Origin of the sequence: Cohnella sp. GCM10027633 (genome assembly GCF_042675445.1) — a bacterium.
In the GTDB taxonomy this organism is placed as follows: domain Bacteria; phylum Bacillota; class Bacilli; order Paenibacillales; family Paenibacillaceae; genus Cohnella.
This window is the reverse complement of sequence record NZ_JBHTGV010000012.1, coordinates 57672-115342: the sequence shown is the minus strand read 5'-3', so window position 1 is coordinate 115342 and position 57671 is coordinate 57672. Positions and strand designations below refer to the sequence as shown.

The following is a 57671-nucleotide window of genomic DNA, read 5'->3' as shown; positions in this document are numbered from 1 at the left end:
AGAAGGCGAACAGGACGAGCAGAATCGACGTGATGGCGAGGCTGCGCCGCATCTGCTGCGGAATGCGCTCGCGCGACATGATCAGGACGACCGCCAGCCCGAAGGCCGAGATAATGAAGATAATGTTGGCTTCCATAGGAATCGTTGCCCCCTCAACGTCGTCGGATTAGATGTTGCGCAGCTTCTCGATCGTAAGCTGCAGTTCGTCTTCTCCGCCGGGAAAATCTTCTGCGCGGAATCTGCGCTCCGCCCAATTCATCATCTCCGGACGGCTGACGAACTTGTGGCATTCCTCGCCCCATTGATCGGAGATTTCCCGGACGACGAGCGTCTTGCCTTGCACTTCTACCGTAAGCATATTGTAATTGTCGTGTTTGTAGACGGTATGTTTGGCGAACATGAGCGTGCACTCCTAGCGTTGGCGGCTTTTGCCGTTTTTTTCATCATAGAAGAGATGGGCGGAGAAATCAATGCGGCGCGGTCAATTGAAGGTTGACAGACGGACCGCTCCGTGCGATTCTACTGTCAATCGTTGCGGACCGCGCCGGAGGGGGCGGTCGGAGCGATGGAACGACGAGCCGAGCTTGAAGAGACGAGAGGAGACGAGAGCAATGAACGAACGGAATTTCAATGCATCGAACGAGGAAGAGGCAGCCGATCGGCCGCCGGCGTATCCGCAGACGGGGGTGGCGTCCACGTGCCGCGCCTTCCGGGAGTACGAGGCGATATTCCGGCTGGAGAAGGCCGACTTGCTTCGGGGACCCGTGCTGGACGTCGCGGCAGGAGCATCCTCGTTCACCTCGCACGTGCGAGGGATGGGGGGCATTGCCGTCGCGGTCGACCCGTTCTATTACGGGTTGACAGAGCAAGTGATCGCGGAGGCGGAGAAAGAGATCGACGTATCTTCCGCCAAGCTTGCGGCTAACGCATCTTATTACGACTGGAGCTATTACGGATCGCCCGAGCAACATCGGGAGCTGAGGAAGAGGTCGCTTGCCGCTTTCGCGGAAGATTATCGCGGGAAGGGCGCCAGGGAACGCTATATCGCGGCGGCATTGCCGAATCTTCCGTTCGCGGACGAGACGTTCTCGCTCATCGTTTGCAGCCATTTTCTGTTCCTGTATGCCGATTCGTTCGACGAGACGTTCCATGCGGCTGCGATCGATGAAATGCTAAGAGTGCTGAAGTCGGGCGGACAATTACTTATATATCCAATTATAACTCTAAAATGGGAAGAAATTACCTATCTAGCACCCCTGCTCGAGAGGGTTTCGGGGGTGGCGAAGGCGACGCTCGAACCGACTGGATTGCCGTTCGTTCCGAGGTCAAGTTCCTTGCTGCGCCTGGTTAAACGAGGATAAGCAGAAGTCTCGGGATATTGCAACTTTATGGCGATTCGGTTATAATTACCTCATTCGCCGAGTAACGGCGAGATTTTAGGAGGTTTTTCATTTGAGAGGAACAGTTAAGTGGTTTAACGCAGAAAAAGGCTATGGTTTCATCTCCGTAGAAGACGGCAACGATGTATTCGTTCACTTCTCCGCAATCCAAGGAGACGGCTTCAAAACTTTGGAAGAAGGCCAAGCGGTTGAATTCGAAATCACGCAAGGCAACCGTGGTCCTCAAGCATCCAACGTGGTGAAACTGTAAGTCTCGCGAAGCGAGGACTTATTTTCATAATCACGAAGTGCGAACAGAACCCCCGGCGAGAGTCGGGGGTTTTTCTTTGAGAAATCACGTATATACATGATGCAGCGCGAAGCACGCGCCGCTCGTTCCTTCGGGAGCGGGCGGCGTTTTGTCGTATCTAAGCCAAAAACCGCCCCTCCCGGCCGATTGGCCGAGAAAGACGGTTCCGCAATCCATTCGAACTCGATTACACACCCGCGCCCGCCGCCTCCAGCTTGCGCACCTTGTCGATCGTGCCGCCTCCCAGGCAGACGTCGCCGTCGTAGAACACGACCGCTTGGCCCGGCGTGATCGCCTTCTGCGGCGAATCGAACGTCACGTCGTACGCGCCGTCGCCGAGCGGCGTCAGCGTGATGCCTTGATCCGGCTGGCGATAGCGGAACTTCGCCGTGCAGCGCACCGGTCCCTGCGGCTCGGCCGGGCTGATCCAGTTCACGCCCGTCGCCGTCAGGCCGACGGAGTAAAGGCTCGCATGCGCGTCGCCCTGCACGACGTACAGGACATTGTCCGTCAAGTCTTTGTCCGCCACGAACCACGGCTCGCCATTGCCCGATCCGCCGATGCCGAGCCCTTGGCGTTGGCCGAGCGTGTAGTACATCAGCCCGTCGTGACGGCCCTTCACTTCGCCTGTCGCAAGATCGACCATGTTGCCCGATTTCGCCGGCAAGTATTGGCTGAGGAATTCCTTGAAGTTCCGTTCCCCGATGAAGCAGACGCCGGTGCTATCCTTCTTCTTCGCCGTGTACAAGCCGGCTTCCTCGGCGATCTTCCGCACTTCCGGCTTCTGCAGATGGCCGATCGGGAACATCGCGCGGGACAGCTGGGATTGGTTCAGCGCGTTCAGGAAATACGTCTGGTCCTTGTTGTTGTCGACGCCGCGCAGCAGCTTATACTCGCCGTCCTCGAGCGTCACGCGAGCATAGTGGCCGGTGGCGATGACGTCCGCGCCGAGATCGAGCGCTTTTTGCAGGAATTCGCCGAATTTGATCTCCCGGTTGCACATGACGTCGGGATTCGGCGTGCGGCCCCGGCGGTATTCCTCGAGGAAGTACTCGAACACTTTGTCGTAATACTCCGCCTCGAAGTTGACCGTGTAGTAGGGAATGCCGATCTGGTCGCACACGCGCCGGACGTCTTCCGCGTCTTCCTCCGCGGTGCACACGCCGAACTCGTCGGTATCGTCCCAGTTTTTCATGAATACGCCGATGACGTCGAAGCCTTGCCGCTTGAGCATGAGCGCGGTGACCGAAGAGTCCACGCCACCCGACATGCCGACGACGACGCGCACCTTGGAAGGGTCCGGGAACCGGTCCCCGTATAGATTGTCGTTCATCTATCTTTCACTCCTTGAAAGGATTCCGTTGGGTATAGGGTTTGAAATACGTTGCATTAATCAATTTTAACACACCTGGGCAAGCAACTCACACGCGAACGATACCGGACATGAATATGTCAACTTTTTTTTGACCACAAAGGAAGTAGATGTGATAACATAGATATGATATGGGGATACCCTCCATTGTACCGGATGGCCAGACAGAAGGTATCAGATTCCGTGCTTCCGGCGAGAAAGCAGGTGTTGATTATGAAAATATCGACGAAGGGCCGTTACGGCTTAACGATTATGATGGAGCTATCGGCGAAGTTCGGCGAAGGCCCGATTTCCTTGAAGAGCATCGCGGAGAAGAACGGTCTGTCCGAGCATTATCTCGAGCAATTGATCGCTCCGCTTCGCAACGCGGGATTGGTCAAGAGCGTAAGGGGAGCGTACGGCGGCTATATCCTGTCGAAGGAACCGGAAACGATTTCGGCCGGCGACGTGATCCGCATTCTCGAAGGACCGATCAGCCCGGTCGACTTCACGGAAGAGGACGATCCGGCGAAGCGGGATCTGTGGCTGCGTATCAGGGACAGCATCGCGCAGGTGCTCGATTCGACGACGCTTACCGATCTGATCCACTTCAAAGGCGAAGGCAAGCCGGACAACTATATGTTCTATATCTAGTTATTCCGTTCATGCTTGGAAGAAGGTGCAAGGCATTGAGTACCATCTATTACGACCATGCCGCCACCACGCCGATGCACGAGGACGTCATTCGCGCGTACGTCGAGGCGGCGAGCGCGGGACCGGGCAACGCTTCGAGCCTGCACGCCCAAGGGCGGGCGGCGAGAGGACGGGTTACGGCGGCGAGGGATTCGCTGGCGGGTCTGCTCGGATGCGACGCTTCGGAGCTCGTCTTCACGGGCGGAGGCACGGAGAGCGACAACGCGGCATTATTCGGCGCGGCTTGGGCGCAGCGCGACAAGGGACGCATCGGCATCGTCACCTCGGCGGTCGAGCACCATGCTGTGCTTCACGCCTGCAAGAAGCTGGAGAGTCAAGGCTTCAAGCTGACCGTCCTTCCGGTCGACGACCAAGGACGCGTGTCGGTTCGGGATGCCGAAGCCGCCATCGACGAGTCGACGGCGGTCGTCAGCATCATGGCCGGCAACAACGAGACGGGAACGTTACAGCCGATCGCCGAGATTGGCGAATCGGCTCGCAATCATAGAGCAATCATGCACGTCGACGCGGTGCAAGCGTTCGGTTACGCGCCGCTCTCCCTAAGGGAGCTGCCGGTCGATCTGCTTAGCCTGTCCGCGCATAAGATCAACGGTCCGCAAGGCGTAGGCCTGCTGTACGTTCGCCGAGGCACGCCGTTCCAAGCGTCGCTTCACGGCGGATCCCAGGAACGCAAACGCCGGGCCGGCACGGAGAACGTCCCGGGAATCGCCGCTTTCGCCGTAGCCGCCGAGCTGGCGCTGTCGAATCGCGAAGCGCGCGCGAAGCATGCCGAGTCGGTCAGGGACGCGTTCCTGGAACGGCTTCGGGAGCGAATCGGAAGCGACGCGTTCGTCGTGAACGGCGGAGAAGCCGACCGCCTGCCGCATATCGTGAACGTCAGCTTCCCCGGCGTACGCGCGGAGAGCATGCTGATGAACTTGGATTTGGCCGGATTGTCGGCTTCCGGAGGGTCTGCGTGCGCGTCCGGGTCGCTTCAACCGTCGCATGTTCTTGAAGCGATGAGAATTTCCCCGGAAAGAGTTGCATCCGCTGTTAGATTTAGCTTCGGATTGGGTAATAATAGCGAAGAAGCTGAAAAAGCAGCGCAAATTACTGCAACCATTTGGGCGCGGCTGCGTAATTAATAGCAGACGCACCGCGGCAAGGGGCCACGGATGATCCAGATTCAACAAGTGCTCGGCCTCCCGATTCTGCTGCAGAGCGGCAGACGCGTAGGCAGGGTCAAGGATATAAGTTTCGACGAATTTTGGAGCTTAAGCGGCGTCGTGCTCGATCGCAAAGTGTGGCTGCGCCGGGCGTATAAGGTCGTAAGCTGGGGCGATGTCGTCTCCTGCGGACCGGACGCCATCCTGATCGCCGACGACGCGAACATCGCGGTCGTCGAGAGGAAGCGCCTGCTGCGCACGTTCCATACCGGCATTATCCAATTGAAAGACATGCCGGTTTATACCAAAGAGGGTCTGCGTCTCGGAGATATCACGGATGTTTATTTCAAGGAGACGGCGGGAAAACAGATAATAGGATACGAACTTACGGACGGTTTTCTGGCGGACGTGATGGAGGGACGGCGAAGGTTGTTTTTGCCGGAGCAGCCCGAGAACGTCACGATCGGCGAGAACGCCATCATCGTGCCCGCCTCGTACGAGCGGGTATTGGAGAGAGACCATACGTGGAAAGTGACAGGTGAAGACGGATGATGAGATGCCCGAACTGCAATTCCAAGGATATCGGAAAAATCGGTTCCCATCAGTTTTATTGCTGGAGCTGTTTCATCGAGCTTACGGTGAACGGCGAGAAAATGTCGGTGTACCAAGTCGAAGAAGACGGTACGCTCAGCTCCCTTGACGATCTTTTTTTCAGCGAGACGGAAGCGCCGCAAGTGCACGCGAACTAACGATATGCCAGCATGATGCGAACGACGCGTCGGCGCTCCCGCGGGAGCTTGCCGGCGCGTTTTGTCGTTCCGGGTTGGTTTAGACGACGGGACAAGTACATATACTGGATGGGAGCGTAAGCTGCGCCGGCGACTCTTACGGGGGGTGGAGAGTTGAATCGGTTTACCCAAAGCCGTCTGTTCAGCGTGTTGATCTATACGATACTCGTCTTGTTGGTTCTGTTCCTGATCGTGCTCGTGCGGCCGATGCTGCAATCGGTGTGGGGCTTCCTGAAGGCGGTGCTCGCGCCGTTCCTCATCGCCATGATCATTTCCTACGTGCTCAATCCGGTCGTGAACCTGCTTCATCAGCGCAAGGTGCCCAGAACGGCGGCCGTGTTGCTTATCTACGCGGTATTCATCACGACGTGCGTCGTCATCTTGATGAACGTCATTCCGATGTTCATGAAGCAGGCGGAAGAGCTGAGCGAGCATATGCCGGAGCTGACGATGCGCGCCCAGAACGTCGTCGAGCGCTTCAACAATCCCGAGGCGTTCCCGGAGAGCGTGAGGGACGGCATCAATCGTTCGCTCGAAAGGCTGGAGAAGCAGGTCGAGGAGCGAATCGCGGACTTCCTCAACAATATCGGGGCCGTCGTCAACGTGCTGTTCGTCGCGATGATCGTCCCGTTCCTCGCTTTTTATATGATGAAGGATATGGACGTGTTCGAGCGGGCCGCGTTGCAGTACGTGCCGAGGGCCCATCGTAAGCATGCCTTGCGTCTGATGAAGGATATCGACGGCGCGCTGGGCAGCTACATCCGGGGACAGTTCATTGTGTCGCTGTGCGTCGGTGTGCTGGCGTATATCGGGTACTTGATCATCGGGATGCCCTATCCGCTGCTCATGGCCGGGTTCGTCTCGCTATTCGATATCATCCCGTACCTCGGTCCGTTCTTCGGCGCGCTTCCCGCGCTGCTGATGGCAACGACGATATCGTGGAAAATGGTGCTGCTGGTCATCATCGTCAACTCGATCTGCCAGAACCTCGAGAGCAACGTCATCAGTCCGCAGGTCGTCGGCCGATCGATGCGGATGCACCCGCTCACGATCATTCTCGTCCTGCTCGTGGGTGGCGAGCTGGCCGGCATCGTCGGCATGATTCTCGCGGTGCCGTTATACGCGGCGATGAAAGTCGTCGCCCAGCACCTGGGCGCGTATTACATACGCAGAAAAACCGTTTGACAGGCGAGAAACGCGTTGTCTATAATTTAAGTGTTAACCATATCGCAAAGCGTTGACGGAACATAAGTACGTCGCAGACCGCGAGAGCAGAGAGAAGATTACTTGCGCATTCCCGCGAACCGAACAACGGTTCCGCCCGAATGTCGCTTGGCTGAAATAATCTTCGTCGCGAAGGGCGGGGGAAGCTCGTTTCGAAGCGCGGACGAAATCCGCCGGCGAAGGCCGTTAAGACTGATCGAGGAGATCGCGTTCCCATGCGGGCGCGATAACCAGGGTGGTACCGCGAAGACATTCGTCCCTGAATTTATTCAGGGGCTTTTTTGTTGCTCTCCCAAGTTCAAATTCAATGCCATTAGGAGGAACCTATCCATGAAACCGATGAAAGCCGCGGAAATCCGCGCCAAGTGGTTGGCCTTTTTCGCAAGCAAAGGTCACCAAATCGAGCCGAGCGCTCCTCTCGTGCCGCACAACGACCCTTCGTTGCTCTGGATCAATGCCGGCATGGCTCCGCTCAAAGCCTACTTCGACGGACGCGTGAAGCCGGAGAACCCGCGCATCGCGAACTCCCAGAAGTGCATCCGCACGAACGACATCGAGAACGTCGGCAAGACGCGTCGCCACCATACGCTGTTCGAAATGCTCGGCAACTTCTCGATCGGCGATTACTTCAAGGAAGAGACGATTACGTGGGCATGGGAATTCCTGACGAGCCCGCAGTGGATCGGCTTCGATCCGGAGAAGCTGTCCGTCACGGTATACCCGGAGGACGAAGAGGCGTACGCGTTCTGGAACGAGAAAATCGGCCTGCCGAAGGAGCGCATCGTTAAGCTTCAGGACAACTTCTGGGACATCGGCGAAGGCCCTTGCGGTCCATGTACCGAGATCTTCTACGATCGCGGCGACAAGTACGGCGATCTGTCCGACCCGGATTGCACGCCGGGCGGCGAGAACGAGCGCTTCCTCGAAGTGTGGAACCTCGTCTTCTCCCAATTCAACCATAACAAGGACGGCAGCTACACGCCGCTTCCGAACAAGAACATCGATACGGGCGCGGGACTGGAGCGCATTACGTCGATCCTTCAAGACGTGGACTCGAACTTCGATACCGACCTGTTCATGCCGTACATCGAGCGCACGAGCGCCATCTCCGGCATCAAGTACAAGCAGAACGCCGAATACGACGTCGCGTTCAAAGTCATCGCCGACCACGTTCGGATGGTGACGTTCGCCGTCGGCGACGGCGTGCTGCCTTCCAACGAAGGCCGCGGCTACATTATTCGCCGCCTGCTTCGCCGCGCGGTCCGCTACGGCAAAGTGCTCGGCATCGACCGTCCGTTCCTGTGGGAGCTTACCGCGACCGTAGGAGAAGTGATGGGCGGCTACTATCCGGAAGTGCTCGAGAAGCGCGAATTCATCGAGAAGGTCATCCGCACCGAGGAAGAGCGGTTCCACGAGACGTTGACGGACGGCCTGGCCATTCTCTCCGATCTGTGCGCCAAAGCTAGCGCGGCGGGCAAAAGCGAGATCGGCGGACCGGACGCGTTCAAGCTGTACGATACGTACGGTTTCCCGTTCGACCTGACGGAAGACTACGCGACCGAGAAAGGCATGACCGTCGATCGCGCGGGCTTCGACGCGGCGATGGAAGAGCAGCGCGAACGCGCGCGCGCCGCCCGCCAAGATACCGGCAGCATGAAGGTGCAAGGCGGTCCGCTCGCCGATTATACGGAGCCTAGCGCGTTCGTCGGTTACGACGCGCTGAGCGTCGAGGCGAAGGTATTGGCTATCGTGGCGGACGGTAAGTTCGCCGACGCGGCGGGCACGGACGAGAAGGTGTTCGTCATTCTCGACCGCACGCCTTTCTACGCGGAGAGCGGCGGGCAAGCGAGCGACCGCGGCTCGTTGATCGGACAGGGCTTGGAAGCCGCCGTGACCGACATGAGCAAAGCGCCGCACGGACAACCGATTCACCAAGTCGCGGTGACGGCGGGCGTCCTGAAGGTCGGGGATACGCTGACGGCGGTCGTCAACTCGGCCGAACGCGCCGACACGATCAAGAACCATACGGCGACTCACTTGCTCCACAAGGCGCTTAAAGAGGTTCTCGGCGAGCACGTCAACCAGGCGGGCTCCCTCGTCGAGCCGGACCGCCTGCGCTTCGACTTCTCGCACTTCGGCTCCATTAACGCCGAAGAGCTGGCTGATATCGAGCGCCGCGTGAACGAACAGATCTGGCTCGGCACCGAGCTGGACATTCGCACGATGCCGATCGCGGAAGCGAAAGCGCTCGGCGCGATGGCGTTGTTCGGCGAGAAATACGGCGACGTCGTTCGCGTCGTTCGCGTCGGCGATTACAGCCTCGAGCTGTGCGGCGGCTGCCACGTGCGCAACACTTCGCAGATCGGCCTGTTCAAGCTCGTCAGCGAAGGCGGCATCGGCTCGGGCGTACGCCGGATCGAAGCGGTAACGGGCAAGGGCGCTTATCAATTCCTGGACGATCAGCTCCAATTGCTGAAGCAGGCCGCAACGCTGCTCAAGTCGAACGTCGCGGACGTGCCGAAGCGGATCGAAGCGGCGCAAGCCGAAGCTCGCCAATTGCAGCGAGACAACGAATCGCTGCAAGGCAAGCTTAGCCGCTTGGAAGCCGCCGATCTCGCGGGCCAAGCGAAATCGGTCGGCGGCGTGACGCTGCTCGCCGCCCAAGTGAACGCGGTCGGCATGGACGCGCTTCGCGGCGTGGCGGACGAGCTGAAGCTGAAGCTCGGATCGGCCGTGCTCGCCCTCGGCGCCGTGGACGGCGACAAGGTCAACCTCATCGTCGCGGTCACGCCGGATTTGGTCGGCCAAGGGCTTCACGCAGGCAAGCTGATCAAGGAGCTGGCGGCGATCTGCGGCGGCGGAGGCGGAGGCAAGCCGGAGCTCGCGCAAGCGGGCGGCAAGGATCCGTCCAAGCTTGGCGAAGCGCTCTCGGCGGCGGAGCGTCTCGTTTCGGCGCAAGCCTCGTCGAAGTAAACCGCTCGAATCGGTCCGCGCGCTCTCGGCGCATTTTGACTGTGATTTCCTGTCCACCGCGGAATATGATATGATGAGATCAATGAAGTACCTGTGCGTTATTATGAGAGCGAGGTGCAGGCGATGAGTCAAGCGGATAAGAACCATATGGATCTGACGGTCAAGTTCGACGTCGCGGTAGACCCCCAGGAGCTATCGTCCCGCGATATTCTGTTCTCCGTGCACGATGCGTTGCAAGAGAAGGAATATCACCCTATTAATCAGATCGTCGGGTATCTGCTGTCCGGCGACCCGGCTTACATCCCCCGCCACAATAACGCGCGCAGCCTGATTCGGAAGAAGGAACGCGACGAGCTGATCGAAGAGCTCGTCCGGTTCTACCTTCAGCAGAACCGATAAACATGCGCACGATGGGATTGGACTACGGGGAACGGCGGATCGGGGTCGCCATCAGCGACGCGTTCGGGTGGACCGCGCAGGGCTCCGAAACGATAGACAGGAAGATCGTCAAAGACGAGTTCGCTCGGATCGCCGAGCTCGTGAAGCAGAACGAGGTGGACAATCTCGTCGTCGGTCTGCCGAAGAATATGAACGGCTCGATCGGACCTAGTGGGGAAAATTGCATCGCATTCGCGGAGCAACTCAAACAGAGACTAGGATTGCCTGTCCAGTTATGGGACGAAAGGCTAACGACCGTAGCGGCGGAACGCACGCTGCTCGAAGCGGACGTCAGCCGCAACAAACGCAAGCAGGTCATCGACAAGATGGCAGCCGCGATCCTGCTTCAAAGTTATCTCGACTCGAGAACAAAGTGAGGGAAAGCCCAATGGCCGACAACGATCAATTGCACGACGAAGAAGCGGAAATTATTTATATCCCCGACGACGAGGGGAACGAAGAGGCGTTCGAGGTCATCATGAGGTTCGAACTCGATGACGGCACCGACCGCAAATACGTCATGGTCGTACCGGCCGAAGACGACGGGGAAGAAGAGCAGGAAGTGTTCGCGTTCCGTTACGAGGAAGAGAACGACGACATTCAGCTGTTCCCGATCGAAGATCCCGCGGAATGGGATATGGTCGAAGAGACGTTCAATACGCTTGTCGGCGAATTCGACGAGGCAGAGGGCGACAAGTGAGCGAGCCCGGCGCGTTGAAGCGGCTGTTCGGCGATACGATCGAGCTGAGCGGCGAAGGAGACGTTTACCATATCAAGGCGGAGCTCGCTGTGAACGGCAAGACGTACGCGATTCTGCAATCGAAAGAGATGGAACGCGAAGGCGAGATCGAGGTGTTCCGGATCGCGTTCGGTTCCGGGGAAGAGGACGACGTGCAGCTCGAGACGGTCGAGGACGACGACGAATGGGAAGCCGTCTCCGAAGCGTACGACGACATGCAATTTGGCAGTGACGACCAGCCCTAATGACGGACGGATCGAGAGAGCGGGCGACCGCTCTTTTTATCCATTCATCGCTCGGCATGGGCTTGCTGGAGGGGACAACGTAGCGTGGAAAGAGACGACGGGTCGCAATCGAACGGCTGGAAATCGTATTACGGCAACCGATTGAACGACGACAAAGACGGCAAGGACGAATTGGAGACGCTGAAGGCGGAGCGCGACAAGCTGCGGGAGCGGCTGGTCGCCGAGCCGGAAGACGCGACCGACGACCATACGCAGACGTTCCCGGGACTCGGTCTCGGCAGCCGGCGCGCGGCCTCGAAGCCGGAGCCGAATCCGCCGGGCAGGACGAATGCTCCCGCGGAAGAGGAAGTATCGCAAGCGTCCGCGACGGCGCCCGCTCCGAAGGCGACGTCCCGCAATACGACTTACGTTCCGCGGAAGAAGCCGAAGGTGCTGCTCTGGTCGTTCTTGATCGCGCTCGGCATCGTGCTGTCCGTCGGCGCGGGGGCGCTGTTATACTTGTGGAACGGCTTGCGTCCGCCCGCGTCGGGCGAGCCGATCGAGGTGACGATTACGCCAGGCATGCGCGCGCAGAAGATTTCCGAGCTGCTGGAAGAGAACGGACTTATTCGTAACGCCTTTTTGTTCAGCGCGTGGATGAAGCTGAAGGACGAAGGATCGCGGTTCCAAGCCGGCGTGTACAAGCTGTCTCCGGGCATGACGCGGGAGGAGATCGTCGCGAAGTTCGACGCGGGCGACATCGTCGCCGCCGCCACGATCAAGTTCACGATTCCGGAAGGCTTCACGGTGCAGCAGATCGCCGCGAGACTTGCCGACGCCAAAGCCGCGGACAAGACGAAATTCCTGGACGCCGCGAAGCAGCCTTCGCAGTGGACGGGCTCCGTATGGACGTCGGCGTTGCCGGCGGACGGGTCGTTGCGCTATCCGCTCGAAGGATATTTGTTCCCGGATACGTACGAATTCAAACGCGGCGCCACCGAATCCGAGATTATCAACAGAATGCTCTCGGAGCTGGACCGCAAGCTCGACCAGTTGCCGGAAGAATGGCAGGCGACGCTCGAGGAGCGCGGACTTAACGTGCATCAGCTGCTTACGATCGCATCGTTGATCGAACGCGAAGTCGTCGTCGACGAAGAGCGCCCGATCGTGTCGAGCGTCATCCAGAACCGTCTTCGCAAGAAGATGCCGTTGCAGATCGACGCGACGATCCAGTACTTGTTAGACAAGCAGAAGGAACGGCTCCTGACGGAAGACCTGAAGGTGGAGAGCCCGTACAATACGTATTTGAACGCCGGCTTGCCGCCGGGGCCGATCGCGACGCCGAGCTACAAGTCGATCGAGGCCGCGCTCTACCCGGACGAGACGGACTACATGTACTACGTTACGAAGAAGGACGGCACCAATTCCCATCTGTTCGCCGTAACCTATAAGCAGCACCAGAAGAACATCCAGATCAGCGAGAAGAACGAGAAGAACGCCAAAAAATAAGAAAGACGCGCCTCTCGGCGCGCCTAAGCCCGGTCATGCGAATGCCGGCTCGCCCGCGCGACGGGAGAGCCCGGCGGCGTGCCGGGCTTCAGGATTTCAGAGGTGATATCCGTAATGACATCGACAATTCCCGAGCTGCTGATCGCGGCAGGTTCGATCGAACAGCTCGAACGTTATATTCGCGCGGGCGCTTCGGCCGTATTGATCGGCGAAGCGGCATACGGCATGCGCCAGCCCGGCGACATTCCGGCCGATCGGCTGAAGGAAGCCGTATCGCTCGCGCATCGTCTAGGCGCCAAAGCTTACGTGAACGTGAACAAGCTGTTCCGCAATGACGAGCTGAACGGCTTGCCCGACTATTTGCGCGCGGTGCGGGCGTCGGAAGCCGACGCGATCGTCTTCGGCGATCCTGCCGTATTGCTGAACGTAAGACAGCATGCGCCGGAGCTGCAACTGCACTGGAACGCCGAGATGACGGGGACGAACTCGGCCGCAGCCGACTTCTGGGCGCGGCGCGGCGCCGTTCGCGCCGTGGCCGCCCGCGAGCTGAACGGAGACGAGATCGCGGACTTCCGCGGCAAGATCGGCATGGAGCTGCAGGTTCAAGTTCACGGAACGACGAACATCTACCACTCGCACCGCAACTTGCTGCAGAGCTATATCCAGCACATCGGCCGTGACGCGACGCTCATTCGCAAAGGGGCGGACCAAGGGCTGTTCCTCGTCGAGACGGAACGTCCGGACGAGAAGTACCCGGTGTACGAGGACGAGAACGGCACGCACGTCATGAGCCCGGACGACATCTGTCTGATCGAGGCGCTGTCTGAGCTGATCGAGGCGAACGTCGACAGCTTCTACGTGGAATCGCTTCTCAAGTCCGAGGAATACAATGAAACGGTGCTCCGAAGCTATCGGGCCGCTCTCGACGCATGGCGCGACGAGCCGGGCGCGTATCGCTTCCAGGAATCGTGGATGACGCCCATTCGCAAGCTGCAGAGCCCGGACCGCGAGCTCGGCTTCGGATTCTTGTATAAGGAACAAGTGTATTAATCGCACGGAAAGGAGGAAGAAGACATGTCTCAACTTACGATGGAGAACGGCTCGAGACTCGGCAAGCGCCAGCGCCTCGAGAAGCCGGAGTTGCTCGCTCCCGCGGGCAACCTGGAGAAGCTGAAATTCGCCGTTCACTACGGCGCGGACGCGGTGTATATCGGAGGCCGGCAATACGGCCTGCGTTCGAACGCGGACAACTTCAGCTTCGAAGAAATGCGCGAAGGGGTCGAATTCGCGGCGAAGTACGGCGCGAAGGTGTTCGTCGCGACGAATATTTACGCTCACCAGGAAGATCTGGACGGCATCGCCGACTACTTGCGCGAACTGGAGAAGGCGGGCATCGCGGCGATCATCGCGGCGGATCCGGCGATCGTGGAGGTCGCGCTGAAGGCCGCGCCGAAGCTGGAAGTGCATCTGAGCACGCAGCAGTCGACGATGAACTGGCAAGCGGTGCAGTTCTGGAAGGAAGAAGGGTTGCCTCGCGTCGTGCTCGCCCGCGAGACGACGATGGAAGAAATCCGCGAGATGAAGAACCGGGTGGAAATCGAGCTCGAGGTGTTCATTCACGGCGCGATGTGCTCGTCCGTCTCCGGACGGTGCGTGCTGTCGAACCACTTCACGGACCGCGATTCGAACCGCGGCGGCTGCTGCCAGTCTTGCCGTTGGAAGTACGATCTTCACGCGGACGAGACGTCCGTCTCCGATCCGGGGCAGAACCTGTTCACGATGGGGTCCAAAGACTTGTGCATGATCCGCCACGTTCCCGATCTCATCGAGGCTGGCGTGGACAGCTTCAAGATCGAAGGCCGCATGAAGAGCATTCACTACGTCGCGTCCGTCGTTAACGCGTATCGTCAAGCGATCGACGCGTACATGGCCGATCCCGAGCATTACGAGCTGCGCGGCGAGTGGGTGGACGAGATCGGCAAAGCGGCGAACCGGCCTTTGAACACCGGGTTCTTCTATACGGTTCCGGGCGCCGAAGAGCATATCTACGAAGCGGAAGAGAAGCCGGCTCCGTACGACTTCGCGGCGATCGTCACCGCGTACGACGAAGCGACCGGCATCGCCACCGTGCAGCAGCGCAGCCCGTTCCGTCCCGGCATGGAGGTCGAGTTCATCGGCCCCGGCGGTCGGCAGTTCAAGCAGCAAGTAGGGGATATGACGGACGAAGCCGGCAACGCGTTGACGGTCGCCCGCCATCCGCTGCAGCTCATTCGGCTGAAGGTCGACCAACCGGTGAAGGCGCTCGATTTGATGCGTAAGCGCATCGGTTAAAAATTATTTATATTAATTTATTTTTAACAAACAAGAGGAATTTGTGGGGACTTGTCGAATCTTCTCTCTAACAGTCAATCGTTGGCATTTATTAGAATGTCTTCGAACGGCCGTGGCGAGAACGATACGATAAGTCCTTTTTTGTCGCAGCTAGGTCAGTCGTCATTACGTAGAAGAGGGTGTTACACAGATGAAGAAATCGTTGCGGGATCGCATGGATGCGGTCAAATGGAAGGAAGGCGCCAAATCTGTAAGCGTTTTATCCAAAAAAATCGGCGGTCAGCTGAAGGGGACGAAGCTCGAAAACCCGATTCGTTCGGTCGGCATGAAACTGTTCTTGCTCATATTCTGCAGCATTCTCGCGTGCGTCGTGTTCCTCGGCCTGTTCTCTTATTCGAAATCCAGCTCGATCATCAAGCAGAAGGTCGCGGACGCGACGAGCCAGACGGCGACCCAGACGGCGGGCAAGATCAACCTGATGCTCGACGGCTACGAGAAGCAATCGCTTCAATTCATTACCGATAACACGTTCATGAGTTCGCTCAGCACGCTGTCCATTACGAAGGACGACTACGAGGTGTTCGACACGGCGCGCAAGCTGACCGAGAAGATGAACGGAATCGTCATGTCCGACGGCACGTACGAGTCGATTTCCCTCATTCCGAAGGAAGCGGACGGCCAGTTCATGACGACGGGCAGCTCCCTCGTGAAGGAAGAAGTGCTGAAATCGCCGTACTTGAAGCAAATCGACGAAGGCGGCGGCAAAGCCGTATGGATTCCGACGTTAGTCGGCGGACTAGACGGCAAACGCACCGCTCCGACGTTCTCTATCGGGCGGAAGCTGTCCCAGGGCGAGGATTATTATCTGATTCTGGAGATCAAGGCCAAAGCGCTGACGGAACAAATGGCGAGCGTGGACTTGGGCGAAGGCAGCAGCACGTATATCGTATCGACCGACGGCACGACCGTATTCGGGCCGAGCGAAGAGCAATTAGGCCAAAAATACCCGTACGAAGTGCCGGGAGACCACTCGAAGACGATCAATTTCAGTGGTACGAGCACGTTATCGGCGGCCGGCGTGATCGAGCTTAACGATTGGAAAGTACTCGGCAACATTCCGGTTTCCCTGATGGTCAAGGACGCCAAGGCGATCAGCAACTTAACGTGGTTGATCTCGCTATTCGCGGCATTGATCGCGGGCGGCATCGGGCTCATCGTCATGCTGACGGTCGGACGCCCGCTCGCCCAGCTTCGCACGCTCATGAACGAAGGCGAGAAGGGCAACCTGACCGTTCGTTCGACCATTCGCAAGAAGGACGAGATCGGACAGCTGTCCGACAGCTTCAACCGGATGATGGAAGAGATTACGAGCCTCGTTCGCCAGACGACGCAGTCCGCGCAGGAAGTGCTCGAGACGGCGCTGTCGCTGACGGACTCTTCCCGCAAGACGGCAGGCGCCGCGAAGGAAATCGCGGTCGCTACGGAAGAGATCGCGAACGGCGCGACGAACCTCGCGGTCGAGTCGGAGAAGGGCACGGACTTGACGATCCAGATCGGTTCCCAAGTACAGTCCGTTATTACCTCCAACGTACAGATGGGCCAATCGGCGAACGAAGTCGAAGAAGCAAGCCGCAAAGGCTCGGAGTATATGGGCACGTTGATCAAGAAAACGGGTCAGACGGAAGACATGACGCGTTCGATGGTAGAGAAAGTCGACAAGCTGAAGGACAGCACGCGTTCGATTCGCAAAATCCTCGACGTGCTCGGCAACATGACGAAGCAGACGAACATTCTGTCCTTGAACGCGACGATCGAAGCCGCGCGCGCGGGCAACGCCGGCAAAGGCTTCATGGTCGTCGCGGACGAAATCCGCAAGCTCGCGGACCAATCTCGTCAATCGATCGGCGTCGTCGGCGAAATCGTCGAGAAGATCCAACGCGAGATCGACGAGACGGTGTCCGTCTTGTCCGAAGCGTATCCGATCTTCCAAGAGCAGATCGAATCGGTGCGCGAAGCGAACCAAATCTTCTACGTCGTGCAAGACAACATGACCGGCTTCGTGCATCGTTTGGAATCGGCGACCGATTCGGTCCGCGATCTGGAGAACGCGCAGAATACGCTGTCTCTCGCGATGAGCAACGTCAGCGCGGTCGCGCAGGAAGCATCCGCGACGTCCGAGCAAGTCGCGTCGCTCAGCAACGAGCAGCTTAACATCAGCGACGGTCTCGTCCAGCTGTCCAACAGGCTGGAGGCGGTGTCCGTCAAGCTCCGCGAATCGCTCAGCCGGTTCACGGTCGCTTAAGCCGGCCAACCGAATAGACTCGCATATAAACGTAAGGCGCCGTTCCATTAGGAGCGGCGTCTTACGTTTATGCTTGTTTTCGGGGGATATCTCCACTATAGCGGCAACGTCGTTCTGTGAATATGTGGCAATATTAAATTAAGCCGTGACGATTATAGCCAATGCGAATCGACCGAATTCGACACGCCAATGACGCACCGTAAAGTTTGTAATCCTCTCATTGTAGAGGCCGAACGCGCCCATATACAATTACCGCGTATAGGCTGATTCGATAATAGAGAGTAGGCGGGTCGATGATGGACAAACGAATGATAAACCCGGTGCGTTCGGTAGGCATGAAGCTGTTCTTGCTCATCTTCTGCGGCACGCTGGCGTGCGTCGTCACGCTCGGTTGGTTCTCGTACGCGAAGTCGAGCGACATTATTCAACGGAAAGTCGCGGAGGCGATGAACCAGACGACGGAAGAGAACGCCGGCAAGCTCGCGCTGCTGTTCGAAGGCTACGAGCGTCAATCGCTTCAATACGTGACCGACCAGGCGTTCATGGCGAATCTGAAAATCGTCGGCGCGCCGGCCAGCACGGAGGAAGAAGGCGACGCCATCGAAGCGATCACGAAGAAGATCAACGGAGCCTCGCTCGCGGACGCAACGCTGGAATCGCTGTTGCTGCTGCCTCACGAGAAGGACAAGCCGGTAATCAAATCGAGCAGCAATCTGAATATGTCCAAGATATGGGATACGCCGATGTTGCAAGCGATCCAAGCGGGCGAAGGAAAGGTCGTCTGGCTGCCGACGCAGCCGAAAGGGATCGACGGCATGCGTCTGAACGCGACGTTCACGCTCGGCAGAACGATCAACGTCGATCACAAGTATGATCTCATCATGGAGATCAAACTGAAGTCGCTCGAACAGCAGATGAGCAGCGTCTCGCTCGGCGAAGGCAGCGCCGTCTACGTCGTATCTCCGGACAATCGAATCGTGTACGGCCCGGATCCTGCGAAGCTCGGTACCGAATATCCGTATCCGCGATCCGCGGAGAACGGATCGATGACGATCGACGTGAACGGAACGGAGACGTTATCCTCCGTCGGCGTCGTCAAGACGAACGGCTGGCTCGTCATCGGCAACGTTCCCGTATCGTTCCTCGTGAAGGACGCGATGGCGATCCGGAATTTAACATGGGCGATCTCGATCGTCGCCGGGCTTATCGCGGTAGGCATCGGCATCCTCGTCATGCTGACGGTCGGACGTCCGCTCGCTCGCCTGCGCACGCTTATGAACGAAGGAGAGAAGGGCAACTTGACCGTCCGGTCTTCGATTCGCAACAGGGACGAGATCGGGCAGCTGTCCGATAGCTTCAACCGGATGATGGAGGAGATTACGGGGCTCGTCAGCCGGACGAACCGCTCCGCGCAAGAGGTGCTCGAGACGGCAGCCATGCTCGCGGAATCGTCTCGCAAGACGGCCGGCGCCGCGAAGGAGATCGCCACGGCGACGGAAGAGATAGCAGGCGGGGCGACGAACTTGGCGGTAGAATCGGAGAGAGGGACCGATCTGACGGTACGCATCGGCGAGCACGTGCAATCCGTCATCGATTCGAACGCGAGCATGGGCCGTTCGGCGAGCGAAGTCGAGGAAGCGAGCCGGACCGGCTCCGATCATATGGGCGCGTTGATCGACAAGACGGGGCAGACGGAGCGAATGACGCGCGCCATGGCGGACAAGGTCGACAAGCTGAAGGAAAGCACGGGCTCGATTCGCCGCATTCTGGAAGTGCTCGGCAACTTGACGAAGCAGACGAACATTCTCAGCTTGAACGCGACGATCGAAGCGGCGCGCGCGGGCCATGCCGGCAAAGGCTTCATGGTCGTCGCGGACGAGATTCGCAAGCTAGCCGACCAATCGCGGCAATCGATCGGCATCGTCGGCGACATCGTCGAGAATATCCAACGCGAGATCGACGAGACGGTGCACGTGCTGTCCGAAGCGCATCCGATCTTCCGGGAGCAGATCGGCTCGGTTCGCGACGCGAATCTGATCTTCCGCGCCGTGCAAAGCAACATGAACGACTTCGCCCTGCGGCTGTCCGCCGCGACGGATTCCGTCCGCCAGCTCGAGGACGCTCAATCGACGTTATCGCTCGCGATGAGCAATGTCAGCGCGGTGGCGGAAGAGGCGTCCGCGACTTCCGAGGAGGTCGCGTCTCTCAGCAGCGAGCAGCTGAACGTCAGCGAAGGGCTCGTAGGGCTGTCGAACAGGTTGGAGGCGGTATCGGCGCAGCTGCGGGAATCGCTCAGCCGGTTCATGGTCAAATAGCCCGTCATCGCAAGACTGCCGCGAAATACCGGCAGTCTTATTCATGTCCGCGACGCGTCGTAACTTCTTACCTTTGGACAATGCGCGAAGAGACGATTCCGGTTACACTGTAAGGACTTGGCGTAATCCCTACGATGGAGGTACATGCAGATGAGAATTCGGCACATTCCCGGAACGACGCTTCAGCCATCCGTTATCGGACTAGGCACGGCCGATTTCGGCACCGCGCTCGACCGCGAACGATCGTTCGGGTTGTTGGATCGGTATATCGAACTCGGCGGGACGCTGATCGATACGGCGCACGTCTACGGCGATTGGGCGGAGGGCGGGACGGGAGCAAGCGAGAGAACGGTCGGCTCGTGGTTGCGAGAGCGCGGCGGCATGCGGGACCGGATCGTATTGTCCACGAAAGGCGCTCATCCGCCGTTGAACGAGATGTCACGCCCCCGACTGGACGAGGAAGCGATCCGAAGCGATCTGTTCGATAGCCTCGAGCGGCTGCAGACGGATCGGATCGATCTGTATTGGCTGCACCGTGACGACCCCGCGCGGTCCGTCGAAGCCATTATGGAGTCGCTGCACGAGCACGTAATCGCGGGGCGGATCCGTTACGTCGGCGCATCTAATTGGACGCCGGAACGGATCGAGGCGGCCAATCGTTATGCCGCGGCGAATGGCCTCACGCCGTTCATCGGCAGTCAGCCGCATTGGAATCTGGCTTCGCTGAATCCCGTCCTGCCTCCGGATAACGCGGCGATCGACGATCGGGAGCAAGATTGGTACGCCGACTCCGGGGTCGCGGTCTTCGCCTACTCCGCGCAAGCGTCTGGTTTCTTCGGCGGGAAATACGACCGGAATCGGCAACCGAGCGGCGGCCGATCGTCTATCGCCTTGGCGATGTACGCGAACGATACGAGCTACGATCGGCTGGAACGGGCTCGGGAGCTCGCCGCCGCGCTCGGAGTTAGCAGCTCCCAAGTCGCGCTTGCCTATCTCGTGTCGCAGCCGTTCCCCGTGTACGCGCTCATCGGCCCGAACAAGCTTGAACATCTGGAGGACAGCTGCCAAGCCGGCGATCTGGTTCTGACGCCCCGGCAGCTTGCCTACTTGAAGAGCGGTCAGCCGCTGTAAGGAAAGGAAGGAAGCAGATGACGCTTCACGCGATCAACCTGAGGAATATCCAAGCGCAAGGCGAGCTGCGCGATAGAATCGAAGCCAGCCTGACTCGCCTGGAGGCGGACGACTTCCGCCCGGAACGCGTGTATCGCGTACCCGAGTACGATTGGCCGGGCGATCAAGAGGGACGGACGCTGCTGGCTCTCGTCATGCTTGCGCAGGGAACGGGACGAGAACCTCGTTACATGCGGGACATTATCGCCCGGATCGACGGGGCGCTGAACGATCGGGGCTACTTCGGCAAGGCGCTTCCGCATGGCGAGATCGACGAGCAGCAACTGGCGGGCAATAGCTGGTTCCTGCGCTCACTGTGCGAATATTACGAATGGACGAAGGACGAGCCGACGCTGCGGCGTATCGAGACGCTGGCGCGCAACTTGATTCTTCCGACCCAAGGCGCCTATGCGCGTTATCCGGCGCGGCCGGATCAACGCGTGTTCGCGGGAGAAGCGTCGGGTACTTTGTTGTCCGGCATGACGGACGGCTGGTATTTGTCTACCGACATCGGCTGCGCCTTCATTATGTTGGACGGTGCTTCCCATGCCTATCGATTGCTCGGATGGCCGGAGCTAGGCGAGACGATCGAAGAGATGATCGGCGTCTTCGCCGGCATCGATTTCCTTGCCGCGTCGATGCAGACGCATGCGACTTTGTCCGGCTTAAGAGGGATGCTCCGCTATTGCGACGATTCCGGCGATGAATCGATCCTGCAACGGGCGCAGACGATATACGCCCTCTATACGGACCGAGGAATGACGGAAAACTACGCGAACTACAACTGGTTCGGCCGACCGGATTGGACGGAGCCTTGCGCCGTCGTGGACTCGTTCCTCGTCGCGGTAGACCTCTGGCGGCTAAGCGGTCGAACCGGCTACTTGAACGACGCGCAAGCGATCTATTATAACGGCATCGGCCACGGCCAACGACCGAATGGCGGTTTCGGCTGCGACTTCTGCTCCGGCGCGCGCGAGCCGTATCTATACCCGCTCGCGAACGTGTTCGAGGCTTGGTGGTGCTGCACGATGCGCGGCGGCGACGGCTTAGCCCGAGCGTCTTCGTATACGCTATTCGTCGACGACGATACGATCGCCGTGCCGTTCTTCCATTCCGCCGCCGCGGGAATCGGCGACGCGAACATCGTCATCGAGAGCGGATTCCCGCTTGAGGGACGGCTACGCATCGGGATTGACGGCAATACGCATCGGCAATGGCGAATTTTCCTTCCGGATTGGATCGATCGCGACAGCGTGACGCTTCTATTGGACGGGGTTACCGGGAAGGCTCGCATCGTCGATGAGTTCGTCGTCGTCGAAGGCGCGCGGCACTCGATCGAGATCCGATTCGCCATCGGGTTGCGCGAGGAGTCCGTCGTCGGCAGCGAAGCGCTGCCGGGCGCTTACCGCTCGTTCCGTTACGGCGCCCTCGTTCTCGGCTTGCGAGACGCGGAGGAAGAGATTCTGCTAAGCGACGGGTACGCGGCGGTTCCGGGCGAGCAACCGGGGCACTATCGGCTGACGACAGCCGGCACGAATGACGAAGGCTCTAAGGGCCATGCGCTTGAACCGTTCCATGACCTGTTCCGAATGAACGAGGAGCAGGCCGTACGGGATAAGAAACAAATCTTGTTCAGACCGATCTAACCATTCAATGCCGATCTTGGCCGCGTGCGACTTATCTTCCACGGATAAGCGCGCGCGGCTTCTTCGGCGTTACCGGCGCCGAAAGTCAATGGATGTCAACGGATGTTAATAGCTGATAATAGCGGCCTCCTGCGGCCGTTGATACAATTTAGATCAGATCGATTTCGATTAACGACATTGGAGGACAAGAGCATGGGACAAGCGCTCGTATTCGACGGACAACGCTCCGTTCGATTCGATACGTACGAAGAACGGCCGCTCGCCGCGGGGGAGATCAGGCTCAAGACGCGATATTCCGGCATTAGCGCGGGTACGCAGCTGACCGCTTACCGAGGCACGAATCCGATGGTAGGCAAGGTAATGAACAAGGAGCTTCGGCTATTCGAGACGAGAGACGAGGCAAGCTCCCTCTATCCAGTCGTCGGGGGTTGGGCGTACGAGGAAATCGGCGAGGTGGCCGAAGTCGCGCCGGACGTGAATGACATGAAGCTGGGAGAGCTTATCTACGGTACGTGGGGACATCGAAGCTCGCATATCGTCAAGGCGCCATTCGCGCGCGAGCACCGTCTATCTCCGGCCCTCAACCCGATCGTCGGCATATTCTCGCAAATGGGCTGCATCGCGCTGAACGCCGTGCTGGATGCGCATATCCATGTCGGCGAGACGGTCGCGGTGTTCGGACAAGGCGTGCCCGGACAGCTGGTCGCCCAGTTGGCCAAGCAGAACGGGGCGACCGTCATCGCGATCGACCTGGACGACTATCGTCTGGAGAAGTCCAAGGCATTCGGCGCGGACTATACGATCAACAGCGCCGCGCGCGACGTGGCGAAGGAAATAAGGGCGCTGACGGGAGGCCGCGGCGCGGATACGGTCATCGAGATATCGGGCTTCGCGAAGGCGCTTCATCAAGCGATTCGGTCCGTCGTCTATAACGGCCGCGTCGTGGCCGCGGGGTTCTACCAAGGCCAAGCCGAAGGCTTGTTCCTCGGCGAGGAGTATCACCATAACCGGATTCAGCTCGTCTGCTCGCAGATCGGCGCGGTCGCGCCCGAGCTGAACAACCGTTGGGACAGATTACGCATGGAGCAGACGATTTTCCGCCTCGCGGAGCAAGGGAAGCTTGATCTGGAGGGCTTGGTAACCCGTGTCGTGCCGTTCGAAGAGGCTGCGGCCGCCTACGACATGCTGGACCGCCGGACGGAGAACAACTTGCAAGTCGTATTGAGCTTCGGCGAATAACTTCAACTGCGAAAGGCGGTTCATGAGATGAAATTCTCGGTATCCATACATGCGTCATTGAACGCGAAGGATCTATCCACGGCGGATAAAATCCGCAAATCGGCAGAGCTCGGTTTCCCGGCCTTCGAACTGTGGACCTGGTGGAACGAAGACGTCGACGAGGTGTCGCGAGTCGCGAAGGAGAACGGCATCGAGATCGGCTCGGTGTGCACGAAGTTCGTGTCGCTGGTCGATCCCTCGATGCGGGAAGCGTATTTGACCGGACTTCGGGAGAGCATCGCCGCGGCGCGTCGGCTCGGATGCCGTTACCTGATCAGCCAGACGGGCGACGTCATCCCGGGCTCGAGCAGGGCGGATCAAGCCACTTCCCTGATCGGCGGATTGAAGGCCGCGGCGCCCTTGCTGGAAGAAGCGGGCATCACGCTCGTCGTGGAGCCTTTGAACACGCTCGTCGACCACCCCGGCTATTTCCTCGAGAAGGCAGACGAAGCTGCCGACCTCGTTCGCGCGGTCGGAAGCCCCAACGTCAAAATGCTGTACGACGTCTATCATCAGCAAGTGACGGAGGGGGATCTCATCCGGACGATTCGCCGGCACCGGGAGGAGATCGCGTATTTCCACATCGCCGATCATCCCGGCAGACACGAGATCGGCACGGGGGAAATTCATTACGCCAACGTCCTGCAAGCGATTAAGGATACAGGATACGACGGTTATATCGGGCTTGAGTATTTTCCGAAGGGGGACGCCGAATTCGCCTTGCGGAAGTTCATGGAACAATTCGGGCCCTTGATGCGCGGCGAATAGGAGCGATGGAAGATGACAGCGATGAACGAGCTATTCCGGCTGCGGAAGGGGATCCGCTCGAAGCGGATCTCGAGCTACGACCGAACCGGGGGAAACAAGGACTCCGTTCCGATCTCCGCCGGCGAGACGAAGGAAATCGCCCGCATCGAAGGAGCGGGCATTATTCGGCATATCTGGATCACGATCAATACGAAAGATCCGATGATCCGGCGCAACGCGATCCTCCGGATGTATTGGGACGGGGAAACCGAACCGAGCGTCGAATCGCCGATCGGAGATTTCTTCGGACAAGGCTGGGGGGAGTATTATAACTTCGTCTCGATGCCGCTGGCCGCCGCCCCGGCAAGGGGGAGCGCGCTGAACTGTTATTTCGCGATGCCGTTCGGCAGCGGCGCCGTCATTACGATCGAGAACGAGTCGGAACAGCCGATCGAATCGTTCTACTACTACGTGGATTACGAAGAGCATGACGGCATGCCGGACGACGCGGGACGGTTCCATGCCCAGTGGCGGCGGGAGCTGACGGAATCCCACGGCGACGGGGGCGAGAACGAAGGGCTGGAGATCGCGCCTCAAGAAGCGAACCGGAGCGACGAGCGCAATTACGTGTTCGCCGATATCGAAGGCAAAGGACACTTCGTCGGCCTGAATTATTACGTCGATAATCCGAGTCCGATGTGGTACGGAGAAGGCGACGACATGTGGCGGATCGACGGCGAGGCATGGCCCTTCTCCTTGCACGGCACGGGAACGGAAGACTTCTTCAACTCCGCTTGGTGCCCGAGCGAGCCCTATCTGCATCCGTATTTCGGCTATGCCAGGGTGAACGGCCAGACGGGCTTCCTCGGACGCACGCATTGCTACCGGTTCCTGCTGGAGGATCCGATCTACTTCGAGAAGTCGCTTAAGGCAAGCATCGAGCATGGCCACGCCAACGTGCTGACGTTGGATTTGGCCACGGTCGCCTATTGGTACCAGAGCGAACCGCACAAGCCGTTCCCGAAGCTGCCGGAGAAGGCGGGGAGGCAGAACATGCCGGCGCTGAATCTTCACGATCTGCATTATTGGCGCCAGGAATACCGTAACGCGTTCGGCGGGGGCTCCCGCATATGGGGCGACGAATGGCGGAAAAACCGGACATAGATGAGAGAATCAACCAGGAAGGTGAAAATATGCGCATGCTAAACGTATCCGACAATCGGAGATTCCTCTCGAAGGAAGACGGAAGCCCCTTCTTCTACTTGGGAGACACGGCATGGGGGCTGTTCCAGCGCCTTAACCGGGAAGAGGCGGAACGCTATCTGACGGTAAGAAGCGAGCAACGGTTCACCGTCGTGCAAGCCGCCATCCTCGCGGAAGACAACGGGCTAAGCGATCCGAACGCATACGGCCACGTGCCGCTCCATCGGGACGAATCCGGCGCATACGATCCGACTCGCCCGAAGGTGAACGCGGACGGAGACGATTATTGGCAGCATGTCGACTTCGTCGTGCAGAAGGCGGCCGATCTCGGTCTGGTCATGGGCATCGTCCCCACTTGGGGAGACAAGGTGGTCATGGGAAATCCGTTCGCCAAAGGACCGGAAATATTCAACCGGGACAACGCGCGGGCATTCGGCCGTTACGTCGGCGCAAGGTATAAGAATCAGCCGAACATCGTGTGGATTCTCGGCGGAGACCGCAATCCGTACGGCAAAATCGACGTATGGAGGGCATTGGCCGAAGGGCTCCGCGAAGGGGACGAAGGCGCCCACCTGATCACGTACCACCCGGAAGGCTTGTACTCCTCCTCGATCTGGTTCCATCACGATTCGTGGCTGGACTTCCATACGCATCAGTCCGGGCATTTCGCCAGGAATCAAGATAATTACAACATGATCGCCAAAGATTATGCCCTGTATCCGCCGAAGCCGACCTTCGATATCGAGCCTCGGTACGAGGGCCATTCCGTCAACTGGAACGAGAAGCTCGGTTACTTCAACGATTACGATGCCAGGCAGCCGGCCTACTGGCAGCTGATGTCCGGAGCATGCGGGCATACGTACGGCCATACGAGCGTATGGCAGTTCTACGATCCGGAAGCGGGACGCGAATCGTATAGCGGCGCGAGCGCGCATTGGCAAGACGCGTTGAACAGTCCGGGAGCGGAACAGATGCGGCATCTTCGCGCGCTGGTCGATTCGCATCCGTTCCTGCAGCTCGCGCCAGATCAAGCGCTCGTCGTCGATCCGCTTGCCGGCGCGGATCATATCCGCGCCGCGCGAGGCGAGAGCTACGCGTATATTTACAGCGCGACGGGTCAACCGTTCGAGGTGCGGATGGGCCTCATCTCGGGCAGCGCGGTCCGCGCGCGCTGGTTCGATCCGCGCTCCGGCGCATGGGCAGCCGTCACGGGCGTATTCGCCAACGGAGGTCTTCGACGGTTCGAGCCGCCGACTTCCGGCATCGGCGAGGATTGGGTGCTGGTGCTGGACGACGCGGCGCCATCCGCCGGCTCCGTCGCCACCTCGGGGGAGCCCGACCTCGGATGAACAAGCCGGCCAAGGATCGGACCAGCGTCGTGATGGCCCGCGTCAAGCAGTATGTCGCGGACTCGATCGGACAAGGCTGCAAGGCGGAAGAAGTAGCCCGGCATTTTCATTATCATCCGAAATATTTGTCCCAATGGTTCAAGAGGGAGAACGGACAACCGTTGTCTGCGTTCATCGCCTCCGTCCGGATGGAGCGGGCCAAGTCGCTTCTCTTGGAGACGGACCAGACCGCCAGCGCGATCGCCGACCAGCTCGGCTTCTCCAGCTCGCAGCACTTCTTCAAGCGCTTCAAGCAGGACACGAAGACGACGCCGATCCGTTTCCGGAGCGACCGCCGAAGAGGGGCAACAAGTTAAGAAGTGATAACGAAAGTTAATAACGGAGGAATACTCAACCTTCCGAATCCGTTCTAAGATGAATGCAAGGAGACAACGCTCCTTCACAAATTCGCCAGCGAGGGGAATCATCACATGCAGAAACAGAAGTTGAGAAAAGGGTCGTTCGTCGTGTTGGCAGCTTCTTTGGCATTAGGTACCGCGGCATGCGGTAACGATGATACGAACAACGCGAACGGTTCCGCTACCGCTCCGACCGCAACGGCAAGCCAAGCTTCCGGTACCGCGTCCGCGGCTCCCAAGGCCGACCCGCTCGGCAAATACGAGACGCCGATCGAAGTGACGGTGGGCGCTTCCGTCGATACGAGCGTCGTGTTCCAGAAGGGCGAAGATATCGACAACAACGTATGGACGAAAGAAATCGAAAGCGTGCTCGGCATCAAAATCAAGCATCCGTTCGTCGTCGACGAAACGCAATACGCGAACAAGCTTAACGTTATCATCGCTTCCGACGAACTTCCGGACGTGACCCGCGTCGGCGCCCAGCAGCTCAGACAGCTCGTCGAAGCCGATGCCGTCTTGGATTTGACCGAAATCTACGATCAATACGGCTCCGAGCAATTGAAGAAGGTGCTCGCCGAGGATAATGGCGTCGCAATAGGCGCTTCGACGTTCAAGGGCAAGCTGATGGCGATTCCGATTCCGAACAGCGCGGACATCAACGACGTGCTCTGGGTTCGCCAAGACTGGCTCGATAACCTCGGCCTGTCCGCTCCGAAGACGATGGACGAGTTCTTCGCGATCGCGAAAGCGTTCTCCGAGAACGATCCGGATCAGAACGGCAAAGACGATACGTACGGCTTCGGCATCAACAAGAGCGTCAACGGATGGGGCTTGGCCGACGCGATCGGCGTCTTCAACGGCTACGGCGTCTATCCGGAGATGTGGCAGGAGAAGGACGGCAAGCTCGCGTACGGCTCGATCCAGCCGGAAGTGAAGGACGTCCTGGCGAAGCTCGCCGACATGTACGAAGCGAAAATTCTGGATCCCGAGTTTTCCGTTAAGGACGAAGCGACGGCAGCGGGCGATCAAGCGGCGCAAAAGGGCGGCATGATGTACGGCGCGACCTGGGCGCCATACTATCCGCTCGGCGATACGATCAAGAACAACGCCAAGGCGCGTTGGGTTCCCGTCGCGCTTCCGTCCGCGGACGGTTCGATGGCGAAGGACCAAGTGGATCCGTCCCCGGTCGGTTATTACGTCGTCAGAAAAGACGCGAAAAATCCGGAAGCGGCGCTGAAGCTGGCGAACTACTTCGCGAAGATGGAAGTGGAGTGGGATCAAGATCCCGCGCTGTACGCGAAATTCCATGACACCGAAGTCGACGACGGCAACGGCGGCAAGAAGAAGATCGAGCTGTTCAAGTACGCGCCGGTCATGGTAGCGAGCACGAAGGTCAACCTCGCGATTCATCAGAACCTGAACAAGGCGATCGAAGCGAAAGACCGTAATTCGTTGAGCGCTTCCCTGCAGGACGATTACGACAGAATCGTATCGTTCATGGACAAGCAAGACGTCAACAACTGGGGCGACTTCGCGGTATTCGGCCCGACCGGCTCTTACCACATCGTCGACGAAGCCGTCAAACAGAACGCCGTATTCCTGAACGCGTTCACCGGCGGGGCAACCGAAACGATGGGCGAGAAGAAGAAGCTTCTCGAAGACCTGGAAGTGCAGACGTTCACCAAAATCATCATGGGCGCGGCTCCTGTCGACGAATTCGATAAATTCGTCGAGCAGTGGAAGAGCCAAGGCGGTCAGCAAATTACGGACGAAGTGAACGAGTGGTACGCATCGAAGCAATAAATCCAGCGTGCCGGTAAGGATGAGGGTTGGGTTGCTCCCAACCCTCGTTCGTATATTGAAGAAGGAGAGGCTTACGATGAACCGGAGAAAACTTCTTTTACTACAATCGCCGCTCCATATCATGTTACTGCCAGGCGTCATTCTCGTAATCATTTTCAGCTACGGTCCGATGTTCGGTCTCGTGATGGCCTTTCAGAAATATTATCCGGCCAAAGGGTTTACAGGTTCGGAATTCGTAGGAATGGAACACTTTAAGTACGTATTCAACATGCCGCAATTCGTGGACGCATTGTGGAATACGCTAACGATCGCAAGCATGAAAATCATTGCGGGACAAATCGTGCCTCTTGTCGTCGCGTTACTCTTAAATGAAGTCGGGAAAAAGCTCATTCGCAGGGGCGTGCAGACGCTCATTTATTTGCCTCACTTCCTGTCCTGGGTTATCCTGGGCGGCATCATGATTCAAATTCTGTCCCCTTCGACCGGCATCGTGAACGGGATGCTCAAAGGGTTCGGCTTGGAGCCGATCTTCTTCCTGGCCGACAATGACTGGTTCCCGTTCATCATCGTCCTCTCGGACGTCTGGAAAGAGTTCGGCTTCAACACGATCGTCTACCTCGCGGCGCTTACGGGCATCAATCCTTCGCTCTACGAAGCGGCCGTCGTAGACGGCGCGGGGCGCTGGAAGCAGACTTGGCACGTCACGCTTCCGGGCATCCTGCCGATCGTCGTCCTGCTCGCGACGCTTAGCCTTGGGAACGTATTGAACGCCGGCTTCGATCAAATCTACAACCTGTATTCCCCTACCGTCTACGAGAGCGGAGATATCATCGATACGCTCGTCTATCGCGTCGGGATCGAAAGCGCGCAGTTCAGCTTGGGGGCAGCGGTCGGATTGTTCCGATCGGTCGTATCCTTGCTCATGATTACGATCTCGTACCTGTTGGCGTATCGGTTCGCAAACTATAGAATTTTCTAGGAAGGATGAGCAGCATGGTCGCTCGCATGTCTTCAGGCAGAAAGCTGTTCGTCGGCTTGAACTATTTGTTCCTTATAACGCTCTCGCTTCTGTGCATACTGCCTTTATTGAACGTGTTCATGATCTCGCTAAGCTCCAAGCCGGCCGTAACCGCGGGACTCGTATCGTTCTGGCCGGTCGGCTTCACGCTCGATTCGTATTCGTTCGTGCTGCATAAGCCGGAATTTTTCCATGCTTTCGGCGTTTCGATCGAGCGGGTGCTCCTGGGCGTTTCCTTGAACATGCTGTTGACGGTTCTAATCGCTTACCCGCTATCCAAGGAAACGGACAAGTTCATGGGCAGAACGAAGTACGTATGGTTCTTCGTCTTCACGATGCTGTTCAGCGGCGGCTTGATTCCGAGTTATCTGATCGTCAACAAGCTGCATCTGACGGACTCGATCTGGGCGCTCGTATTGCCCGGCGCGGTTCCGATCTTCAACGTCATCTTGCTGCTCAACTTCTTCAGGAGCTTGCCGAAGGAGCTGGAGGAAGCCGCGTTCATAGACGGCGCCGGCCATTGGCGGGTGCTGTGGCGAATCTTCGTGCCTCTGTCCAAGCCTTCCCTCGCGACGATTACGTTGTTCGTTATCGTAGGGCACTGGAACTCATGGTTCGACGGATTGATCTACATGAATAACTCGGACGGCTATCCGCTATCGAGCTACTTGCAGACCGTCGTCGTCAAGCTCGACGCCTCGATCATGCAAAGCGTCGATGTCGAGAAGCTCGCGAACATATCGAACGAGACGAACAAGGCGGCGCAAATCTTCCTTGCCTCGTTGCCGGTATTGCTCGTCTATCCGTTCCTGCAGCGCTTCTTCATCAGCGGCATCGTCATGGGCAGCGTGAAAGAATAATCGGTAGGGTGAACGCATATGGACGCATTCAAGCTTAAAGCGCGTAATTTCGGCATATTCCTGAAGCTGTTGGCCGCTTTCCTGCTCATCATCCTCCCGTTGTTCGGCTCTATCTTCTATTTGAACGGCAAAGCCGAAAGCGATGCGTACGAGGCGCTTCTCGAATCGTTGCAGAACAAGTCGTCGAGCTTCCTCGATTCGATGGATACGGAATTCGACCGAATCCGGAACATCCAACAGGAGTTCGTCAATCATCAGGACCTGCTCGGCTTGAGCATGGCGGACAGCTACATGAGCGCTTACGAGAAATACGCCGCCTTGAACCGGGTGCAGTTCAACTTGCAGCTCATCAAAAATTCGAACAAATACATTAAAACGGCGCGCGTCTACTTGCCTTCGATCGATCGGATGCTGCAAGCGAATTTGAAATACACCGAAATCGACGGCGAGGAATACGAGGCGTTTACCGCGGGCAATCTTGCGCGCGGTTTCGTCGTCTTCCGGGGCGAGCTGTTCTTGACGAGCCGGCTGCCGTACCGGACGAACGAAGGAGAGAGACAGACGACGGCAATCGTGCTCGAGATGGACAAGCAGGCGATGCAAAAGGAGCTGGACAAGCTCGCCACGGGAGGCGGAGCCGCGCTGATCGACGACGATTGGAGCTGGCGCGTCGACGATACCGCGTTCGAGGCGACGGACGACGTCGTCGAAGGCTTGCGGGCGTCCTTCGCGGGCGAGCCGAATTCGCGGGATAAGAAGCCGTTCACGCTCGATATCGGCGGGACGAAATATTTGGCGCTGCTTCATCACTCCGACGCCCACAACTACAACTTGTTCACGTTCGTCCCGGAGAAAGAAGCGATGGGCTCCCTGGCGAAATATAACGTGTGGTTCTGGTCGCTCGCGGTCGGGTCCGTCATCATCATCGTGTTCTTTTCCATGTGGATCTACAGGGTCATTCATAATCCGCTGTCCCGGCTCGTCAGAGCGTTCAGGCGGCTTGAAGTCGGTCATTTCGATATCAACATGACGTATCGGGGACATGACGAATTTTCTTATCTGTACGCGCAGTTTAACGAGATGGTCGTTCGGCTGAGGCAAGCGATCGCGGAAATTTACGAGCAGAAGCTGACCGTTCAACGGGCGGAGCTGAAGCAGCTGCAGGCGCAGATTAACCCGCATTTCCTGTATAACACGTATTTCATCATGAACCAGATGGTTCGCACGCGGGACTACGACAATCTGGAGCCGTTCTCCCGTCATCTAGGTCAATATTTGCAATTCGTGACGCGCAACATCCAGGAAGAAATCCCGCTCGCGCAGGAAGTCGCGTTCATGAGAACGTATATCGACATCCAGTCGATCCGGTTCGAGAACCGGATCGAAGCCGAGGTGGGCGAATTGCCGAGCAAGTTCCATGCGCTCATGGTTCCTCGCCTACTCTTGCAGCCGATCGTCGAGAACGCTTATAAGCACGGTTTGGAGAAGAGGGCGGAGGGCGGCTATTTAAGCGTTCGGTTCCATGACGGAGGGGATCGGCTGACGATCGTCATCGAGGACAACGGCGGGATCGACGACGAACGTCTTGCCCGGCTGCAAGCGTCTCTCTCGGAACGCAACGAATCCGATGAAATTACCGGCATCGTGAACGTCAATCAAAGAGTCATGCTGAGGTTCGGTACCGGTCGCGGGCTGTCGGTCGACAAGAACGAAGAAGGCGGCCTCCGCGTAACGATCGCGTTTCCGGTAGAAGGGGAGGACAAGCATGTATAGATTGTTAATCGTGGACGACGAGCCGTATATTCTGAACAGTCTGGTCGACCTCTTCGCTTCGGAGTCGGATATTCTTGAGATTTACACGGCCGGCTCGGCGGAGAAAGCGTTGGAGCGGTTGAACAAGCAGCGGATGGATATCGTGCTGACGGACATACAGATGCCCGGCATGAACGGCTTGGATCTGCTCGTCGAGATCCGCGGCAGGTGGCCGCTGTGCAAAACGATTTTCCTGACGGGTTACCACGAGTTCGATTACGTCCGTACCGCGATTCGCGAAGGCGGCGTCGACTATCTGCTGAAAACCGAAGATTCGTCGGTCATCCTTCAAGCGATTCGCAAGGCGATCGCGGAAATCGACGACCAACGCAAAGCGCAGCGGCTGCTGTCGTTGTCGGATAGCCAGCGGCACAAAATCGTGCCGCTCCTGCAACGCGAATATTTGCTAAGCTTGATGCAAGGGCAGCCGTCCACCGTCGAATCCCGGCGGCTAGCGTTCGCCGAGAGCGAGCTTCCGCTCGATCCGGAGGCGGACGTCTTCGCGCTGCTCGTACGGATCGACCAGTGGGATCCGCAATGGACGCCTCACGAGAAGGAATTGATGCTCTTCGCGATTCGCAACATCGCCGAAGAGTATTTGAAATCGCACGTGCGCATCGCTTCGACCGTGATCGGTCCTTCGAAGTACATCTGGCTGTTGCAGCCTCGTCTGCCGAACCAGTGGCTGTTATTCGTGAAGGAACACTTAAGCGACATTCAGGCGACGTGCCGCGATCTGCTTAGAATCCCGGTTTCCTTCGCGGTATCGAAGGAGTCCGTCCCTTGGGAGAAGCTGCCCGATCAAGCCGAAAGGCTGAATCGTCTGCTGCTCGCGGGTCCGATCGTGGGCACCGAATTCATCGTCATCGAATCCGACGATTCGGAACAGGAGGATTCGAAAGGAGTACCGCTCTCTTCGGACAAGGAGGCGGACGACTTTCGCAAAGTCGGTCATCGGCTTATCTCGTTGGAAACTTCTCTCGAAAGCGGCAACCGGACGGAATTCATGCATCGATTGGACGAGATCGGCGGGTTGACGCGTTCTTTGCCCCCCGCGTTGTACATGCAAACTTATTATTCGATCGCGACGCTGCTGCTGAAAGGGTTGAACCAGTGGAAGCCCAAAGGCTATTCCGAGTTGCTGGCCGACGTCGTCGGCCTGTATCGGGTCGATCAGTCGTCCGGGGCGAACGAGACATGGGAGCGTTTAAGGGATACAAGCGGCCGGTTGTTCGATGCGCGGGAGAACGAGACGGAAGCCGAGACCGATCAATTGGTGGCGAAGCTTCATCGCTACATTCTAAGCAATCTGGACGGCGACGTTTCCTTGCCGCGGCTCGCGGAGGTCGTCTACTTGAATCATGTGTATCTATGCAGGCTGTACAAGCAAAAGACGGGGATCGGATTGTCCGATTACATGATGAACGTCAAAATCACGCGGGCGAAAGAATTGCTTGCGGAGCCTCAGTGGAAGGTGCATGAAATCGCCGCGAAAGTGGGATACGATTCTACGCCTTCGTTCACCCGGTTCTTCAAACGGCATACGAATATGGCTCCGCAAGAGTATAGGGATTCGGTCATTCACGCGAAAGAAGGGTGAGCATGCAGATGGAACAAAGCAATCAAGCGACGGATCGGATAAAACTCATAACGAGAGCGGACGATGCGGGCAGCGGGACGACGGCCGACCTGGCGATCTCCGAAACGGTAGAGAAGGGGATCGTCCGCAACGTCTCGGTGATGGCGGTCGGGCGGAGCGTCGAGCACGCCGCGGAATTGTTGGCGGGTAACGGTCAAATCTGCTTCGGCCTGCACGCGACGCTGAATTCGGAATGGAACGACGTGCGCTGGGGGCCGCTAAGTCCGAAGCATACGGTTCACTCCTTGATCGAGCGCGACGGTACGTTCACTCGTTCACCGCAGCGCTTCCTCGCCAATCCGCCTCGCAAGGAGGAAGTATTCGACGAGCTCCAGGTACAGCTGAACCGGTTGCGCTCGCTCGGCTTTCCGATCGCGTACGCGGATACGCACATGGCGTTCGAATGGGCGATTCCTTGGTTCGAGGAGCCGTTCGACCGTTGGTGCGAGCGCGAAGGCATTCGGAATTACAAGCGGTATAGCCGCGTTCTCCCCGGGTTCGGTTACGAGGACTTGCAATATCCGGAAGACCCCGTGACGCGAATGACGGAGATGCTCGAACGCGCGGAGCCCGGGCAGTATTTGGTCGTCGGCCATCCGGGCTACGATGACCTGTCCATGAGAGCGTTCGGCAACGCGGATTATCCGGGCGAGCGGGTCGCTCGCGACCGCGCGCTGGAGCGGGAGATGTTCATGCGCGCGGACGTGCTGGACGCCTGCGCTCGCCTTGGCGTCCGCCCGATCCGGTATGACGAGGCGGAGCCGATCAAGTAGTCGGTTTCTTGTAGTGGATTAACGTCGCGTTCTCGTTCAGCTTCGTTTGCTCTCCGGTCTTTCGGTAGCCTAGCTTCTCGTAGAGATAGCAATTCCGGGCTTCCTCCAGAAGGGTAACCAGTTCCCAGGTGATGGCTTGAGGGTACATGCGCTCCGCTTCGGCGATCGCGAGCTGCGCGATACCGCGTCCTTGGCAGTCGGGTTTGATGAACAACGGACTGATGCAGTAACGGGCTTCCTCTTTCCATACGATACGAATCGCTCCGACCGGCGCATCGGATTCCATGATCATGTAGTAGGCGCTATTCGGATCGTTAATCCTCCCGATCACGCGATCGATCGTCTCGTTCGCCGGATTCGTATCGAAGTCTTGGTATCGATCTAATAAGGGCTGGAAGGCTTGTACTTGCATGTCGAATATCGAGCGCGCGTCGGAATCGGCGGCCCTTTGTAAGGTTATGGGCATCCTTGTCCCTCCTTCAATGTTCGTAAAATAAAACCGCCATTGCAGCGAAAGCTTCAATGGCGGTTCTTCTTCGCGTGTCGTGAAGGCTGAGGAAACGCGTGCCGTTACGCGAACTTCACCAGGTAGTAGTTTTTCTTGCCGCGGCGAAGGACGACGAACTTGCCGTGCAATCGCTCATCTTTGGACACCGTCGCGTTCGGGTCGGTTACCTTGCTGCCGTTCACGAGCACGGCGCCGCTCTCGATGTCTTGGCGCGCTTGTCTGCGGGACGGCGCGGCTTGCGCGGCGATCAGCAGATCCATCAGAGCCGATGCATCCGCGTCTTCGACGGTCGCGCTCGGCATATCTTGAAGCGCCTCGACGAGCTCGGCTTCGTCCAATTGCGTAATGTCGCCGGAGAACAACGCTTGCGTAATGCGCTCGGCGGTGCCGACCGCGTCTTCGCCGTGCACGAGTCGGGTGACCTCGCGGGCGAGTTCCCGCTGCGCCGCGCGTTTCTCCGGACGCTCGGACACCTCGGTCTCCAGCTCGGCGATCTGCTCGCGGGAGAGCGACGAGAAGTATTTCAAGAACTTCACGACGTCCGCGTCGTCCGTGTTGATCCAGAACTGGTAGAACTGGTACACCGACGTCTTGCTCCGGTCAAGCCATACGGCGCCAGATTCCGATTTGCCGAATTTTTTGCCGTCGCTCTTCGTCACGAGAGGGAGCGTCATGCCGAACGCGTCTCCTCCGCCCATTTTGCTAATCAGGTCAAGGCCCGCGGTAATGTTGCCCCATTGGTCGCTGCCGCCGATCTGCAGGGAGCAGCCATGGACTTCGTGCAGCTTCTGGAAGTCGAACGCCTGCAGGATCATATAGCTGAATTCCGTGAAGGAAATGCCGTTAGCCAGACGCGAATCGACCGAATCCTTGGCGAGCATGTAGTTCACGGTGAAGTTCTTGCCGATGTCGCGCAGGAACGTGATGATGTCCAGCGGCTTGATCCAATCGTAGTTGCTGACGAGTTTCGCCGTGTTCCCTTCCGCCTCGAAGTCGAGGAAGCGGGACAGCTGATCTCTCAGTCGATCGGTCCATAGCGCCACCGTATCGTCCGTGTTCAAGGAACGCTCCGTCGTGCGTCCGCTCGGGTCGCCGATCAGGCCGGTGCCGCCGCCGACGAGGGCGATCGGCTTATGTCCGGCTTGCTGGAACCGGCGCAGCACGAGAATCGGCAGCAGGTGGCCGATATGCAGGCTGTCGGCCGTCGGGTCGAAGCCCGCGTACAACGTAATCGATTCGTTCTGCAGCTTCTTCGCCAAGTCGTCGCGGTGGGTCGTCTGGTAGACGAGGCCCCTGTATTCCAATTCCTCCAGCAGCTCGTTGATCGTATTCGTGTCGTTCGTCGCGCTCATGTTCATCTCTCCTCGATTGTCGAATCATTATGACGCAAAAAAGACCCGTCTCTGTCATAGACAGGGACGAGTCATCGCGGTACCACCCTAGTTGAGAACGGCCGATGGCCCATTCTCCGCTCGATGCCCGGTAACGGCAGGCAACCGTCTTGGCCTTCTGCCGGCGGCAGGTTCGGCGCAAGAAGCTCGGGGACGTAATTCGCCTTCGCGGGAGTACCGGCTTGCACCAAGCGCCGGCTCTCTGCACCTCCGGGTGCGAAAGCTACTGATTCCCTTCATCGCGGTAAGTCATTCGATTGTTGCGATTCATTGGATTGTTTAACTTATAACATGTTCGCGAGCCGGTGTCAATCGTTCGTCGTCCCATGCAGTCTGCGCGGCGAACGCATGGGAATACTAGGGAGTAACAACGGCGACGTCGGATGGAACAAGAGGCAAGGTTGAACAAGGGGGGCAAGCGGTAATGAATCGGGAATGGTCAAGGCGCGCATTCCGCGCGCTGCTGCTGATCGCGGTCGTCTTCGGGGCGGAGGGGGCGCGTCTCGCCTGGCTGCAGCTCGGATTCGGAAGCGCGCGCACGGCGGGGAGCACGCTTGCCCGTCAAGCGGTGTTGCAGCGCTCCGACGGGCTCGTGCTCGACAGCGGCCGCGGCCAGTTCCGCGACCGGCACGGCAGGCTGCTGACCGGCGACACGGTGCAGACGCTGGCCGCCTTCCCGGATGACGGAGCGCCCAGGGGCGCCGATAGTACGGTCGAGCGCGTGGCGCGTTCGCTTCGGGTCGAGCCGGCCGCGCTGGAGGATTGGCTGGCTGAGCTGCGCGAGCCTGCGTTCTGGAAGGAGAAGGGTTCCACGCGGGCGCTCGACTTGTCCGACGCGCAGATCAAAGCCGTCAACGAGGCGGACTTGACCGGCGTCGCCGTGCTGCCCGTTCTTAACCGGTACCCGTCCTCGATCACGCCGTTGCACGCGATCGGGTACGTATCGCAGCATCCCGAACGCGTGAAGGAAATTTACGGCGATCAAGTCGAAGGCGGGACGATGGCGCTAACGCGTCCGGTCGGCGGATCGGGGCTCGAGAAGTCGCTCGACAGGCTGCTGCAAGGCATCGGACCGACGGCGGTCATGCAGGTAACGGACGCTGCGCGGCTACCCCTCTCCGGCATCGGGCTGCGCATGATGCTTCAGAAGAACCCGCATTACCCGCTGCAGGTGACGACGACGCTCGACCTGGACGTGCAGTCGGCGGTGGACGCCGTGCTCGCGAAGCATCGCGTCAAGCGCGGCGCGGTCGTCGTACTCGACGCGCGCAACGCCGATATCGCGGCGATGGCATCCCTTCCCCGCCTGAATCCGTACGGCATCGGCGAAGCCGGGACGGACGAGCGCAATCATGCCTTGGAAGCCGAGCCTCCCGGGTCGGTATTCAAGACGGTAACGCTCGCGGCCGCGCTCGAGTCCGGCGTGACGACGTGGGACGAGACGTTCCATTGCGACGGGCATTACGGCAAATACGGACTGAAATGCTGGAAGCACGAGGGTCACGGGGACTTGACGCTTAAGGAAGCTTTCGCCGAGTCGTGCAACGTCGTGTTCGCCGAGCTCGCGGAGCGAATGGATCCGGCATGGCTTCAGATTACGGGAGACCGGCTAGGATTCGGCAGACAGGTAGGCTGGCATACGGAGAAGTTCGTCGACGGGGAGCCGTTGCGGCTGCTGCAGGAGGAGGAACAAGGGGCGATCTTCTTGAGCCGCGAGCGCGGGGAAGACGGCGGCATTCGGGCGGGGACGGGCATCGGTCAGCGGGACGTGCGCGTGACGCCGCTTCAGGCCGCGAACATGGTCGTCTCGGTGCTGCACGACGGCAAAGTATTCTCGCCTCGGCTCGTGAAGGACGTTCGCTACGCGAACGGACAATTGATGGCTAACGTGCCGGTGCACGCGGCGAAGTCCGCATACGGCCAAATCCAGCCCCGTACCGCGGAGCGGCTGCGAGAAGGGATGCGCGCCGTCGCGCAGACGGGCACGGCGGCGCGCGCGCTCGAAGGCTCCGCATGGCCGCTGGCCGGCAAGTCCGGCACGGCGGAACTCGCGGGCAAGCAAAAAGCCCGTAACGACCATTGGTTCGTCGGTTACGGGCCTGCGAAAGGGGAGCCTCGTTATGCGATCGCGGTGCTGCTGGAAGACATGCCGGCCGGCTTGCGCAATCGCGCCGCCGAGCTGTTCGGAGACATTATCGAGCAGCTTCGCCTTCTGGAGCTTCGATCTGCGGAGCGAACGGGGCTACGGTGAACTCTTCCTTCGGGAAACGGATCCATTGGTGGAAGTAGCCTTGGTCGTATAGCGCCTTAAGCAAGATCATGAGAATCGGCGCCAGGATCAATCCGGCTACGCCGAAGAGCGACAGCGAGATCATCATGAAGGCGAGCATCGTGAAGGCGGATACGCCGACCGTCTGGCCCGTGATCCGCGGCTCGAGAATTTGTCTGGACAGCGTAACGACGAGGAGCAAGCCGGTCAGCCATAGCGCGAGGTTCGTCTCGCCGGTGAAGAACAAGTAGGCGATCCACGGGATGAACAGCGTATTGACGCCGAGCAGCGGCAGCACGTCGAAGATGCCGGCGAGCAGCGCGATCGAGAAGGCGTTATTGACGCCGAGCGCGAGCAACGTGACGAAGATGATCGCGAACGTGATGCTGATCAGCATGCCTTGCGCTTTCAGGTAAGCGCCGATGCCGCGGAATACGTTGTTGCGGAGGAATTCCATGGCGACCTTCAGCGTTCTCGGCGAGCGGTCGCGTCCGAGCTTCTTCCACGTCTCGATCTCGATGCTGAGGAAGTAAGCAAGAATGATCGCGATCGAGAAATTAAGCACGAACGAGGAGAAGGAAGTAAGCGCGCCGACGAGCCAGTTGAGGAAGCCTCTTGCCCACTTGGCGCCTTGCTCGGTAACGAAGCCGGTCGCGTCGTTCAGCTTCGCGGCGACGTCGGGCGGCAGCGCGTCGACCCGGCCTTTCATGCCGGACGTCCATTCCTGGATTTTCTCCTGCAGCTGCACTTGGTACTCCGGAAGCTTGTCCGCCAATTGCGTGATCTGTTGCGTGAATATAAAGCCGAGGCCGATGAACGCAGCCAGTATGATCAACGTGAACAGAAGCACGCTGATGCCGGATGCGATCGACTTGCGGAGGCCTAAGCGGTGAAGCAGCCGCGCGAGCGGTTCGATGATCCAGAAGATGATGAAAGAAAGAAATACCGGCGTAGCCAGATCGTACAAAAAGCTGAACGTCCACATCACTAGCCAGACCGTAACGAAAATAACGCCGATGTCGAACGCGGTGCGCCAATACTTTTGATACAACGAGAACATCCGATAGCCACCCTGCCCTTTTTTTCGCGGAACTAATGGTCCGCGTTCCTTTTATTGTTATTGTACATGATTACAAAAAAGATGCCTACTCGTACGCCAATATTAAGCCGGTTATGATAGAATAGATGGAGCATGCGGACACGGACGACACATTTCGCAAACCAAACGGTGAGGTAAGCATGGAACTCCTTTTGTGGGTCTTCTTTTATTTTTTGACCATTTACGCGTTTCTCCCCGCGCTGATCAGCCGGACATTCGGATTCCGGGTATTCAGAAGAGGGAAGACGGAGCGGGAAGTCGCGTTGACGTTCGACGACGGACCGGATCCGGAATATACGCCGCGGTTGTTGGATCTTCTCAAGCGGCACGGGGCCACGGCGACGTTCTTCGTCGTCGGCGAGAACGCGGATCGGCATCCGGACATCATCAAGCGCATTCATGAGGAAGGGCATGTCCTCGGCATACATAATTACGTCCATAAGTCGAACTGGATCATGCGTCCAAGCACGGTGAAGAAGCAAATTCAGCGGACTTCGGAGACGATCGCGCGCGTTACGGGCGTCGTCCCTACGTATTATCGTCCGCCATGGGGCATCGTGAACGTATTCGATTACGCGAAGCTCGGCCACCTGCAAATCGTGCTCTGGTCGGCCATGTTCGGAGATTGGCGGGAGAAGGTCGGAGCGGACAAGCTGTACCGCAGAATGCGGAGCAAGCTGAAGCCGGGCGAGGTGCTGCTGCTTCACGATTGCGGCACGACGTTCGGCGCGGATCGCGACGCCCCCGCGAATACGATCTCGGCCCTGTCCCGCATTCTGGAAGACGGCGCGAAGCTCGGGCTATCGTTCGTCGGCATCGACCGGATGATCGAGTCGACCGAGCAACGCAAACGCCAGGGCAAGAAGATCGGCTTGCTGAAGAAAGCGATCGTCGCGGTATGGATGCAATACGAGAAGCTGTTCCACGTCCTATTCCGGCTTAGGCCGGTCGGCAACGGCGAATCGTTCAATTACCGGGTTCGCAAATACTCGGGACCGCCGGTGGCGTTGAAAGACGCGGAGACGATTCGGTCCGGGGATTATATCATGGAGATTCACTTCGAGAACCGGATGTTGTTCGAGACGGGGATGAACGCCAAGTCCCCGGTGCAAATCGGCATCAAGCTCATTCGCGAGATGGAGAAGGCGCTGCCCGACCTCGGCAAGGCGCTCGCCGGCGCTCCGAACGGGGACAAAGTCAAGGCGCTTTACGGCGTCTCGATGATCCATCGCGGCTCCGAGTCGCTCGGTTACCAGACGTTCGATCTTCCGCGCGGATTGTTCGCTTGGACGACGAACATCTACTTGCGCATTCTGATTCGCGTCATTCACCCGTCCGGCAACGAGAAGGTCAGGGATCGCGGGCAGTCGCTTAATCCCCGCATGCTCGTCATGCCGCGAGACATTCTGCTCCTGTGGGCGAACGACCCGGAAGCGAAACGCTCCGTTCGCGAGCTGCTTCAGTCGAGATAATCGATGCGATAGAGATACGAACGAAGACCCCATCGGGAAGTTCCCGGCGGGGTCTTGTCGTTTATGCCTTTTTTACGCCGTGGTGTCATCATCGTCGTTATCGTCGTCATCGTCGTCATCATCATCGTCATCATCATCGTCATCATCATCATCATCGTCATCGTCATCGTCGTCATCTCCAGGATCGAGATCGATTTCGACTTTGTCTCCGTTCGAGTACTCGGCTTCCACCTCTTCGACGGCGTCCCAATCCACCGTATCCAGGAACGACGCGATCGCCGTATCCCTCGGCACGCCGTTCTCCTCCGGTTCGAACGAATAGTCGGCGCTGCTGCCGTCTTTGTATTCTACTTGAACTTCGACGATCTCCTCGTTGGATTCGAGAAACTTCTCTACGATTTCTTTGCCCGCCATGATCGTTCCATTCCTCCCGCTTTCGATTTGCGCATGATGAATCACTCGTATTGTATGGCCGGACGCCCGTTTTGGTCATAGGCGGATGGAGGGGGTACGTACGACTATTTTTGCGAGCGTTGATACTAGCCCTTCCCCGCATGCCCCCATGCTCATAGCTTATATCACCATTCCTTATGGTTACGATAATTCATCTTTGTCACATAACGAGGGAGAATGCGGATGAAAGGCTTAATATTGGGCGCCGGCAACGGGACGAGACTCATGCCCTTCACGCGCGTGACGCCGAAAGTGCTGCTACCGGTGGCGAACAAACCGATCGTTCACTATTGCATCGACAAGCTCGTCCGGCTCGGCATCGAGGAGATCGGCATCGTCATTCAGCCCGCCCATAAATCGTCGTTCATGAAGCAGGTCGGCCGCGGAGACCAATGGCCGGCGAACATCCAGTACATCTACCAATACCATCCGAAAGGGATCGCCGACGCGGTCAGGCTTGCCGGCGATTTTCTGGGGGACGATTCCTTCATCCTGCTGCTCGGCGACAATCTGATCGAAGATTCGCTCGAGAATTTGAGAGATTCGATCGTCGTCGATCGCCAAGAAGCGGCTCTGCTGATCGGCGCCGTCGCGAATCCGCGCGACTATGGCATCGCCGAGATCGAGGGCGAACGCCTCGTCGGATTGGAAGAAAAGCCGAATCAGCCGAAGACGAACTTGGCCGTGCTCGGCGCCTATGCGTTCGGCCCGAGGCTGCTCGAGGCCGTTCGCTCGATCGAACCTTCCGCGCGCGGAGAATACGAGATTACGGACGCCATCAAGTGGATGCTTCGCGAGAACGATCCGATCTCTTGCCGTATTACGGACCGCGAGCACTCCGACGTGGGAAGGCCCGATCGGTGGCTGATCGCCAATAGATGGATGCTGGAGCAGTCCGTCCGAACGGGAGGACCTTACGAACGTTGGACGGCAGCGGGCTGCACGATCGTCGAACCGGTATCTATCGACGATCAAGCCGTGCTCGATAACTGCACGATCGGCCCTTACGCCTCGATCGGCGCTCATGTCCGGTTAACGGACTGCACCGTCCAAGACAGCATCGTGCTCGCGGGCTACGGCGCGATGAACGAAACGATTCGTCAAGCGATCGTAAGCCCGAGGCACTCCTACTACATGAATCGCTTGGAGGCTTCCCGATGAGCATCCTGATAATGGGTACAGGCTACGTAGGCATTACGACCGCGATCATGTTCGCGGAGCTGGGCATCCCCGCGACCGGATTCGATTCGAACCCCGGCAAGATCGCCTTGTTGAACGGCGGGCATCTGCCGATCTACGAGCCGGGCATGCAGCCGGTATTGGAGAAGCATCTCGCCTTGGGGACGATACGGTTCGTTCAAGACGAGCAATCGTCGATCCGGGAGCACGATACGATCTTCCTGTGCGTCGGCACGCCTTCGAATTCGGACGGCAGCGCCAACCTGAACGCGATCCGCCAAGCATCCGAGTGGATCGGCCGGCATATGCAAGCCCCGACGCTCGTCGTCATCAAGAGCACCGTGCCCGTGGGGGTGAACGAACGGGTCGCCGGATGGATCGCCGGCAAGCAATCGTCGCCGATTCCGTTCGACGTCGTCATGAATCCGGAATTTCTGCGCGAAGGCTCCGCCCTCGCCGACTCGCTCGCTCCCGACCGAATCGTCGTCGGCAGCGATTCCGCGGAAGCCGCCGAGCGGCTGCTATCCCTCTACGAGGCGATCGATTGCCCGAAGATCGTCACGACGCCTAGAGCGGCCGTGATGATTAAATACGCTTCGAATGCTTTTCTGGCAACTAAAATATCGTTCATCAACGAATTGGCCAGATTGTGCGACGAGCTGAGAATCGACATCGGGGAAGTATCGCGCGGCATGGGCCTTGATCCGAGAATCGGCTCGCTGTTCCTTCGGGCGGGCATCGGCTACGGAGGTTCGTGCTTTCCGAAGGACGTAGACGCGCTGGTCCATACGGCGGCCGCGAGCAAGCAACGGCTCACGATCATCGAGCAAGCCGCCAGGGTAAACCGGACGCAGCCGCTGCACGCCTTGGACCGTTGGGAGCGGTTGCTTCCTTCGTCGTTCGCCGGCATGACGGTCGTCGTGCTTGGAATCGCGTTCAAGCCCGATACGGACGACTTGAGGGAAGCGCCGGCTCTCGTATTGTTATCCGAGCTGCTTGCCAAGCAAGCATCCATTCACGTTCACGATCCGTTGGCGGTTCTTCCCGCGCATTTCCGCTCGCTCGGCATCGTTCAATTCGACACCGTCGAGGGAGCGCTGCACGGGGCGGACGCGGTCATCGTGTGCACGGAGTGGCCGGAATACCGCGAGGCGGACTGGGGCCGCATGAAGTCCGTCATGAACGGCCATGTCGTGTTCGACGGTCGCAACGCGCTCGACGGACCCGGCTTGACCGAACTGGGATATTCCTATTACGGCATTAGTCGTCACTAGATTGTAAACGCGAATCTATCGCGAGGGTGGCGATTACCCAAGCCATGCCCTATTCGCCCCCATATACTGACGTATGCAACGGAAAAGCAAATGGGGCTGGAGGAGATGCAGGTGGAGGAGTATCGTATCGTTCCGTGGGACCATGACGAGTCGGTCCCATTCGGAGTTGATCGAGAATTCTATATTCCCCCGGAAATCGAAGCAATGGCGCGCGAGGTAATGACCCGCTACGAAATGAAGGTAAGCGAGATGACCCTGATCACCTCCAAGCCGGACAAAGGCGGGGCGATCTGGAAGCTCGAGACCGACAAAGGCCCGCGAAGCTTGAAGGTGCTTCACCGCGAGCCGCGCAGAAGCTTGTTCAGCGTATACGCTCAAAAATGGCTCGTCGAGCAAGGCGCCCGGGTGCCTGCGCTCATCGAGACGATCGATGGCGACCTGTACACGGAAGCCGGCGGTAAACTGTGGATCGTGACGGACTGGATCGCGCTCGTTCCGGCGTCCAAAGTCGACGTGGAAGGGGCAGAAGAGCTCGTCTACGGTCTTGGCGAGTTTCACCGGTCGACGCGCGGTTACGTCGCGCCCGAGCTGGCCCAGAAGGCGTCGCGGATTCACCACTGGCCGAAATATTACGCGAAAATGATCGAGAAGATCGGATGGTTCCGGGACTTGGCCCGGTCATATCCGGAAGCGGCCGGCGCAAGCCGATTGCTGTCGGTCGTCGAGCAATTCCAGCAGGAGGCCCGGGAAGGGTTGGCGAGGTTCGAGCAATCGAGCTTCAGCAAAATGGTCGACAAAGGCGAGCAGCATTGGGGCCTCGTGCACCAGGATTACGGCTTCTCGAACGGACAATTGGGGCCGGGCGGCATATGGGTCATCGACCTTGACGGCGTATCCTACGACTTCCCGATTCGCGACTTGCGTAAAATCATTACGAGCATGATGGACGATATGGGCAATTGGGACACGGAGATCGTGAGAAGGCTCATCGATGCTTACCACAGGGCCAATCCGATCGACCGGGAAACGTTCGAGCTGCTCGTGATCGACATGGCTTTCCCTAACGAATTCTACAAACATATCAAGGAAATGATCTTCGATCCGGTCCTGTTCATGAACACGGAATTGGAGCCGATACTCGCTCGCGTGCTGATGACGCAGGAGAGCAAGAAGGCGGCAATCGCCGACCTTCTGTCCGACGCGGACAACTACGAACCGGGCGATTACGAGGAGCTTACGCTCGAGGAGAAGAGAGAAGCGCGGAGACGGGCGCTGGCGGAAAGAGCCGCGACGGAGTTCCAGCCGCTCCTCTTCGAGAGCGAAGAGGTCGATTCGATTACGCCGCAGGGCGAACCGATCGCGTTCGAAGCCGAAGCGCCGCTTACGGATGCCGTCGCCTTCGAGGCCGAAGCGGCCGAGGCTCCTTCGCTTCGCGAAGAAGAGACGGTGCCTGCAGCGGTCGGCTCCGAACTGCCCGCGTTCGAGGAATGGCAGCGCGATAGACAGCTCGACTCCATGCAGCAATCGCCGGAGTCCGGCGCATTCGCGGCGTCTCCGGCACCTCTTGCCTTGGTCCCCGCGGCCGCCGCGGTTCCTGCCCCGGCAACGAACCCGTTCGTTCCCGCGGCGTCGCCGAGAAGGATCGCCAACCGCCGGATCGGCGGGCTTCGCAGGCGCAAGCCAGCCGTTCGCCGTCGCAAGCCGAAGCTGCCCGCACGCAAGCGCGTAACCAAGGCGGCCGTTCGTTCCAAAGCGTCCCGCAAAACCGCGGCGAGCCGTTCGGTCGCCCGCAGAACGGCCGGCGTCACGAAACGCAAAGCTACCAAGAAGAGAGGCCGCATCGCGGCCAAGCGCGCCTAAAGGCGTAAGCGATCGAAAGGAGAATGGTTGTTGAACGTCTTAATGATCTGCACGGAGAAGTTGCCGGTTCCGAACATTAGAGGCGGAGCAATTCAAACCTATATATGCGGCGTAGCTTCCATTATCGGCCGCCATCACAGGCTTACGATAATGGGGCGCACGGATCCGGAGCTGCCGGACGACGAGACGGTGGACGGCATTCGTTACATCCGCGTGCGTTCCGACGATTCGTTCGAGCTATATACGCAGAACGTATTCGATTACTTGCGCTCGACGACGGAACGGTACGATATTATCCATGTATTCAATCGGCCGAAGCTCATCCAAGCCGTTCGGGAAGCGGCGCCTAACGCGCGCTTGTTCCTGAGCATGCACAACGACATGTTCAAACCGGAGAAAATCGCCTTCGAGGACGGCATATCGACGATCGAGCAGACGGAACGGATCATTACGATAAGCAACTATATCGGCAGGACGATCTGCGAATACTTTCCCGAAGCGGCTACCAAGGTTCGCACGATCTATTCGGGCGTCGACCTCTCGCGGTTCACGCCTTGGGTGCAGTCCGAGGCGACGCGCGCGGCGAGAGACGAACTTCGGAGCCAATACGACATCGCGGGCAAGAAGGTCATTCTGTTCGTAGGCCGGTTAACGAGGAACAAAGGCCCTCACGTGCTTATTAAGGCGCTGGAGCATGTCAAGCACCAGGATGCCGTACTCGTCATCGTGGGGGGGACCTGGTATCATAACGAAACGGCGTTCAGCGATTACGTCAGCTACATGCGGGCGCTCGCCGCGAGGTCGGACATTCCGGTCATCATGACGGGGTACGTGCCGGCTCACGAGGTGCACCGCTGGTTCTACGCGGGCGACGTGTTCGTCTGCACGTCGATCTGGGAGGAGCCTCTCGCGAGGGTTCACTTCGAGGCGATGGCGGCCGGCTTGCCGTTCTTGACGACGGCCAGAGGCGGCAATCCGGAAGTGATCGTGAACGATAACGGCGTTCTCATCCACAATCCGAACGACCCGCTGGAATACGCGAGTCATCTTAACGCGATACTGGCGGACCTTAACGGGGCGAGGCAGATGGGATTGCGCGGAAGGCGGCTCGTGGAAAGCAACTTCACGTGGGATCGCGTCGCGCGCGAGATCATGGAGGCGTGGGCGAGACGGCCGGCGCCGGCGACGGTCGTACTCAAGCTTCCGAACGCCTAACGGCGAAAAAAACGGTTGGACGGAGAACTTCTCCATCCAACCGTTTCTTGTCGCGACGCTATGTCGTTCGATTACATCTTCATGACGCCGCCGCGGCTAGCGTTCGTGACGAGAGCGGCGTAGCGGGCCAGATAGCCGCGTTTGATCTTCAATTCGAAGCCCGGCCAGTTCGCGCGGCGTTGTTCGAGCTCTTCGTCGCTCACTTCGAGCGTGATCTTGCGATTGTTCATGTCGAGCTCGATCATGTCTCCGTCGTTGACGAAGGCGATCGGTCCGCCTTCGGCCGCTTCCGGGGACACGTGGCCGATCGAGATGCCGCGGGACGCGCCGGAGAACCGGCCGTCGGTAATCAGGCCGACTTTCGTGCCGAGACCCATGCCGACGATTTGCGACGTCGGAGCAAGCATCTCCGGCATGCCGGGACCGCCCTTCGGTCCTTCGTAGCGGATGACGACGACGTGGCCTTCTTTGACTTTGCCGTTCGCGATGCCCGCAAGCGCTTCGTCTTGGGAGTCGAAGCAGATGGCCGGTCCGCGGTGGTAACCGCCTACGGACTTGTCGACGGCGCCAACCTTGATGATCGAACCGCCCGGAGCCAAGTTGCCGAACATGACGGACAAGCCGCCTTCCTTCGTGTGCGGATCGTCGATCGGACGGATGACGCTATGGTCCGTAATCTCGCAGCCGGCGACGTTCTCGCGCAGCGTCTTGCCGGATACGGTCATCTCGTCGCCGAACAACGCGCCGTCCTTCTTGAGCAGCTCGTTGATGATCGCGCTGACGCCGCCCGCGTTGTGCAAGTCTTCGATATGGTGGTCGGAAGCCGGCGCGAGCTTGGACAAGTAAGGGACGCGCTTCGCGACTTCGTTAATGCGCTCGATCGGATATTCGATGTCCGCTTCGTGCGCCAAGGCGAGCGTGTGGAGAACGGTATTCGTCGAGCCGCCCATCGCCATGTCGAGCGCGAAGGCGTTGTCGATCGTGTTCTTCGTTACGATGTCGCGCGGCTTGAGATCCATCTTGATGAGCTCCATCAGCTGGCGCGCGGATTGCTTGACGAATTCCTTGCGTTCTTCGGCGACGGCCAGAATCGTGCCGTTGCCCGGGAGCGCCAGGCCGAGCACTTCGGACAAGCAGTTCATCGAGTTCGCCGTGAACATGCCGGAGCAGGAGCCGCAAGTCGGACAGCCGTATTGTTCGAGCTCGGTCAAGCTCTTCTCGTCGATCTTGCCCGACATGTAGGCGCCTACGCCTTCGAATACGGACGTAAGGGAGATGGCGCGTCCGTCGCTCGTGCGGCCGGCTTTCATCGGTCCGCCGCTGACGACGATCGTCGGAATGTTGATGCGGAGGGCCGCCATGAGCATTCCCGGCGTAATCTTATCGCAGTTCGGGATGCAGACCATGCCGTCGAACCAGTGCGCGTTCACGACCGTCTCGACGGAGTCGGCGATGATCTCGCGGCTCGCGAGCGAGTAACGCATGCCGATGTGGCCCATGGCGATGCCGTCGTCTACGCCGATCGTATTGAATTCGAAAGGAACGCCGCCTGCTTCTCTAATCGCTTCTTTGACGATTTTGCCGAATTCTTGCAGGTGAACGTGGCCCGGAACGATATCGATGTAAGAATTGCAAACCGCGATGAAGGGCTTGCCGAAATCTTCCTCTTTAACGCCTGCCGCGCGCAGCAAGCTGCGGTGGGGAGCGCGGTCGAAGCCTTTGGTGATCATGTCTGAACGCATTTTTTTGGCGGACATGGGTTGTCCCTCTCTTTCAAGGAATATTCCTGATAGTCATATCCTTGAGTTTATCATAGATGTAGAGGGGTTGACTAGCTTGCAGATACCCGGGATCGATTGGGTTGTTTATGTCATTTACATGTTACATATTAGGTGGGGATTCGCAAATAATCACAATATTTTTGCTTGACATGTAATAAAACATTACATAAATGATTTACTTCGACGGTTTGCTTTTCTATAATGGAAGAAAGTTGCAAGGAGGTGCAGTCGCGTGAACCTAACCGAACGCGAGAAAGAGAAGCTGCTGATCACGGTCGCCGCGGATTTGGCCCAACGGCGGTTGGCGCGCGGCGTGAAGCTGAACTATCCCGAGTGCGTCGCGATCATTACGTCCGCGATCATGGAAGGCGCGCGGGACGGCCGGACCGTAGCGGAGCTGATGGCCTACGGGACGACGCTGCTCGCGCGCGATCAGACGATGGAAGGCGTTCCCGAGATGATTCACGAAGTGCAGGTGGAAGCGACGTTCCCGGACGGAACGAAGCTCGTGACGGTGCACAGGCCGATACCTTGACGAAGGAGAGACGCGTATGATTCCAGGAGAAATTCGAGCGAGGGCCGGAGAAGTCGAGTTGAACGCGGGCAGGCGGACGGTGTCGCTGCTCGTGAACAACGTCGGCGATCGGCCGGTGCAGGTCGGCTCTCATTACCACTTCTTCGAAGTGAACCGCGCGCTGCGGTTCGACCGGGCGGAAGCGTTCGGCATGAGGTTGAACATTCCGGCAGGGACGGCCGTGCGCTTCGAGCCGGGCGAGGAGAAGCCCGTCGTGCTGACGGAACTCGCCGGTTCGAAGCTAAGCTACGGCTTGAACGGCTTGTCGAACGGAACGGCGTCGGGGGAAATGCCCGAAGACGCGGCGGAACGGTTGGCGAAGTGGCAAGCGCTATCGGCGGAGTAAAGAGATCGCGGGCAGAGGGGGAGAGCTTGGCATGCGAATGGATAGGCAGCACTACGCGGACATGTTCGGCCCGACGACAGGTGACGCGGTCCGCTTGGCGGACACCGGGTTGTGGGCGGTCATCGAGCGCGACTATACCGTATACGGAGACGAGTGCAAGTTCGGAGGCGGCAAAGTCATTCGCGACGGCATGGGCCAATCGAGCCGGGCCGTCAGGAGCGAAGGCGTGCTCGACACGCTGATCACGAACGCCGTCGTGATCGACCATTCCGGCATCGTTAAGGGCGATATCGGCATTAAAGACGGACATATCGTCGGCATCGGCAAGTCGGGCAATCCCGACATCATGGCGGGCGTTCATCCGGACTTGATCGTCGGGGCGAGCACCGAAGTGATCGCCGGCGAAGGGAAGATCGTGACGGCGGGCGGCATCGACACGCATATCCATTACATATGCCCGCAGCAGATCGAGACGGCGCTGTCGTCGGGCGTCACGACGATGATCGGCGGCGGCACGGGGCCGGCGACCGGCACGAACGCGACGACGTGCACGCCGGGCGCGTGGCACCTGCGGCGCATGCTGGAAGCGGCCGAAGCGTTCCCGATGAATCTCGGCTTCCTCGGCAAGGGCAACGCTTCGTCGCTGCCGCCTCTCGTCGAGCAGATCGAGGCGGGCGCGATCGGACTGAAGCTTCACGAAGACTGGGGGACGACGCCGGCAGCGATCGACGCTTGCCTGTCGGCGGCGGACCAGTACGACGTTCAAGTCGCGATCCATACCGATACGCTCAACGAAGCGGGCTTCGTCGAGGATACGCTGCGGGCGATCGGCGGACGCACGATCCATACGTACCATACCGAAGGCGCCGGCGGCGGTCACGCGCCGGACATTATCCGGGCGGCCGGGGAGCCGAACGTCATACCGTCGTCGACGAACCCGACGAGGCCGTTCACCGTCAACACGATCGAGGAGCATCTCGACATGCTGATGGTATGCCACCATCTGGACAGCCGCATACCCGAAGACGTCGCGTTCGCCGATTCGCGCATTCGGCCGGAGACGATCGCGGCGGAAGACATCCTGCACGATCTCGGCGCGTTCAGCATCATCAGCTCCGACTCCCAGGCGATGGGCCGCGTCGGGGAAGTGATCCTGCGGACGTGGCAGACGGCCGACAAGATGAAGATGCAGCGCGGACCTCTCGCGGAGGACGGGGAAGACGGCGACAACGGCCGCATTAAACGGTACGTCGCCAAGTACACGATCAATCCCGCGATCGCCCACGGCATCTCGCATCTGGTCGGCTCGCTCGAGCCGGGCAAGTTCGCGGACATCGTCGTCTGGTCGCCGGCGTTCTTCGGCGTGAAGCCGGATCTCGTCCTTAAGGGCGGCAGCATCGCCTTCGCGCAGATGGGCGATCCGAACGCTTCGATTCCGACGCCGCAACCGGTAATGGGCCGCCCGATGTTCGCTTCGTACGGGAAGGCGTTGACGCAGAGCGCCATTACTTTCGTCTCCCAATCGGCGTTCGATGGAGGCATCGTGGAGAAGCTCGGCTTGCAGAAGCGGGTGGAGCCGGTGAAGGGGTGCCGCGATATCGGCAAGAAAGACATGATTCACAACAACGCGACGCCCGACATTCAAGTCGATCCGGATACGTACAAGGTGACGGTGGACGGCGAGCTCGCGATCTGCGAGCCCGTCTCCGTCGTGCCGATGGCGCAGCGGTACTTCTTGTTCTAAGCAAGCGATCGGAGGAGGTCGACGGCAATGACGTTCAAGGGAGATCCGGCGCCCGGCCCGGACTCATGGCTATCCATGCAACTGCTGCTCGATTCGGCGCTCCCGATCGGCGGCTTCGCGCACTCCTTCGGCTTGGAGACGCTCGTGCAGGACGGCAAGGTGACGGACGGCGCGGAGCTGCGCGCTTACTTGGAAGGGATGCTCCGGCATAGCTGGTCGACAAGCGATCTGATGGTCGTCAAGGCTGCATTCGCGTCCCGAGATCCGGACGGGGATGCATATGCGTATCGCATCGAGCGGCTCGTCCATTGCCAGCGAATCGCTCCGGAGACGAGGGACGGCATGGAGAAAATGGGCCGGAGGCTGCTCAAGCTGGCGCCCGAGCTGTTCCCGGAGCTGCGCGTCCGGCATGTGGCGGAGGCGGCGCGGGAGGGGCGATGCTTCGGTACTTATCCGCTGGCTTACGCCGTCATCTGCAGGGAGCTCGGCGTTTCGCTCGACCGCGCAGCCGAAGGGTACTTGTACGCCTGCGTCGTAACGACCGTCAACGCGGGGCTGAGATTGATCTCGATGGGACAGACGGAGGCGCAGCGGATGACGGCGTCGCTGTTCCCGCTCATCGGGCAAGCGTGGGCCGAAGTTCGGGACATGGCGCCGGAAGACGCATACGGCGCCATGCCGCTCGCGGATCTGGCGATGATGCGCCACGAGACGCTGTATTCCAGGTTGTTCATGTCTTAACCCATACGATAATTAACGGAGGAATGCATATGTGCCAAGGCAAAGAAGGACAACATCATCATCACGGCTGGGAGACGCCGGAGCTCACCGGCGGACGTCCGATGCGGATCGGCATCGGCGGTCCGGTCGGATCGGGCAAGACGAAGCTGGTCGAACAGCTCGCGCTTCAGTTGAAGGATAAGCTCAATCTCGCGGTCATCACGAACGATATCTATACGAAGGAAGACGCGCGCATTCTGACGGACACGGGATGTCTGGAATCGGAGCGCATCATCGGCGTCGAGACGGGCGGCTGCCCGCACACGGCCGTTCGCGAGGACGCGTCGATGAACTTCGAAGCGGTGGAGGAGCTGGAGAGGCGGTTCCCCGACCTCGACTTGATCTTCATCGAGAGCGGCGGCGACAACTTGGCTGCGGCGTTCAGCCCGGAGCTCGCGGACCGGTTCATCTATATTATCGACGTGGCCCAAGGCGAGAAAATCCCTCGCAAAGGCGGGCCGGGCATCATGCGTTCGGACCTTCTCGTCATTAACAAGATCGATCTGGCGCCTCACGTGGGCGCGAGCCTTCAGGTCATGGAAGACGACTCCAAGCGGATGCGCGGAGACCGTCCGTTCGTGTTCACGAATTTGTTCGCCGGCGATGGGCTCGACGTCGTGGCCGGTTGGGTCGCCCGGGAGGCCGGGCGCCATGCGGCCGCCGTCTAACGCGGCGATCGCACCGGGGCTTTCGACGCGCCATGCGGATCTGCGAGCAGTAGCCGGATTCGTGAACGGCGACCCGGCTCTGGTGTCCCGCTACCATACGTCGCCGCTGAAGATCGCCAAGTCGTTCCTCCTGGACGCCGGCGGAACGAAGCAGCTGGCGGTCGTGCAAATGGACGTATCGCCCGGCTTATTGGAAGGGGACAACTACCGATTCGATTGGCGTCTGGAGGACGGCGTCCGGCTGTACGCGACGAACCAAGCCTATACGCGCGTGCATCCGTGCGGCGACGGTCATTCGCGACTCGAGCAACGGTTCTCTCTGGCGCGCGGTTCCGTCTTCGAATGGATGCCGGAGCCGGTCATGCTGTTCAGGGACGCGCGCTTGTTCGCCGATACCGAGGTCGACCTGCAAGATGGGGCGATCTGCATGCTGAGCGATATATTCAGTCCGGGAAGGCTGTCGCGGGGCGAATCGTTCGCGTTCGCGGCGTACGATAACCGGCTGACGGTGCGGCATGACGGGGAACTCGTACATTACCAACGGAACCGTTGGGAGCCGGAGCGGTTGCCTCTCAAGACGGCCGGATGCTTCGGCGACGCGACGCACCTCGGATCGTTCTCCGTATTCTCGGACCGGGTGAACGCGGAGACGGCGGCGAAGCTGCGCGAATGGCTCGAGTCGATGCCGGAGCAAGCCGAGGGCGTCGTATGGGGCGTATCGCACACGGCTCGCTACGGCATCGTCGTGCAAGCGGCGGGCGGCGCGGCATGGCGGTTGGAGCGGCTGATCCGCGCGGCATGGGACGGCGCCCGCCGGCTGTTACTCGATGAGCCGCCGCTGCGATTGCTGAGGGGGCAATGAGCGGCGCCACGCGCCGTTAGACGAGCGAATTTGCGGGGATCGAAGCTGTAGCGGTACCGCGTGCCGTTAGACGAGCGAATCTGCGGAGATCGAAGCTGTAGCGGTACCGCGCGCCGTTAGATGGGCGGATCTGCGGAGATCGAAGCTGTAACGGCGCCACGCGCCGTTAGATGGGTGGATCTGCGGAGATCGACGCTGTAGCGGCGCCGCGCGCCGTTAGATGGGCGGATCTGCGGAGATCGAAGCTGTAGCGGCACCACGCGCCGTTAGACGAGCGAATCTACGGAGATCGACGCTGTAGCGTCACCACGCGCCGTTAGATGGGCGGAACTGCGGAGATCGAAGCTGTAGCGATACCACGCGCCGTTAGATGAGCAATTCCGCGGAGATTGGAGCTGTATCCTTTTTCGGTTGCATGCGAAGGGACGCTTGCGATGCATCGGTCTGCCGATGCGCCGTAAGCGTCCCTTTGTCATGGCCGTTAGTCTTTGGGGAACAAGTTGGCGAGCCCGGCGAACGGCAAGTTCTCGTAATGGTCGGTCTTGTAGACGACCTCGCTCTCGATCTTCGCTTCCTCGCTCAGCTTGTTGTGGCGGAATTGCAGCTTATCGTACAGCTTGACGAGAATTTGCGCCGTATTCATCGCGTCGTCCAGCGCGCGGTGATGGGAGCCTTCGAACGGAATTTCGAGCATCTCCAGCGCCGGCTTGAGCCCCATCTGTTGGTGCTTCTCGAGCTTGTATATTTTGGAGAGCATCTTCTGCAGATTGTTGTGGTTGACGATCCACTCGGTCGGAATTTGATGCTGGCGGCATTCCTGCACGAGCTGGCGCTGGTCGTCGGGACCCCAAGCGCAGAGGAAGTATTCTTCCTGCCCGATCCAATCGGAGAACTCGCGCACGACTTGCGACAGCGTGCCCGCCTCGTTGACGTTGTCTTGCGTAATGCCGGTGAAGGAAGTCGTATCGGCGGTCAGTTGAGCGACGACGACCGGCTTGACGAACGATTGGAAGGTGGACACGATTTGCGGCGCGCCGTCCACGACGCCGACCTTCGCGGCTCCGATTTCTATGATTTCGGCGATCTGGCCCTTCTTGCGCCTCACCGTCATTTCGAGATCATATACGATAATGGTCAATTCAAGCACCTCAAGAACATTCGATGGATAGGAAACGTATCCTTGTTATTATAGTCTTCCGTCGAAGATTTGTCAGGCATGCGCGCAAAAAAAAGGACTCCGCTCGAAGCGAAGCCCTTGATCGGCCTATTAAGGCCGGTTTGAAAAACGGGAACGGGAACAAAATAACGCTAAACGATGCCGCCGGCTAAACGGAAAAGAACACCCGCGAATTAGGAAACGGCCGTAGGTCTTACGATCAGCCGGACGGGAACGTCCTTGTTGAACGTGAACACGTATAGGCGGTCGTTCCAGGCATAGGTCATCTCGTGCTTGCCGCCGGTCAGATCCATCCGCACGCCCGTCCGTTCGGCCGCGGCGAGCTGGTCTTGGACCGCCTTCAGAGCGACGGGGTTCCACGTGCGGATTTCGGTTACCGAGTAAGCCTCCGGATTGTCGGCATTCGCTTCCAGCGTAAAGGACAGGCTATGCGCCGCGTAAGTCGCCGTAATCGGAGCCGGAGTCTCGTTCGCCAGCAAAGGATCCAAGACGATCTGGCTGTCCGCCGTAGGCTCGTTCTGAACCGCCTGCGCATTCACTTCCACGGTCTGCTTCGGCGCGTCGGCATTGTCCGCGTCGGTCTTAGCCGCCTCTTCGCCCGATGCCGATTCGGAAGCTTCGTCCGTCGCGGCCGGCGTTGACTCCGGGGACGGTTCCGGCGAAGCGGAAGGTGAAGGCGCCTCCGGCGAAGCGGCCGGTTGCTGTTCCTCGGGCGTCTCTACGACCGGGATTTCTTCGACCGGGGTCTCCTCGACGGGAACGTCTTCGACCGCGGCATCGGCAGGCGCGTCGGCCGGACCGAGCAGCTCCGCCAGCTTGGAAGCCGACAGGCCGACGAAGCCGGCGAGATCGATGCGCCCCTCCCGGAAAAATCCTTTGTAAGCCGCGACGCCGTCGGCATCGAACAGCGTGCCGACGCCTTCGTATTTGCCCGCGCGGAACTTGCCGGCGTACACCGGAATGCCCGCGTCGTCGAACGCTTGGCCGTCGCCTTCTTTGACCCCCATGGCGAACTTGCCGGTATAGACGGCCGTCCCCGCCGCGTTCATGAGCGACCCGTCGCCGTGGTACTTGCCCAATTGGAACAATCCTTTGTAGATCGCGACGCCGCTCGCGTCGTATTCCGTTCCTTCTCCGTTCAGCGACCCGCCTAGGAAGTTGCCCTCGTAACGCAGAGTGCCGTCCGCTCCGTACTGTTTGCCCGCGCCTTCGTACTTCCCGGCGTTGAAGCCGCCTTCGTAGACGAGCTTGCCGCCGGAATCGTACAACTTCCCTTCGCCCTGATAAATCCCGGCGGCGAACGCGCCGGTATACTGCGGGACGTCCTTCGCCGAATAGAGCGTGCCTGCCCCTTCGTACTTGCCCGCCAGGAACGCGCCTTCGTACAACGCGCTTCCGTCCGGAGCGAATAGGGTGCCGGCCCCGGAATATTGGTCGTCGACGAAGTCGCCGCGGTACAGCAGCTTGCCGTCGGCTCCATATAGCTCGCCTTTGCCGTTCTTCAGCCCTTTGGCGAAATCGCCGACGTAGACGAGCGAGCCGTCCGGCGCGAACAGCTTGCCGGAGCCGGAGAATTGGCCG

General features: G+C 59.1%; 52 protein-coding genes and 1 other annotated feature (2 of these 53 cut by a window edge). Of the genes, 42 read left to right on the top strand and 10 right to left on the bottom strand.

The features are described from left to right. Both ACFQZG_RS21865 and ACFQZG_RS21860 read right to left on the bottom strand, forming a co-directional pair. Positions 1-136 carry the 5' portion of a hypothetical protein gene (locus ACFQZG_RS21865; RefSeq protein WP_378156405.1) on the bottom strand. The gene continues 38 nt to the left of window position 1, outside the view, so 136 of the gene's 174 nt are visible here — the first part of the coding sequence; its start codon is at positions 134-136; its stop codon lies off the left edge, out of view. A gap of 30 nt (positions 137-166) precedes the next feature. After that, positions 167-400, bottom strand: a complete 234-nt coding sequence (locus tag ACFQZG_RS21860; protein ID WP_378156403.1) for a hypothetical protein — start codon at positions 398-400, stop codon at positions 167-169. Between the two features lie 211 nt (positions 401-611). On the opposite strand from ACFQZG_RS21860, the gene ACFQZG_RS21855 reads away from it, so the two are divergent. Continuing rightward, positions 612-1361 carry a class I SAM-dependent methyltransferase gene (locus ACFQZG_RS21855; RefSeq protein WP_378156401.1) on the top strand — a complete coding sequence of 250 codons (750 nt, stop codon included), beginning with the start codon at positions 612-614 and terminating at the stop codon, positions 1359-1361. A 91-nt stretch (positions 1362-1452) separates the two neighbouring features. Further along, positions 1453-1650 (top strand): cold shock domain-containing protein, encoded by a 198-nt coding sequence (locus ACFQZG_RS21850; protein ID WP_027088130.1) that lies wholly within the window; start codon positions 1453-1455, stop codon positions 1648-1650. 226 nt (positions 1651-1876) lie between these two features. Here the strand turns inward: ACFQZG_RS21850 and mnmA are convergent, their stop codons facing one another. After that, on the bottom strand, positions 1877-3022 hold the full coding sequence (gene mnmA, locus ACFQZG_RS21845) for a tRNA 2-thiouridine(34) synthase MnmA (RefSeq protein ID WP_378156399.1): 1146 nt from the start codon (positions 3020-3022) through the stop codon (positions 1877-1879). 252 nt (positions 3023-3274) lie between these two features. Here mnmA and cymR point away from each other — a divergent pair, with 252 nt between their 5' ends. From cymR to ACFQZG_RS21705, 28 genes are all read left to right on the top strand, one after another. Beyond that, positions 3275-3694 (top strand): cysteine metabolism transcriptional regulator CymR, encoded by a 420-nt coding sequence (gene cymR / locus ACFQZG_RS21840; RefSeq protein ID WP_378156397.1) that lies wholly within the window; start codon positions 3275-3277, stop codon positions 3692-3694. A 35-nt stretch (positions 3695-3729) separates the two neighbouring features. Continuing rightward, a complete protein-coding gene (locus tag ACFQZG_RS21835) occupies positions 3730-4878 on the top strand; it encodes a cysteine desulfurase family protein (protein WP_378156395.1) in 1149 nt (382 codons plus the stop codon). A 30-nt stretch (positions 4879-4908) separates the two neighbouring features. Continuing rightward, positions 4909-5451 (top strand): PRC-barrel domain-containing protein, encoded by a 543-nt coding sequence (locus ACFQZG_RS21830; protein WP_378156393.1) that lies wholly within the window; start codon positions 4909-4911, stop codon positions 5449-5451. After that, positions 5448-5648: a hypothetical protein gene (locus ACFQZG_RS21825; protein WP_378156391.1), complete on the top strand. Its 201-nt coding sequence runs from the start codon at positions 5448-5450 to the stop codon at positions 5646-5648. The genes ACFQZG_RS21830 and ACFQZG_RS21825 overlap by 4 nt, the downstream gene beginning before the upstream one ends. 153 nt (positions 5649-5801) lie before the next feature. Further along, positions 5802-6872 (top strand): AI-2E family transporter, encoded by a 1071-nt coding sequence (locus tag ACFQZG_RS21820; protein ID WP_378156389.1) that lies wholly within the window; start codon positions 5802-5804, stop codon positions 6870-6872. 378 nt (positions 6873-7250) lie between these two features. Beyond that, the gene (gene alaS / locus ACFQZG_RS21815; RefSeq protein WP_378156526.1) at positions 7251-9884 is read left to right on the top strand and encodes an alanine--tRNA ligase; all 2634 of its coding nucleotides are present in this window, start codon (positions 7251-7253) and stop codon (positions 9882-9884) included. Positions 9885-10007: 123 nt separating this feature from the next. Continuing rightward, positions 10008-10283 carry an IreB family regulatory phosphoprotein gene (locus ACFQZG_RS21810; RefSeq protein WP_378156387.1) on the top strand — a complete coding sequence of 92 codons (276 nt, stop codon included), beginning with the start codon at positions 10008-10010 and terminating at the stop codon, positions 10281-10283. A gap of 2 nt (positions 10284-10285) precedes the next feature. Beyond that, a complete protein-coding gene (gene ruvX, locus ACFQZG_RS21805) occupies positions 10286-10699 on the top strand; it encodes a Holliday junction resolvase RuvX (RefSeq protein WP_378156385.1) in 414 nt (137 codons plus the stop codon). Between the two features lie 11 nt (positions 10700-10710). Then, entirely contained in the window at positions 10711-11022 is a 312-nt protein-coding gene (locus ACFQZG_RS21800; RefSeq protein ID WP_378156383.1) for a DUF1292 domain-containing protein, read from the top strand. Further along, on the top strand, positions 11019-11306 hold the full coding sequence (locus ACFQZG_RS21795) for a DUF1292 domain-containing protein (RefSeq protein WP_378156381.1): 288 nt from the start codon (positions 11019-11021) through the stop codon (positions 11304-11306). Before ACFQZG_RS21800 ends, ACFQZG_RS21795 begins: the two co-directional genes overlap by 4 nt. Positions 11307-11390: 84 nt before the next feature. Next, positions 11391-12794: an endolytic transglycosylase MltG gene (mltG, locus tag ACFQZG_RS21790; RefSeq protein WP_378156379.1), complete on the top strand. Its 1404-nt coding sequence runs from the start codon at positions 11391-11393 to the stop codon at positions 12792-12794. A 114-nt stretch (positions 12795-12908) separates the two neighbouring features. Further along, a complete protein-coding gene (locus tag ACFQZG_RS21785; protein WP_378156377.1) occupies positions 12909-13844 on the top strand; it encodes a peptidase U32 family protein in 936 nt (311 codons plus the stop codon). A gap of 24 nt (positions 13845-13868) precedes the next feature. Continuing rightward, complete coding sequence (locus ACFQZG_RS21780) at positions 13869-15125, top strand: peptidase U32 family protein (protein WP_378156375.1); 1257 nt, start codon at positions 13869-13871, stop codon at positions 15123-15125. A 190-nt stretch (positions 15126-15315) separates the two neighbouring features. Next, positions 15316-17427 (top strand): methyl-accepting chemotaxis protein, encoded by a 2112-nt coding sequence (locus ACFQZG_RS21775; protein WP_378156373.1) that lies wholly within the window; start codon positions 15316-15318, stop codon positions 17425-17427. A gap of 296 nt (positions 17428-17723) precedes the next feature. Then, positions 17724-19742 (top strand): methyl-accepting chemotaxis protein, encoded by a 2019-nt coding sequence (locus tag ACFQZG_RS21770; RefSeq protein WP_378156371.1) that lies wholly within the window; start codon positions 17724-17726, stop codon positions 19740-19742. 150 nt (positions 19743-19892) lie between these two features. Continuing rightward, positions 19893-20873 carry an aldo/keto reductase gene (locus ACFQZG_RS21765; protein WP_378156369.1) on the top strand — a complete coding sequence of 327 codons (981 nt, stop codon included), beginning with the start codon at positions 19893-19895 and terminating at the stop codon, positions 20871-20873. A 17-nt stretch (positions 20874-20890) separates the two neighbouring features. Then, positions 20891-22558 carry a glycoside hydrolase family protein gene (locus tag ACFQZG_RS21760; protein ID WP_378156367.1) on the top strand — a complete coding sequence of 556 codons (1668 nt, stop codon included), beginning with the start codon at positions 20891-20893 and terminating at the stop codon, positions 22556-22558. A 192-nt stretch (positions 22559-22750) separates the two neighbouring features. Beyond that, positions 22751-23797 (top strand): zinc-dependent alcohol dehydrogenase, encoded by a 1047-nt coding sequence (locus ACFQZG_RS21755; RefSeq protein WP_378156365.1) that lies wholly within the window; start codon positions 22751-22753, stop codon positions 23795-23797. Positions 23798-23824: 27 nt separating this feature from the next. Beyond that, positions 23825-24604: a hydroxypyruvate isomerase family protein gene (locus tag ACFQZG_RS21750; RefSeq protein WP_378156363.1), complete on the top strand. Its 780-nt coding sequence runs from the start codon at positions 23825-23827 to the stop codon at positions 24602-24604. 12 nt (positions 24605-24616) lie between these two features. Next, positions 24617-25747 (top strand): glycoside hydrolase family 172 protein, encoded by a 1131-nt coding sequence (locus tag ACFQZG_RS21745; protein WP_378156361.1) that lies wholly within the window; start codon positions 24617-24619, stop codon positions 25745-25747. Positions 25748-25776: 29 nt separating this feature from the next. Further along, on the top strand, positions 25777-27135 hold the full coding sequence (locus ACFQZG_RS21740; RefSeq protein ID WP_378156359.1) for a glycoside hydrolase family 140 protein: 1359 nt from the start codon (positions 25777-25779) through the stop codon (positions 27133-27135). After that, positions 27132-27491 carry a helix-turn-helix transcriptional regulator gene (locus ACFQZG_RS21735; RefSeq protein WP_378156357.1) on the top strand — a complete coding sequence of 120 codons (360 nt, stop codon included), beginning with the start codon at positions 27132-27134 and terminating at the stop codon, positions 27489-27491. Before ACFQZG_RS21740 ends, ACFQZG_RS21735 begins: the two co-directional genes overlap by 4 nt. 114 nt (positions 27492-27605) lie before the next feature. Beyond that, complete coding sequence (locus tag ACFQZG_RS21730) at positions 27606-29336, top strand: extracellular solute-binding protein (protein WP_378156355.1); 1731 nt, start codon at positions 27606-27608, stop codon at positions 29334-29336. A gap of 76 nt (positions 29337-29412) precedes the next feature. Next, positions 29413-30315: an ABC transporter permease gene (locus ACFQZG_RS21725; protein WP_378156353.1), complete on the top strand. Its 903-nt coding sequence runs from the start codon at positions 29413-29415 to the stop codon at positions 30313-30315. Positions 30316-30329: 14 nt separating this feature from the next. Further along, on the top strand, positions 30330-31214 hold the full coding sequence (locus ACFQZG_RS21720) for a carbohydrate ABC transporter permease (RefSeq protein ID WP_378156351.1): 885 nt from the start codon (positions 30330-30332) through the stop codon (positions 31212-31214). 18 nt (positions 31215-31232) lie between these two features. Next, positions 31233-32987, top strand: coding sequence for a sensor histidine kinase (locus tag ACFQZG_RS21715; RefSeq protein ID WP_378156349.1), 1755 nt, complete (start codon positions 31233-31235; stop codon positions 32985-32987). Continuing rightward, a complete protein-coding gene (locus ACFQZG_RS21710) occupies positions 32980-34626 on the top strand; it encodes a response regulator transcription factor (protein WP_378156347.1) in 1647 nt (548 codons plus the stop codon). Before ACFQZG_RS21715 ends, ACFQZG_RS21710 begins: the two co-directional genes overlap by 8 nt. Before the next feature lie 2 nt (positions 34627-34628). Continuing rightward, entirely contained in the window at positions 34629-35438 is an 810-nt protein-coding gene (locus tag ACFQZG_RS21705) for a ChbG/HpnK family deacetylase (protein WP_378156346.1), read from the top strand. Here ACFQZG_RS21705 and ACFQZG_RS21700 read toward each other — a convergent pair. Both ACFQZG_RS21700 and tyrS read right to left on the bottom strand, forming a co-directional pair. Beyond that, positions 35431-35904: a GNAT family N-acetyltransferase gene (locus ACFQZG_RS21700; RefSeq protein ID WP_378156344.1), complete on the bottom strand. Its 474-nt coding sequence runs from the start codon at positions 35902-35904 to the stop codon at positions 35431-35433. The two genes, ACFQZG_RS21705 and ACFQZG_RS21700, sit on opposite strands and share 8 nt — an antisense overlap. Positions 35905-36008: 104 nt before the next feature. Beyond that, complete coding sequence (tyrS, locus tag ACFQZG_RS21695) at positions 36009-37298, bottom strand: tyrosine--tRNA ligase (RefSeq protein WP_378156343.1); 1290 nt, start codon at positions 37296-37298, stop codon at positions 36009-36011. A gap of 59 nt (positions 37299-37357) precedes the next feature. Beyond that, positions 37358-37586 (bottom strand) — a binding site (T-box leader). A gap of 175 nt (positions 37587-37761) precedes the next feature. Here tyrS and ACFQZG_RS21690 point away from each other — a divergent pair. Further along, positions 37762-39588, top strand: a complete 1827-nt coding sequence (locus ACFQZG_RS21690; protein ID WP_378156341.1) for a peptidoglycan D,D-transpeptidase FtsI family protein — start codon at positions 37762-37764, stop codon at positions 39586-39588. On the opposite strand, the gene ACFQZG_RS21685 is transcribed toward ACFQZG_RS21690, so the two are convergent. Then, a complete protein-coding gene (locus ACFQZG_RS21685) occupies positions 39530-40666 on the bottom strand; it encodes an AI-2E family transporter (RefSeq protein ID WP_378156339.1) in 1137 nt (378 codons plus the stop codon). The two genes, ACFQZG_RS21690 and ACFQZG_RS21685, sit on opposite strands and share 59 nt — an antisense overlap. 179 nt (positions 40667-40845) lie before the next feature. On the opposite strand from ACFQZG_RS21685, the gene ACFQZG_RS21680 reads away from it, so the two are divergent. Then, positions 40846-42177, top strand: a complete 1332-nt coding sequence (locus tag ACFQZG_RS21680) for a polysaccharide deacetylase family protein (protein WP_378156337.1) — start codon at positions 40846-40848, stop codon at positions 42175-42177. 72 nt (positions 42178-42249) lie between these two features. Here the strand turns inward: ACFQZG_RS21680 and ACFQZG_RS21675 are convergent, their stop codons facing one another. After that, entirely contained in the window at positions 42250-42591 is a 342-nt protein-coding gene (locus ACFQZG_RS21675; protein ID WP_378156335.1) for a hypothetical protein, read from the bottom strand. 222 nt (positions 42592-42813) lie between these two features. Between ACFQZG_RS21675 and ACFQZG_RS21670 the strand changes: the two genes are divergently transcribed. The 4 genes from ACFQZG_RS21670 to ACFQZG_RS21655 all read left to right on the top strand — a co-directional run bounded on the left by ACFQZG_RS21670 (position 42814) and on the right by ACFQZG_RS21655 (position 48158). Further along, complete coding sequence (locus tag ACFQZG_RS21670; RefSeq protein ID WP_378156333.1) at positions 42814-43791, top strand: sugar phosphate nucleotidyltransferase; 978 nt, start codon at positions 42814-42816, stop codon at positions 43789-43791. Then, positions 43788-45083, top strand: a complete 1296-nt coding sequence (locus tag ACFQZG_RS21665) for a UDP-glucose dehydrogenase family protein (protein ID WP_378156331.1) — start codon at positions 43788-43790, stop codon at positions 45081-45083. Before ACFQZG_RS21670 ends, ACFQZG_RS21665 begins: the two co-directional genes overlap by 4 nt. Positions 45084-45287: 204 nt before the next feature. Next, positions 45288-46943, top strand: coding sequence for a CotS family spore coat protein (locus ACFQZG_RS21660; RefSeq protein ID WP_378156329.1), 1656 nt, complete (start codon positions 45288-45290; stop codon positions 46941-46943). Positions 46944-46973: 30 nt separating this feature from the next. Continuing rightward, positions 46974-48158 (top strand): glycosyltransferase family 4 protein, encoded by a 1185-nt coding sequence (locus ACFQZG_RS21655; protein WP_378156327.1) that lies wholly within the window; start codon positions 46974-46976, stop codon positions 48156-48158. 71 nt (positions 48159-48229) lie between these two features. Here the strand turns inward: ACFQZG_RS21655 and ilvD are convergent, their stop codons facing one another. Then, complete coding sequence (ilvD, locus tag ACFQZG_RS21650) at positions 48230-49915, bottom strand: dihydroxy-acid dehydratase (RefSeq protein ID WP_378156325.1); 1686 nt, start codon at positions 49913-49915, stop codon at positions 48230-48232. Between the two features lie 256 nt (positions 49916-50171). Here ilvD and ACFQZG_RS21645 point away from each other — a divergent pair, with 256 nt between their 5' ends. Genes ACFQZG_RS21645 through ACFQZG_RS21620 form a run of 6 tightly spaced genes read left to right on the top strand, consistent with a single transcriptional unit; the run spans position 50172 to position 54913 of the window. Continuing rightward, positions 50172-50474 carry an urease subunit gamma gene (locus ACFQZG_RS21645; RefSeq protein ID WP_378156323.1) on the top strand — a complete coding sequence of 101 codons (303 nt, stop codon included), beginning with the start codon at positions 50172-50174 and terminating at the stop codon, positions 50472-50474. Between the two features lie 16 nt (positions 50475-50490). Next, on the top strand, positions 50491-50859 hold the full coding sequence (locus ACFQZG_RS21640) for an urease subunit beta (protein WP_378156321.1): 369 nt from the start codon (positions 50491-50493) through the stop codon (positions 50857-50859). Between the two features lie 37 nt (positions 50860-50896). After that, positions 50897-52603 (top strand): urease subunit alpha, encoded by a 1707-nt coding sequence (gene ureC / locus ACFQZG_RS21635; protein WP_378156524.1) that lies wholly within the window; start codon positions 50897-50899, stop codon positions 52601-52603. A gap of 27 nt (positions 52604-52630) precedes the next feature. After that, complete coding sequence (locus ACFQZG_RS21630; protein WP_378156319.1) at positions 52631-53344, top strand: urease accessory protein UreF; 714 nt, start codon at positions 52631-52633, stop codon at positions 53342-53344. A gap of 29 nt (positions 53345-53373) precedes the next feature. Further along, positions 53374-54051: an urease accessory protein UreG gene (ureG, locus tag ACFQZG_RS21625; protein WP_378156317.1), complete on the top strand. Its 678-nt coding sequence runs from the start codon at positions 53374-53376 to the stop codon at positions 54049-54051. After that, the gene (locus ACFQZG_RS21620; protein WP_378156315.1) at positions 54035-54913 is read left to right on the top strand and encodes an urease accessory protein UreD; all 879 of its coding nucleotides are present in this window, start codon (positions 54035-54037) and stop codon (positions 54911-54913) included. Before ureG ends, ACFQZG_RS21620 begins: the two co-directional genes overlap by 17 nt. Before the next feature lie 481 nt (positions 54914-55394). On the opposite strand, the gene ACFQZG_RS21615 is transcribed toward ACFQZG_RS21620, so the two are convergent. Together ACFQZG_RS21615 and ACFQZG_RS21610 are read right to left on the bottom strand one after the other, a co-directional pair. After that, positions 55395-56060 (bottom strand): 3'-5' exonuclease, encoded by a 666-nt coding sequence (locus ACFQZG_RS21615; RefSeq protein WP_378156314.1) that lies wholly within the window; start codon positions 56058-56060, stop codon positions 55395-55397. Positions 56061-56263: 203 nt separating this feature from the next. Further along, positions 56264-57671, bottom strand: the 3' portion of a protein-coding gene (locus ACFQZG_RS21610) for an MORN repeat-containing protein (protein WP_378156312.1). The gene runs 386 nt beyond the window's last position; only the last 1408 of its 1794 coding nucleotides appear in the window; its start codon lies off the right edge, out of view; the stop codon is at positions 56264-56266.

Bases quoted from the DNA above. Each gene is read 5' to 3' on its own strand.
- ACFQZG_RS21860 (WP_378156403.1), bottom strand. From the start codon at position 400: ATGTTCGCCAAACATACCGTCTACAAACACGACAATTACAATATGCTT.
- ACFQZG_RS21855 (WP_378156401.1), top strand. From the start codon at position 612: ATGAACGAACGGAATTTCAATGCATCGAACGAGGAAGAGGCAGCCGAT.
- mnmA (WP_378156399.1), bottom strand. From the start codon at position 3,022: ATGAACGACAATCTATACGGGGACCGGTTCCCGGACCCTTCCAAGGTG.
- cymR (WP_378156397.1), top strand. From the start codon at position 3,275: ATGAAAATATCGACGAAGGGCCGTTACGGCTTAACGATTATGATGGAG.
- ACFQZG_RS21830 (WP_378156393.1), top strand. From the start codon at position 4,909: ATGATCCAGATTCAACAAGTGCTCGGCCTCCCGATTCTGCTGCAGAGC.
- ACFQZG_RS21825 (WP_378156391.1), top strand. From the start codon at position 5,448: ATGATGAGATGCCCGAACTGCAATTCCAAGGATATCGGAAAAATCGGT.
- alaS (WP_378156526.1), top strand. From the start codon at position 7,251: ATGAAAGCCGCGGAAATCCGCGCCAAGTGGTTGGCCTTTTTCGCAAGC.
- ACFQZG_RS21810 (WP_378156387.1), top strand. From the start codon at position 10,008: ATGAGTCAAGCGGATAAGAACCATATGGATCTGACGGTCAAGTTCGAC.
- ruvX (WP_378156385.1), top strand. From the start codon at position 10,286: ATGCGCACGATGGGATTGGACTACGGGGAACGGCGGATCGGGGTCGCC.
- ACFQZG_RS21800 (WP_378156383.1), top strand. From the start codon at position 10,711: ATGGCCGACAACGATCAATTGCACGACGAAGAAGCGGAAATTATTTAT.
- ACFQZG_RS21785 (WP_378156377.1), top strand. From the start codon at position 12,909: ATGACATCGACAATTCCCGAGCTGCTGATCGCGGCAGGTTCGATCGAA.
- ACFQZG_RS21780 (WP_378156375.1), top strand. From the start codon at position 13,869: ATGTCTCAACTTACGATGGAGAACGGCTCGAGACTCGGCAAGCGCCAG.
- ACFQZG_RS21775 (WP_378156373.1), top strand. From the start codon at position 15,316: ATGAAGAAATCGTTGCGGGATCGCATGGATGCGGTCAAATGGAAGGAA.
- ACFQZG_RS21770 (WP_378156371.1), top strand. From the start codon at position 17,724: ATGGACAAACGAATGATAAACCCGGTGCGTTCGGTAGGCATGAAGCTG.
- ACFQZG_RS21765 (WP_378156369.1), top strand. From the start codon at position 19,893: ATGAGAATTCGGCACATTCCCGGAACGACGCTTCAGCCATCCGTTATC.
- ACFQZG_RS21760 (WP_378156367.1), top strand. From the start codon at position 20,891: ATGACGCTTCACGCGATCAACCTGAGGAATATCCAAGCGCAAGGCGAG.
- ACFQZG_RS21755 (WP_378156365.1), top strand. From the start codon at position 22,751: ATGGGACAAGCGCTCGTATTCGACGGACAACGCTCCGTTCGATTCGAT.
- ACFQZG_RS21750 (WP_378156363.1), top strand. From the start codon at position 23,825: ATGAAATTCTCGGTATCCATACATGCGTCATTGAACGCGAAGGATCTA.
- ACFQZG_RS21745 (WP_378156361.1), top strand. From the start codon at position 24,617: ATGACAGCGATGAACGAGCTATTCCGGCTGCGGAAGGGGATCCGCTCG.
- ACFQZG_RS21740 (WP_378156359.1), top strand. From the start codon at position 25,777: ATGCGCATGCTAAACGTATCCGACAATCGGAGATTCCTCTCGAAGGAA.
- ACFQZG_RS21735 (WP_378156357.1), top strand. From the start codon at position 27,132: ATGAACAAGCCGGCCAAGGATCGGACCAGCGTCGTGATGGCCCGCGTC.
- ACFQZG_RS21730 (WP_378156355.1), top strand. From the start codon at position 27,606: ATGCAGAAACAGAAGTTGAGAAAAGGGTCGTTCGTCGTGTTGGCAGCT.
- ACFQZG_RS21725 (WP_378156353.1), top strand. From the start codon at position 29,413: ATGAACCGGAGAAAACTTCTTTTACTACAATCGCCGCTCCATATCATG.
- ACFQZG_RS21720 (WP_378156351.1), top strand. From the start codon at position 30,330: ATGGTCGCTCGCATGTCTTCAGGCAGAAAGCTGTTCGTCGGCTTGAAC.
- ACFQZG_RS21715 (WP_378156349.1), top strand. From the start codon at position 31,233: ATGGACGCATTCAAGCTTAAAGCGCGTAATTTCGGCATATTCCTGAAG.
- ACFQZG_RS21710 (WP_378156347.1), top strand. From the start codon at position 32,980: ATGTATAGATTGTTAATCGTGGACGACGAGCCGTATATTCTGAACAGT.
- ACFQZG_RS21705 (WP_378156346.1), top strand. From the start codon at position 34,629: ATGCAGATGGAACAAAGCAATCAAGCGACGGATCGGATAAAACTCATA.
- ACFQZG_RS21700 (WP_378156344.1), bottom strand. From the start codon at position 35,904: ATGCCCATAACCTTACAAAGGGCCGCCGATTCCGACGCGCGCTCGATA.
- tyrS (WP_378156343.1), bottom strand. From the start codon at position 37,298: ATGAGCGCGACGAACGACACGAATACGATCAACGAGCTGCTGGAGGAA.
- ACFQZG_RS21690 (WP_378156341.1), top strand. From the start codon at position 37,762: ATGAATCGGGAATGGTCAAGGCGCGCATTCCGCGCGCTGCTGCTGATC.
- ACFQZG_RS21685 (WP_378156339.1), bottom strand. From the start codon at position 40,666: ATGTTCTCGTTGTATCAAAAGTATTGGCGCACCGCGTTCGACATCGGC.
- ACFQZG_RS21680 (WP_378156337.1), top strand. From the start codon at position 40,846: ATGGAACTCCTTTTGTGGGTCTTCTTTTATTTTTTGACCATTTACGCG.
- ACFQZG_RS21675 (WP_378156335.1), bottom strand. From the start codon at position 42,591: ATGGCGGGCAAAGAAATCGTAGAGAAGTTTCTCGAATCCAACGAGGAG.
- ACFQZG_RS21670 (WP_378156333.1), top strand. From the start codon at position 42,814: ATGAAAGGCTTAATATTGGGCGCCGGCAACGGGACGAGACTCATGCCC.
- ACFQZG_RS21665 (WP_378156331.1), top strand. From the start codon at position 43,788: ATGAGCATCCTGATAATGGGTACAGGCTACGTAGGCATTACGACCGCG.
- ACFQZG_RS21660 (WP_378156329.1), top strand. From the start codon at position 45,288: ATGGCGCGCGAGGTAATGACCCGCTACGAAATGAAGGTAAGCGAGATG.
- ilvD (WP_378156325.1), bottom strand. From the start codon at position 49,915: ATGTCCGCCAAAAAAATGCGTTCAGACATGATCACCAAAGGCTTCGAC.
- ACFQZG_RS21640 (WP_378156321.1), top strand. From the start codon at position 50,491: ATGATTCCAGGAGAAATTCGAGCGAGGGCCGGAGAAGTCGAGTTGAAC.
- ureC (WP_378156524.1), top strand. From the start codon at position 50,897: ATGGATAGGCAGCACTACGCGGACATGTTCGGCCCGACGACAGGTGAC.
- ACFQZG_RS21630 (WP_378156319.1), top strand. From the start codon at position 52,631: ATGACGTTCAAGGGAGATCCGGCGCCCGGCCCGGACTCATGGCTATCC.
- ureG (WP_378156317.1), top strand. From the start codon at position 53,374: ATGTGCCAAGGCAAAGAAGGACAACATCATCATCACGGCTGGGAGACG.
- ACFQZG_RS21620 (WP_378156315.1), top strand. From the start codon at position 54,035: ATGCGGCCGCCGTCTAACGCGGCGATCGCACCGGGGCTTTCGACGCGC.